Below are 57671 nucleotides of genomic sequence, written 5' to 3'. Positions count from 1 at the left end.
TGGAAGCGGACGACGTGATTGGCACACTGGCTCTCGAAGCTGAAAAGGCCGGACATGCCGTACTGATCAGCACCGGTGATAAAGATATGGCGCAATTGGTCACGCCCGGCGTGACGCTGATTAATACCATGAACAATGCGATCCTTGGGCCGGATGAAGTCGTTGAAAAATACGGCGTCCCTCCTGAACTGATCATCGATTTCCTGGCGTTGATGGGTGACTCCTCGGACAACATCCCCGGTGTTCCCGGCGTGGGTGAGAAAACGGCGCAGGCGCTGTTGCAAGGCATCGGTGGTCTTGATGCGCTGTATGCCGATCTCGATAAAATTTCTACATTGAGTTTCCGTGGTTCCAAAACCATGGCTGCTAAACTTGCCGACAATAAAGACGTTGCTTATCTCTCCTATAAACTGGCGACCATCAAAACTGACGTTGAGCTGGACGTCACCTGCGCTGAACTGACCGTTAATGAGCCGAATGCAGATGAACTTCATCAGCTCTTTGGTCGTTATGAGTTCAAGCGCTGGCTGGCAGATGTTGAATCGGGTACCTGGTTGAGCGGTAAAAAGTCAGCGGCAAAAGCGACGACATCCGGTAAGAAAGGTGCCGCAGCTGAAGAGACGCTGACTTCTGAACCCGTCGAGCGTAATCAGCTGACGCAGGACGGTTATGTCACCATTCTGGATCAGGCAACGCTTGATGAATGGATTGGCTACCTGAAAGCTTCTGATGTTTTTGCGTTTGATACGGAAACGGATGGCCTGGATACGCTGACAGCGAATCTGATTGGTTTATCTTTTGCAACGCAAGCGGGTAAAGCGGCGTATCTTCCCGTGGCTCACGACTATCTTGACGCGCCGGTGCAATTAGATCGCGCTGACGTTCTGAAACAGCTCAAGCCTTTACTGGAAGATGAAAAGCAGCTGAAAGTCGGACAAAATCTGAAGTTCGACCGCGGTATTCTGTTGCGTTATGACATTGAGATGAAAGGGATCGCGTTCGATACCATGCTTGAGTCATACGTACTCGACAGTGTGTCAGGCCGTCATGATATGGACAGTCTTGCGGATCGTTATCTCGGCCATAAAACGGTCGGTTTTGAAGAGATTGCCGGAAAGGGTAAAAACCAGCTCACCTTCAACCAGATCGCTCTTGAACAAGCCGCCCCGTATGCAGCGGAAGATGCTGATGTCACCTTGCAGTTGCACCAGACGTTGTGGCCGCGCATCCAGGAAAGTGAATCGCTGAAGAAAGTCTTCACCGATATTGAGATGCCGCTGGTCCCTGTTCTGTCGCATATCGAACGCACCGGCGTTCTGATCGACCAGAACATTTTGGCTGCGCACTCTAAAGAGCTGGCCATCCGCCTGAATGAATTGGAAACCAGGGCGCATGAACTGGCCGAAGAGCCTTTCAACTTGTCCTCGACCAAGCAGCTGCAGGCCATTCTGTATGAAAAACAGAAATTGCCGATTCTGAAGAAAACACCGGGTGGCGCGCCTTCGACGAACGAAGAAGTGTTAGCTGAACTGGCGCTGGATTATCCATTGCCAAAAGTCATTCTGGAATATCGCGGCCTGGCGAAGCTCAAATCGACTTATACCGACAAACTGCCGTTGATGATCAACCCTCAGTCTGGACGTGTACACACGTCTTACCATCAGGCTGTGACGGCCACCGGGCGTCTGTCTTCCAGTGATCCAAACCTGCAAAACATTCCGGTGCGTAACGACGAAGGCCGACGTATTCGTCAGGCGTTTATCGCTCCGAAAGATTACTGCATTCTCGCTGCCGACTACTCGCAAATCGAACTTAGGATCATGGCGCATCTGTCGAAAGATGCAGGTTTGCTGACAGCATTTGCCGAAGGAAAAGATATCCACCGGGCGACAGCTGCTGAAGTCTTCGGTACGCCGCTGGAAAGTGTGACCGGCGAGCAACGCCGCAGCGCGAAGGCGATTAACTTCGGGCTGATCTACGGTATGAGCGCGTTCGGTCTTTCCCGCCAGCTGAACATTTCGCGTAAAGAGTCCCAGCGTTATATGGATTTGTATTTTGAGCGCTATCCTGGCGTGCTCGAATACATGGAACGTACCCGCACACAGGCTTCTGAACAGGGCTACGTTGAAACGCTGGATGGTCGCCGGCTGTATCTGCCGGACATCAAGTCCAGCAACGCAATGCGCCGTAAAGGTGCCGAGCGTGCCGCGATCAACGCCCCGATGCAGGGAACTGCGGCTGATATTATCAAACGCGCCATGATAAGCGTCGCTGACTGGCTGAAACAGCCGGATGCTCCGCGCGCCCGCATTATCATGCAGGTACATGATGAACTGGTCTTTGAAGTGCACAATGACGACGTTGCGGCAGCCAGTGAGAAAATTCGTAGCCTGATGGAAGCGAGCATGGAACTGGCCGTTCCATTGAAAGTGGATGTCGGTACGGGTGAGAACTGGGATCAGGCTCACTAAGTGAATAGTTATTAAGCTTTTATTGTAATTAAGCTACAGGATTATGGCCTCAGACCATGAAGGTGATCGCATAATCCGCAGTTTTTGTGTAAGTAAACTACAAAAAGTTCTTTTTCCCCGTCATGAAATAGGGTAAAGTTCCTGTTGTAGGGTACAGAGGTAAGATGTTCTATCTTTCAGACCTTTTACTTCACGTAATCGGATTTGGCTGAATATTTTAGCCGCCCCAGGCATTTATGTCTGGGGCGTTTTTTATTGTGCTTTTCACTGCGTTATCCCGCATTTTTGGGGTTTGGGCAGCCATGTTAAAAAAGCACATAAAAAAACGGGCGACCAGCAGGCCACCCGTCATGTTCTTTACTTACGATCCTGCCTGCGACTTACTCGCCTGACAATTCGTCTTCCACTACTTCTGGCGGGATTTCATTAAACCAGGTGTTCAGTTTATCACTGAGTTTATCCACACCCATTTTTTTGGGTGAAGAGAACGCTTCAACCTGAATATCCCCCATAAATTCTTTTACTGCTTCGCGTACCATTTTGATCTGCGCCTGACGTGCGCCGGAAGCCAGTTTATCGGCCTTAGTCAGCAGCAGCATCACCGGCGTACCGACATCCACGGCCCACTGAATCATTTGCTGATCGAGATCTTTCAGCGGGTGACGGATATCCATCAGCACTACCAGCCCTTTCAGCGAATTACGCATTTGCAGATACTCACCCAGTGAGCGCTGCCATTTGCGTTTCATCTCTTCCGGAACCTGGGCATAGCCATAACCCGGAAGGTCGACCAGACGAATTCCTGGCTCCACTTCAAACAGGTTAATTAATTGCGTACGGCCAGGGGTTTTACTGATACGTGCCAGGCTTTTCTGCTGGGTCAGCGTATTCAATGCACTGGATTTGCCGGCGTTTGAGCGACCAGCAAATGCGACTTCAATGCCTGCGTCACTCGGCAGATGCCGGATATCCGGGGCGCTCATGACGAAATGGGTCATATGATAGTTGTAAGTTTGGCTGGTCAAAACGTGCGTCTCCGTGAGGCTTGTGTATCTGGCTGACTGGAGATTATAACTGCAACAGCGCCGCGATACGTTCAGTGTTTTTTACAATCCGAATGATGATGCGAAGGGACCACAGAGATGAAGGCGGGGGAAAATGGCCTTCATGATGTAAGACATTTGCTATTCATAATGCGGGTTATTTCGCTAATTAAGTCGCCGTATATTTTAATTCACTTTAAATTCAATTCGATAACATCAGAGCATCGGCTGAAGGCGTGAGACGGCAGGGCGGTATCTTGAGCCTTTGCGTCGATAGGGTAAAGTCTTTCTTACGCGATGAAGGCAAGAATGGAAACACGGATGATTTACGCCTTCAGGGAATACGGGAAATGCATGGCGCTTTAAGGATGAACGGGGCCGGAAGCCCTGAAAGGCAAAGGAAAAACCGGGACGTTGAGGCTATACAGGGAAAGTGTTTGTTGAATATCCTTCGCAGGAAGGAAAGAAAAAGGCAGCAAGGTCCACTTGCTGCCTTTTTTCTTTGGTCGCTTTCTGCTAGATTCCGCCGCAAATCTATACTAAATGTACACACCTAAGAGCAGAATCCATGAAACAGCCAGCGAAAGCCCCGCGCGCCAATACCGCGACAGCCAAACCGAAGAGAAAAAAGAATCGCGTCGAGCTCGATATTGAAGCGCGCGAACGCAAACGTGACAACCGCCGCCGCGGCCGTAAGGCTGGTTCCCGTGCGAACCCGGATGCCAACCAAAATCAAAGTGGTGCAGCCGCGAAGAAAACCGATCCGCGCATTGGCAGTAAAAAAGCCGTGCCCCTGATCGTTGAAACCGTCATGAACAATGCACCTAAAGCGAAGAAAGCGGCGCAGCCAGTGCAAGATGCAAAACCAAAAATGACTCCGGAAGAAGAACTGACATTACTGGAAAATGATCAACGTCTGGATGCTTTGCTGGATCTTATCGATGACGGTAAAGCCCTGAGCGCTGAAGATCAGGCTTATGTTGATCAGACTCTGGATCGCATCGACGTTCTGATGGAACTGCTGGGTATTGAACTTGGCGATGATGAAGATGACGAAGAAGAAGAGAAGAACGAAGACATGATGCAGTTGCTCAAGCGCGGGAATCCCAAAGAAGGTTTCTAAGCCATGAGCTGGGTCATTCCGGCAATAGCCTTACTCTTTGCATGTTATCTGCTTTGGTTATTCGGTAAACTACGACGGTTATCGAAAACCAAAGCACGTTTGCGCAGAGCGACCTTTGCACGGCAGGCCAACAGCCTGCCGGTAAGGCGAACCGGCAGCATCCGACGCCGGAAGGAGTGAGTCACCATGTCAGAACAGACAACCGTTTGGGATTTAGCGCTGATCCAGAAGTACAACTACTCTGGCCCGCGGTACACATCCTACCCAACCGCACTTGAATTCAGCGAAAGCTACAACGATGCAGCCTTTGAAAAAGCCGCTGCCCGTTATCCGGATCGTTCCCTCTCGTTGTATGTCCACATTCCTTTCTGTCACAAGCTCTGCTACTTCTGCGGCTGCAATAAACTGGTTACCCGCCAGCAGCATAAAGCCGAAGAATATCTGAATGTGCTCGAGAAAGAGATCCGCCACCGTGCGCCGCTCTTTAAGGGCCGTCACGTGAGTCAGCTCCATTGGGGCGGTGGTACTCCCACTTATCTCAGCAAAGCCCAGATAAGCCGTCTGATGAGCCTTCTGCGTCAACATTTCACTATCCTGCCTGATGCTGAGATGTCGCTGGAGATTGATCCGCGTGAAATCGAGCTGGATGTGCTGGACCATCTGCGCAACGAAGGCTTCAATCGCCTGAGCATGGGCGTGCAGGATTTCAACAAAGAAGTGCAGCGTCTGGTTAACCGCGAGCAGGATGAAGAGTTCATCTTTGCGTTGATTGAACGCGCCAGGGCGCTCGGTTTCAACTCAACCAATATCGATCTGATCTACGGTTTGCCAAAACAAACCGCCGAAAGTTTTGCTTATACCCTGCAACGTGTGGCGGCGCTCAATCCGGACCGTCTCAGCGTTTTCAACTACGCTCACATGCCGAAGCTGTTCGCGGCACAACGCAAAATCAAAGATGCCGACTTACCCGGTGCTGAAGAGAAACTGAAAATCCTGCAGGAAACCATCAGTTCACTGACGGCGTCCGGTTACCGGTTTATCGGGATGGATCACTTTGCGCGCCCTGATGACGAACTGGCGATTGCTCAGCGCGAAGGCAAACTACATCGTAATTTCCAGGGGTATACCACGCAGGGCGACAGCGATTTGCTGGGCATGGGCGTGTCGGCCATCAGCATGTTGGGCGACACCTACGCGCAGAACGAGAAAGACCTCAAAACGTATTACGCCAGAGTTGAAGAGCAGGGAAACGCACTGTGGCGCGGTCTGGAAATGACCGATGACGACTGTCTGCGCCGCGATGTTATTAAATCGCTGATCTGCCATTTCGAGCTGAGTTTCGCTGATATCGAACAGCGTTATGGTATCCGCTTTACCGAGTATTTTGCCGACGATCTGGCGCTGCTGACGCCGCTGGCGGAAGACGGGCTTGTCGAGGTAAGTGAGACACACATTCAGGTCACGCCGCGCGGACGTTTGCTGATCCGTAATATCTGCATGTGTTTTGATATTTATCTGCGCCGGCAGGTACGTCAGCAGCAATTCTCCCGCGTTATCTGATTCTTCGCTGCAAATCTATTCGCATCAATGCAAAACAAAGCAAAACAGCCGCATGAGCGGCTGTTTTGCTGTCTGGCGCTGGAAAGGATTATTCCATGCCCAGTTCTTTTAGTTTGCGGGTGAGGGTGTTTCGTCCCCAGCCCAGCAACCGTGCAGCTTCCTGTTTATGCCCCTGAGTATGGCGCAACGCCGTAGTCAGTAATGTCCGCTCCATTTCAGGTTGTGCTTCCGACAGCAAGTTTTGATGACCGGAGCGCAGTGCGCGATCCGCCCACTGTGCCAGCAGCGTTGCCCAGCTGTCCGGCAAACTCTGTCCGCCTGCTTCCGGCGCAGAAGTCTCAAACAGTTCACTCGGCAAATCCTGAATCAGAACTTCCTGGCCCGCCGCCATCACCGTCAGCCAGCGACAAGTGTTTTCCAGCTGGCGCACGTTACCTTGCCACGGCAGACGCGTCAGCGCCGTTTCGGTTTCCGGATGCAGATTTTTTGCTTCCACGCCCAGTTCTTTTGCCGCCACTTGCAGGAAGTAACGCGCCAGACGCGGAATGTCTTCACGACGTTCACGCAGCGGTGGCAGATGGACGCGGATAACGTTCAGGCGATGGAATAAATCCTCACGGAATTTTCCTTCCTGAACCCTAAGCTCCAGATTCTGGTGGGTCGCCGCAATGATTCGCACGTCCACTTTCACCGGCGCATAGCCGCCGACGCGGTAGAACTGACCGTCTGCCAGCACGCGCAGAAGACGGGTTTGCACATCGAGCGGCATATCACCGATTTCATCCAGGAACAGCGTGCCATTGTCGGCCTGCTCGAAACGCCCCTGACGAACGGTGTTCGCTCCGGTAAATGCCCCTTTTTCGTGGCCGAACAGTTCGGACTCGATCAGGTCTTTCGGGATTGCCGCCATATTCAGCGCGATAAAAGGCGCTTTAGCGCGAGGACTGTGACGATGCAAGGCATGAGCCACCAGCTCTTTACCGGTACCGGATTCGCCATTAATCAGCACGCTGATTGAAGAGCGGGACAAACGGCCGATGATGCGGAACACATCCTGCATGGCTGGCGCTTCGCCAATAATGTCAGCTGTCGGGCCGCTGGCTGGCTGAGTTCGGGCCGGTTGTTGTTGTTCCTGATAATGACTGATGGCGCGCTCTACCAGCGCCACGGCCTCGTCAATGTCGAACGGTTTTGGCAGATAATCAAACGCGCCTTGCTGATAGGCGCTGACCGCAGCATCCAGATCGGAATGGGCTGTCATTATGATGACCGGAAGCATCGGATGGCGTTGTTTAATCTGCTTAAGCAGCGCTAAACCGTCCATCCCAGGCATGCGGATATCGGATAACAACACGTCAGGGGTTTGAGTCGCAATGGCTTCCAGCACTTCATTACCGCTGTCAAACGTGGTGCAGGTTAAACCGGCTCCAGTGAGCGCACGTTCAAGAACCCAGCGGATGGAGCTATCGTCATCGACGATCCAGACTATCCCTCGTTGCATAAGAACCTCACTGGCGAATAGGCAGGAAAACCGAGAATTCGGTATGACCTGGCCAACTGTTAAATTCAACTTTACCCGAATGCTGATCAATCAAACTGCGCGCGATGGACAGGCCCAAACCGGTGCCCCCCTCGCGGCCACTGACCATGGGGTAAAAAAGGGTGTCCTGCAAATGGCCCGGTACGCCGGGGCCGTCATCTTCAATATCGATGCGGGCCGCCAGACGATAACGCACACCATGTAACGTGATCTGGAAGGCAGTGCGCGTACGCAGTGTAATTGTGCCGCCTTCCTCCCCGAGTGCCTGCAGGGCATTGCGGGTGATGTTTAACAAAATCTGTTCTATCTGATCGGGGTCGTGCGCCAGTTCCGGCAGGCTTGGGTCATAGTCCCTCACCAGTTGAACGTTATCTGGCTTTTCCATCGATACCAGCTGACAAACACGCTCTGCAACCTGATGAATACTTTGCGTAACGTGCTGGCTTGGGCGCTGTGGCCCGAGCAAACGGTCGACCAGATTACGCAGGCGGTCTGCCTGCTCAATAATGACTTTGGTGTATTCCAGCAGCGCCGGATCGGGGAGCGCTCTTGAAAGTAACTGCGCTGCACCACGCAAACCGCCGAGCGGGTTTTTAATTTCATGTGCCAGACCGCGGATCAAATCACGCGCGGCAACCTGTTGAGCGTGCTGCAATTGTTCCTGGCTCAGCTTACGCTGATTATCCATCGGAGCCAGTTCGACCAGAATGAAGCCTTCCGGCAGCATCTGCGCGGTCAGTGATAACACGTGCGCGCGGCCATCCACGACCAGAGTCACTTCGCTGTCTGTAAAGCCCTGTCCGGCAGTCAGACTTTCACGCATCAACTCGATATTCAGGGAAAAATATCCCACCAGCTCAGGCAACGGTGTGCCAAAAAGTTTGCGGGAACTTTGCGCCAGTAATTGCTGAGCCGCCGGATTGGCGTAATGCACAGCCAAATCGTCGTCCAATAACAGAACGCTGTTGATTAAGGAATTCAGGATCTGCCCAGCATCGGGCAGTTTGCCAGTTGCCATACCGCAGTCTCCCGCACCTGATCGGTGCATTTTATCTCGTTACCCGGCGAAATCACGGGGCTGAGGGGTTAAGCAGGAAAGAGTGTGGAGAAAAAAGCCCATCCGGAGATGGGCTGAAAGTTTCCACGGCAACAAATTAAATCGTCTGACTTGATTTTGACGCTGAAGGTTTTCTCACTACCGGGCCTTCAGTCGGGTATTACACTCAGCGTTCGTCCTGAAGACGAACGCTGAGTTAAGGGCTTAAACGCTGTAATACAGTTCGAATTCAACCGGATGCGGAGTCATACGCACGCGGTCCATTTCTTCTTTACGCAGATCGATATACGCTTCGATAGCGTCGTCAGTGAACACGCCGCCACGGGTCAGGAACTCGCGGTCTTCATTCAGTGCGTTCAGCGCTTCTTCAAGTGAACCTGCAACTTTTGGAATTTCTGCTTCTTCTTCCGGTGGCAGGTCATACAGGTTTTTGTCCATCGCATCGCCAGGGTGGATCTTGTTAATGATGCCGTCCAGGCCAGCCATCATCAGTGCTGCAAACGCCAGGTATGGGTTAGCCGCTGGATCAGGGAAACGCGCTTCGATACGCATCGCTTTAGGGCTTGATACGTGTGGAATACGGATAGAGGCAGAGCGGTTACGCGCAGAGTAAGCCAGCATAACTGGCGCTTCGTAGCCCGGGACCAAACGCTTGTAGGAGTTGGTTGTCGGGTTAGCGTAGGCGTTGATTGCTTTTGCGTGCTTGATGATACCGCCGATGTAGAACAGTGCCATTTCAGACAGGCCGCCGTATTTGTCGCCAGCGAACAGGTTGTTACCGTTCTTGGACAAAGACATGTGGCAGTGCATACCGGAACCGTTATCGCCAAACATTGGTTTAGGCATGAAGGTCGCTGTTTTGCCAAATGCGTGAGCCACGTTGTGCACCACGTATTTGTAGATTTGGATTTCGTCCGCTTTTTTGGTCAGGGTGTTGAAGCGGGTTGCCACTTCGTTCTGGCCAGCAGTTGCCACTTCGTGGTGGTGAGCTTCAACAACCAGACCCATTTCTTCCATGGTCAGACACATGGTAGAACGCAGATCCTGTGAGGAGTCGACCGGAGGAACCGGGAAGTAACCGCCTTTCACTGCAGGACGGTGGCCTTTGTTGCCGCCTTCGTATTTGGTGCTGGAGTTCCATGCGCCTTCGATATCATCGATAGCGACGTGGGAACCGGAGATGCTGCTGCCGAAGCGCACATCATCAAACAGGAAGAATTCTGGCTCTGGCCCGAACAGTACGGTGTCCGCGATACCAGAAGAGCGCAGGAAATCTTCTGCACGTTTTGCGGTAGAACGTGGGTCACGGTCATAACCTTGCAGCGTTGTCGGCTCAAGGATGTCGCAACGGATGATCAGCGTGGTTTCTTCATAGAATGGGTCAAGAACAGCAGTGCTGGCATCTGGCATCAGAACCATGTCAGATTCGTTAATGCCTTTCCAGCCACCGATTGAAGAGCCATCAAACATTTTGCCTTCTTCGAAGAAGTCAGCGCTAACCTGGTGTGCAGGAATGGTGACGTGCTGTTCTTTGCCTTTGGTATCAGTGAAACGTAAATCTACGAATTTCACTTCATGCTCATTCAGCATCGTCAAAACGTGTTCAGCGGACATACTAGTTCTCCCGAATTTCTCATTATCGTCGTGGAACGAATAACCATTTTTGGTCTTTAGTTGGAAATAACAGCTTTACTTGAACTGGCGTGTAGCCTAAACCGCACTATCATTTGTCTGGTCAGACTCTTTTCACCCTGTAAAAACTTTTTACCCTAAAAACTATTAGCGAAAAGTGTGCCAACTTTGAGAAAATCCAAACAGCGCCATTTTACAGGGCTCTTGCACTCAATAAGTATGCACCATAACGGAGTTTATGCACTATAATGGTGCTAATCGTGAGATACAAGGCACCAAAAAGGTGCGTCATATTGGTTCAGTGTTCTTTTTGCACCGTGAAAGGGATCACAAAGTAACCATCCTTAAGTTGTTTCAACAAGATCCTTGTGATCTTGTTTAGAACCTCGCTTAATACGTGTACAATAGCGCGCTATTTCTAATGCCTGAGGCAAAGCTGTGATCGAAAATTTGCGTAACATCGCCATTATTGCCCACGTTGACCATGGTAAAACCACCCTGGTCGACAAGCTGCTGCAACAATCCGGTACTTTCGGAGAGCGTGTAGAAGCCACTGAACGCGTAATGGACTCCAACGATTTGGAGAAAGAGCGTGGGATTACCATCCTCGCAAAAAACACCGCCATTAATTGGAAAGACTACCGCATCAACATCGTGGATACCCCAGGACACGCCGATTTCGGCGGTGAGGTTGAGCGTGTGATGTCAATGGTCGACTCGGTGCTGCTGGTTGTGGATGCAATGGATGGCCCAATGCCGCAAACCCGTTTCGTGACCAAAAAAGCATTCGCTAATGGTCTGAAACCGATCGTGGTAATCAACAAGGTTGACCGCCCTGGCGCGCGTCCTGACTGGGTTGTTGATCAGGTCTTCGACCTGTTCGTAAACCTGGACGCAACCGACGAACAACTCGATTTCCCAATCATCTATGCATCAGCACTGATGGGTATCGCGGGTAACGACCATAACGATATGGCCGAAGACATGACCCCGTTGTACCAGGCGATCGTTGACCACGTATCTCCGCCACAAGTTGAGATGGATGCACCGTTCCAGATGCAAATCTCTCAGCTGGACTACAACAACTATGTTGGCGTCATCGGCATCGGCCGCATCAAACGCGGTACCGTTAAGCCAAACCAACAAATCACTGTCATCGACAGCGAAGGCAAAACCCGTAACGGTAAAGTCGGTAAAGTTCTGACCCACATGGGTCTTGAGCGTATCGAAGCCACCGTTGCTGAAGCGGGCGACATCATCGCGATCACTGGCCTTGGTGAACTGAACATCTCCGACACAATCTGTGATCCGGCGAATGTTGAAGCTCTGCCAGCGCTGAGCGTTGATGAACCAACCGTAACCATGTATTTCTGCGTAAACACCTCTCCGTTCTGTGGTAAAGAAGGCAAGTATGTGACTTCACGTCAGATCCTTGATCGTCTGAACAAAGAACTGGTGCACAACGTGGCACTGCGTGTTGACGAAACTGAAGATGCTGATGCATTCCGTGTTTCAGGCCGTGGTGAACTTCACCTGTCGGTTCTGATCGAAAACATGCGTCGTGAAGGTTTCGAGCTGGCGGTTTCCCGTCCTAAAGTAATCAATCGTAAAATCGATGGCCGCATGCAAGAGCCATTCGAGAACGTGACACTGGATATCGAAGAGCAACACCAGGGTTCTGTTATGCAGGCCATGGGTGAGCGTAAAGGCGATGTCAAAGACATGATCCCAGACGGTAAAGGTCGTATCCGTCTTGATTACCTGATCCCTGCACGTGGCCTGATCGGCTTCCGTACTGAATTCATGACCATGACTTCAGGTACCGGTCTGCTGTACTCCACGTTCAGCCACTACGATGACGTTCGTCAGGGCGAAATCGGCCAGCGTCAGAACGGCGTGCTGATTTCTAACGGTCAGGGTAAAGCAGTTGCGTTCGCACTGTACAGCCTGCAAGACCGCGGTAAATTGTTCCTGGGCCACGGCGCAGAAGTGTATGAAGGCCAGATCATCGGTATTCACTCACGTTCTAACGACTTGACCGTGAACTGTCTGACCGGTAAGAAACTGACCAACATGCGTGCGTCCGGTACTGACGAAGCAACGACTCTGGTTCCTGCAATCAAAATGTCTCTGGAGCAAGCTCTGGAATTCATCGATGATGACGAACTGGTCGAAGTGACTCCTCAGTCTGTGCGTATTCGTAAACGTCACCTGACCGAGAACGATCGTAAACGTGCAATGCGTGGTCCTAAAGAAGCGTAATCTTCTTTCACGTACGCCGTTACACAGAAACAGGGTGCCTTTGGTACCCTGTTTTTTTTATGTTTTTTTTCTGCTCCTGCGTAACATCCCCTCCTTCTGTCACTGTTCACCTGTACGTTTTACCGCTAAAGTTAACAGTCATCTTTGAAATCAGGAGCGTGCAATGCTGTACATTTTTGATATGGGAAACGTCATTATTGATATTGATTTCAAACGTGTCCTTGGCGTCTGGAGCAATTTCAGCGGAACACCGCTTGCCACGCTGACCGAGCGATTCTCGATGGGAGAAGCCTTCCAAAAGCATGAGCGGGGAGAAATTAGCGACGAAGACTTTGCCGCCGAGCTTTGTCATGAGATGGGTATCGCGCTGAGTTTCGAACAATTCAGTTTGGGCTGGCAGTCAGTCTTTGTTGGATTGCGGCCTGAAGTGATCGAAATCTTTAAATCGCTGCGTGAGAAAGGGCATCGCGTAGTGGTGTTGTCCAACACTAACCGTTTGCACCTCGATTTCTGGCCGCATAACTACCCGGAAATAGAAGCCAATACGGACGCCATCTATCTTTCGCAAAACATTGGTATGCGTAAGCCTGAACCGGGTATTTTCCAGCATGTCCTGGAACAGGAAGGCGTTACAGCGGGCGACGCTGTGTTCTTCGATGACGTGAAAGAGAATATCGAGGCAGCGCGGGAGGCTGGCATCGAATCCGTGTGGGTGGAAGATAACCAGACAGTACCGAAGTACTTTTCCTGAAGGATGCTCAAATGCAGAAAAGGGCGCTGAGCCACTACCTGAAATCATGCTGGAAATTTACGCGTCTGCTTCTGCGGCGTTCGGATAAGGATGGCCTGACGCTTCTGGCGGGCCATTTAGCCTATGTTTCCTTACTTTCGCTTGTGCCACTGATTGCGGTGGTCTTCTCACTGTTCGCCTTATTCCCGGTCTTTTCGGATATCAGTGCGCAGCTAAAGACCTTTATTTTCTCCAATTTTATGCCGGCGACCGGCAACACCATTCAGCGCTATCTCGAACAGTTTGTGGCGAACTCCAGCAAAATGACGGCCGTAGGCACCTGTGGCTTAATCGTCACGGCGCTGCTTTTGATAGCCTCGGTAGACAGCGTACTGAACAAAATCTGGGACAGCAAAACCAAGCGCCCGATCGTGTTCTCTTTTGCGGTTTACTGGATGGTGCTGACGCTCGGGCCGATCCTGCTGGTTGCCAGTGTGGCGATCAGCTCCTATTTGCTCTCGCTGAACTGGCTGAACATCAGTGGCGTGCATTCGGTGATCGACCATGCCCTGCGCATTCTACCCTTGCTGATCTCGTGGATATCCTTCTGGCTGCTGTACCAGGTGGTGCCCACGGTCCGGGTTCCGGCCAAAGATGCGATGATTGGCGCGCTCTTTTCCGGTGCGCTGTTTGAATTGAGTAAGAAAATCTTTGCCTTATACATCCAGCTTTTCCCGTCATATCAACTGATTTATGGCGTACTGGCCGTGATCCCGATTTTATTTCTTTGGGTCTATGTCAGCTGGTGTATCGTGCTTTTGGGCGCGGAAATTACCGTCACGCTCGGCGAGTTTCGTTCCCTGAGAAAATTGCAGTCTGCTCAAGATGTAGCAGCAGAATAATCAGTCTGAAGGATTTATATGATTGCGTTAATTCAGCGGGTTTTGAATGCCAGCGTCACTATTGATGGCGAGGTCTGCGGCGAGATCGGGCCGGGACTGTTGGTCTTGCTGGGTGTTGAACAGGGCGATGATGAGCAAAAAGCCAGGCGCCTTTGTGAACGGGTGATCGGGTACCGGATATTCGGTGACGAAAACGACAAAATGAATCTCAACGTTCAGCAGGCGGGCGGAAGTTTGCTGGTCGTGTCGCAGTTTACGCTGGCGGCAGACACCTCAAAGGGTATGCGCCCCGGTTTCTCTCGCGGCGCAGAGCCGCAGGAAGCCGACCGCTTATATCAGTATTTCTGCGGGCAGTGCCGTGAAAAAGGCATCGCGACCGAAACCGGGCGCTTTGCTGCGGACATGAAAGTGGCGCTGGTGAACGACGGGCCGGTGACCTTCTGGCTACACGTCTGATAGAAAAGGCATAAACGCCGGAGAGAAAGCATCTATGTATCATCTGAGAGTACCGACGACCGAAAAAGAGCTGGCCGCCTATTACCGATTCCGCTGGGAAATGCTGCGCAAGCCGTTGCATCAGCCCGAAGGTTCAGAGCGTGATGCGTATGATTCCATCGCGCATCATCAGATGGTCGTTGATGAGCAGGGCGAACCGGTCGCAGTAGGCCGTTTATATATCAATGCCGACAACGAGGCCTCTATCCGCTTCCTGGCGGTTGACCCGGAAGTGCAGGATAAAGGGCTGGGAACGCTGGTTGCGATGACCCTGGAGTCTGTGGCGCGTCAGGAAGGCGTTAAACGCGTGGTGTGTAGCGCCCGTGAAGATGCGGTCGAGTTCTTTGCCAAACTCGGGTTTGTGAATCAGGGCGAAATTACCACGCCGCAAACCACGCCGGTGCGCCATTTCCTGATGATCAAACCGGTCGAAACGCTGGATGACATTCTCCATCGGCCAGACTGGTGCGGGCAACTGCAACAAGCCTGGTACGATCACATCCCGCTCAGTGAAAAAATGGGCGTGCGCATCAGTCAGTACACCGGCCAGAGATTTGTGACGACGATGCCAGAGAATGGTAATCAGAACCCGCACCACACGTTGTTTGCGGGCAGTTTGTTCTCGCTGGCCACGCTGACCGGCTGGGGGCTGATTTGGCTGCTGTTGCGCGAACGTCATCTGGGCGGGACCATCGTGCTGGCGGATGCACACATCCGCTACAGTTCACCGGTGACCGGCAGACCGCGTGCGGTGGCCGATCTCGGTTCCGTCAGCGGCGATCTGGACAGACTGGCGCGTGGACGCAAAGCCCGCGTGCAGCTCGAAGTGAATTTGTACGGCGATGAAGCCGAAGGTGCCGTGTTTGAAGGGACTTATCTGGTACTGCCTGCCGCGCCCGGTGCACCGCTGGAACCGGAAATCAACTGAGTTTTCGGGCACAAAAAAGGCACCGCGATGGCGGTGCCTTTTTCTTATCAGTGCCGCAACGAACTCTATGGCGTCGCAGCCCCGTTAACCAGCCCGTTGACCATCTTCTGATCGATGACCTGACCTCCGGTGGCGTTAACCTGAAGTGTGCCGTTCAGCGTCGGTTTATAATCCACGCCGGCAGGCATTTTTCCTTGCAGGTTGAGCTGCATATTCGCGTTACCGTCTAGGGCCAGATGCGGCCAGCCCCAGTTTTCCAACTGATTAACGGGTACGGCGCGGCCAGTCACTTTTACTGAGAACTGGCGCTGCGGTTGCTGATCCACTGTCCCGGTCGCTTCCAGCAGCCCTTCTTTGGTGAAAGCACTCAGCTCTGAAATAGTCACCTGACGGTCGTTGGCTTCCAGCATGATGGAAGGGCGGCGCACATCATTTCGGTTGAACGTGGCTTCGCTGGCGTTCAGATTCAGTTTTCCGTCCCATATTCCCCACTGATGATTACGCGCCAGCAGCAGATTATTGCCGAGGCCGTCGAGCGACGTCAGCTGGAAAGGAAACTGCGGATTGATATCGATAATCAGGTTCCGGTTGGCAATAAACCGGCCCACTGAGATTTCTGCCAGTGAATCCGGCAGCGGCTGAAGCCAGAGCTGTTTCCAGTTTTGCGGCAACGTGTATTCCAGCCCGGCGATGGAAAACTCATCGAGTTGCAACCGCTTATTCGCCCGCAGCCAGTTACCTGTAGTGCGTAATAAACTGCGCTCCCAGCGCGCGGTGGCCTGCTTGATCGAAATGCCCTGAGGCGACAGGTCGAGATTAATGATCGGATCCTGAATGTGCAGATTGCCGTTAATCATGTCAGTCGCGTTCAGCGTGATCTCACCGTCATCACTTTGCCAGTCGCCTTTTTCCAGCGTCACATCCTCAACGGAAAGATCCACATCGCTGAATGCCCAGTCAGTGCCTTGCAGACGGGCGTCGATCAGGTCCATCCGCTGAATGGTGACTTTTGGCAGGGTCTGGAAATCATCGAAAAATGCAGAAAGTGATTTTGAGGTTTGCAGGCGCACATTACTCAGACGCAGATTTTCGATATTCCAGCTGCCGTCCGCTGCCTGGCTGGCCTTACCCGTGAGCTGGCCCCGAGCCAGATCGCCGCCGAAATTCGCGAGCGTCAGGTTTTTATTGTTCAGGTTACCCTGAATCAGGACGTGTTCGGCTGGCAGCCCGTTGACGGTCAGCGTCGCGGCACTCAGCTGGAAATCGGCTTTATCGCCCAGCAGCTGGTGTGCTTTCGGTTGCCACGGTGAAATACCGGCGTTGATTTGCTGGCCCTGGATCTCCAGTCCCGCCGCGTTACCGGTCAGCGCCATTTTACTCAGCTGAAGTGTGTTCGCCTGCAACGGTAAATTCATGGCGGAAGGACTGACGTTCAGGCGCCCATCAACCAGAACCACGCGGTCGAAAAAGCGCGGTTCTGTTATCTGACGCCAGCTCAAATCCAGATCAACTTCGCCAGCACTGAGCGTCTCAGGCTGATTTTTTTGTCCGAAAATGACATGGGTTAGCGTAATCCGTCCTGGCGTGGACCAGTCATGATCTATTTTTTCGACGGCGAACCGGTAATCACTGTTATCCGTGACCCAGCTGCTGACCCTGCCAGCGGCCCAGCGGGTTTGTAATAGGACGTAAACCAGCACAATCGCCAGTACCAGAAGCAGAACGAACGTCAGCAAAATTTTACCGATAAATTTCATCGTCTGGGGCCTGTAGCGTGAATTAGGGATAAAGGTTCTCTGTTTATGCCGTAAACAGCGAAATTTCTCAACAGCTTAGCAGACTGGAGACAATAAAAAGCGGCAGGGGTTCAAGACTCCCTGCCGCGGTGACATTCATCTTAATGTCGGTTATGACTTTTCGTGAGGGAAAACCAGATTCAGAACAATCGCCGTAATCCCGCCTGCGGCAATTCCGGAGGACAACAGCGTCTTAATCCAGTCTGGTGCAAACTGCAGGATCAGCGGCTGCTGAGAAACGCCCATGCCGACGGCCAGAGACAGCGCCATGATCATGATCGCGCGGCGGTTCAGGCGTTCACGAGACACTATGCGCACCCCGGAAGCGGCAATGGTGCCAAACATCACGATAGTCGCGCCACCCAGAACCGGCTCTGGAATGTGTAGTACGAATCCGGCGACCGCAGGGAAAAGCCCCAGTACGATCAGCATCAGCGCCACCACAAAACCTACGTAACGGCTGGCAACGCCGGTCAGCTGAATCACGCCATTGTTTTGCCCGAAACAGGAATTCGGGAACGTATTAAATACCGCCGAAAGCATCGAGTTCAGACCGTTTGCCAGTACGCCGCCCTTAATTCGTTTCATGTACAGCGGTCCGCTGACCGGCTGCTCTGACACGTCTGATGTGGCAGTGATATCCCCGATGGTTTCCAGGGACGTGACCATAAAGATCAGCATCAGCGGGATCAGCAGATTCCAGTCAATTCCCAGTCCGTAGTACAACGGTGTCGGGAAGGTGATCCAGCTGGTTTGCGTCGCTGGCGTAACCGTAGGCAACATTCCCATCATCCACGCCGCCAGATAGCCCACCGCCATCGCGATGACCAGTGAAGCGACCCGCAGGTACGGGTTACGCTGGCGGTTCAGCAGAATAATGACCACCAGAACAACCGCAGCCAGCATCAGATTTTTCGGTGCGCCAAAGGTGTGGTCGCTCATTGCGGCGTATCCGCCACCAATCGAGGTCAGCCCCACCTGAATTAACGACAGACCGATAATCATCACCACAATCCCGGAAACCAGCGGGGTGATCACACGGCGCGCCAGATGCAGGAAGCGGGACAGAATGATCTCAGTACAGGACGCCAGCATCAGCGTACCGAACAGAGCGGCCATCATGGTCGGCACATCCGCGCCACCATTTTTCAGCGCCAGTCCACCCATAATCAACGGAGACACAAAGTTAAAACTTGTTCCCTGAATCGAGAGTAAGCCCGAACCCACCGGCCCCCAGGTTTTAATCTGCAAAATGGACGCCAGACCAGAGGCAAACAGCGACATGCTGATGATGTGCTGGGTGTCCTGCGCGGGCAATCCCAGCGCCTGGCAAATCAATAATGCCGGAGTAATGACCGCAACAAACATCGCCAGCAAATGCTGGCAGGCGGCAAAGAGTGTCTGCGGGAGCGGCGGCCGGTCTTCGAGCCGGTAAATCAGTTCACTTTTGGGCGGGCGGGAGAGTTCAGGTTGCTGTGTTTCTTGTTCTGCGGTTTGCGTACTCATGTTGTGGCATTCCAATAAGCGGCAAAGCGGGCATTTTTATTGAAAATGACCACAAAAGCAATCGTTTGCTTATGGCAATTTAAAACCACATATTTGAGTTAAGTTGGCTTATATGCGCTGTTTTTCTTGCCTGATGCCGCTTTTATGACTTCTAATTCAGTTTCTGGGAAAAAAGAAATTACAGATATTCATATAATTAGATGATTTTATTGGATTTAATACAAAATGGAGTTCTTTAATGATTCAGCTCGATACCTACGGCACGCTGGTGGCTGCCACGCTGGTTCTCCTTTTAGGACGCAAATGCGTCCAGTCGGTCAAACTTCTCAAGAAATACACCATTCCTGAACCCGTTGCGGGCGGTTTACTGGTTGCCGTGATGCTCCTGCTAGCCAACCGGATCATGGGCTGGGAAATCGGATTTGATATCTCGTTAAAAGAACCCCTGATGCTGGCATTTTTCGCGACCATCGGCCTTAACGCCAATCTGGCCAGCCTGCGTTCAGGGGGGAGGAGCCTGATGCTGCTGATATTTGTTGTCGTCGGATTGCTGCTGCTGCAGAACGTCATCGGCATAGGAATGGCAAAAATGCTGGGTATGGATCCGCTGATGGGCCTTCTGGCCGGTTCTATCACGCTTTCCGGCGGACATGGCACCGGCGCTGCCTGGAGCAAGGTTTTCGTCGAACGCTATGGTTTCGAAAGCGCGACCGAAGTGGCAATGGCCTGCGCGACCTTCGGATTGGTGCTTGGCGGTATTATTGGCGGGCCGGTTGCCCGCTATCTGGTCAGTCACTCTTCCACACCGAACGGTTCTCAGGATGATGCGGCCGATCCCAGCGCATTTGAAAAACCGTCCATTGGCCGCATGATCACGCCACTGGTGCTGGTGGAAACTATCGCGCTGATTGCCATCTGCCTTACCGCTGGCAGCCACATTTCGTTATTGCTGCAGGGATCTGCCTTTGAAATCCCGACCTTTGTTTGCGTCCTGTTTGTCGGCGTGATCCTCAGCAATCTTCTGGCGTGGCTGGGTTTTTATCGCGTCTTCGATCGTGCAGTGTCGGTGCTCGGTAATGTCAGTTTGTCGTTATTCCTGGCGATGGCTCTGATGAGCCTGAAACTGTGGGAAATGGCGTCGCTGGCGTTACCGATGATGGCAATTCTGCTGGTGCAAACTGTTGCGATGGCGCTTTACGCCATTTTTGTCACTTACCGGGTCATGGGCAAAAACTATGATGCCGCCGTTCTGGCGGCAGGGCACTGTGGGTTTGGCCTGGGCGCCACGCCGACGGCGATTGCCAATATGCAGGCAATCACTAATCAGTTTGGCCCTTCGCATCTGGCTTTTCTGGTTGTCCCTATGGTGGGGGCGTTCTTCCTGGATATCGCCAATGCCATCGTCATTAAGCTGTTCCTGATGTTGCCTGTCTTCCCGGCGATTCTGTAAAAAATAAGGGCGCAGAAACGACTGTTTCCGCGCCCGTGTTCTCTTTTCAACGTGGCTTAATTCAGGGCGTCTGCCTGCTCCGTATAGACTTTTTCATCCTCCGCGGCTTTCTCCTGCGTCAGTAACTGTTTCTCGTAGACTTTAAAGAATGGGTAGTAAATCACCATGGAAAGCGCCATCAGCAGGATGACCAGAATTGAAACTTTGAAATCCCAGCCCATCGCCCACGCCGCACCAATCGGTGCCGGAGATGTCCAGGGAACCAGAGACATCATGTGCGGCAGAAGGTTGGTTGAAACAGCCAGATAGGCGACCACGGCATTGATCATCGGCGCCAGAAGGAAAGGAATGAAAAATACCGGATTCATGACGATCGGCGTGCCGAAGATCACTGGTTCATTAATGTTGAAACAGCTGGGAACCAGGCTCAGTTTCCCCATGGTGCGCAAATGCGCTGATTTACTGCGGCAGAACAGTAACACCAGCCCCATCGTTGCGCCGGAGCCACCAATGACGATCAGAAAATTCCAGAAAGCCTCGGTCATGATATGTGTCATCGGCAATCCGGCGGCCAGAGCGGTCTGATTGAGGCCGAGATTGGTTAACCAGAAAGCCTGTAACATGCCCGAAACGATCGCAGAACCGTGGATTCCAGCAAACCATAGCAAATGACAAATCAGCACCGCGAGAAGTACGGCAGGCAGGGAGTCAGCGGCAGAAATCAGCGGTTCGAACAGCGCCATAATCGCCTGTGGCAGCAACATGTCAAACCCGGACTGCACCAGTAAGCTGATGGGGAAAAGAGTCATCACGACGGCAATAATGGGGATTAACAGATCAAACGAATGCTTGATGTTCGAGGGAACCTGCTCGGGCAGTCGTATGCCGATATTGTATTTTTTCAGCAACCGCGTCAGTTCGGTAACGTAGATGGCCACCAGTATCGCGGTGAAAATCCCCACGCCGCCCAGCGCTACCGTTGACATCTTTTCATCGACCTGTGGCGCCGCCACCAGCAGGAAAGACATGAGCGACAGCATGGCCGTCATAAACGGATCCAGTTTGTAGCTTCTCGCCAGATTGTAAGCAATCGAGGCGGCGATGTAGATCGACATGATGCCCATGGTCATATTGAACGGCGTGAGTATCTGGACTTCATATTTCGCTGACAACGCCAGCCAGCTGCGGGCGAACCCCCATGATGATTCCGGCGAAAAAGGAGGATGCACGAAAACGAGTAAAAACGATCCGACAATCATAAACGGCATTGCTGAAATAAAGCCGTCACGCACGGCCATAACGTGCCGCTGAGAAGATAACCGGGCCGCGAACGGACTGATTTTTTGTTCTATAAACTGAAAGAGTGACTGACTGATGCTCATAATGATAATGGCCTTATGATGAAGAAATCACACAGGGTTGCCTTAATTATCATCAGTGTAGATGCGGGGTATGAAACCGGTTACCGACTTTGTGCCAGTCTGTGAAGGTCATCAAATAACCAGTGAAGAAAGAGAGTGCAGGCCGTTTTGAACAAAACCGGGAGGAATGTATTCTTCGAAAACATCATTTTTAATTATGTTTTCTGAGGGGAAAGTCAGGCGTTGGTGTAACGAACGCGCTCCGGCAGCCAGCGTTCAATCAGTGCTTTAGCATGGTCGGGGAATTGCTGCTGGAGATAGCGTGCGATGCGCTGCACATCCGGGATCATCGCCTGATCGCGCAGCAGATCGGCCACTTTGAACTCTGCGCTGCCCGTCTGGCGCGTGCCCAGTAATTCTCCCGGACCACGGATTTCTAAATCTTGCTGTGCAATCACAAAGCCGTCGTTGCTGTCACGCAGAACCTGTAAACGCTTCTGCGCAGTCTTGCTGAGCGGCGTTTTGTATAGCAGAACACAATGGGATGCGACTGCGCCACGACCAACGCGGCCGCGCAGCTGATGCAGCTGCGCCAGACCCAGTCGCTCCGGGTTTTCGATGATCATCAGGCTGGCATTCGGCACGTCAACGCCGACTTCAATGACGGTGGTCGCCACCAGAAGCTGTACTTCGCCTTTTTTGAAGGCCTGCATGACGGCCTGCTTTTCCTGCGCTTTCATTCGACCATGCACCAGCCCGATATTGAGCGCCGGAAGTGCTTCTTTCAGCCCTTCCCAGGTCGCTTCTGCCGCCTGAGCTTCGAGCATTTCTGATTCTTCGATCAGCGTACAAACCCAATAGGCCTGTCGGTTTTCCTGCTCGCAGGCACTTTTGACGCGGCTGATAATGTCACTGCGGCGGGTGTCAGGAATAGCGACGGTGGTCACCGGCGTACGGCCCGGCGGCAGTTCGTCGATCACGGAGGTATCGAGATCCGCATAGGCCGTCATCGCCAGCGTTCGCGGGATAGGCGTTGCCGTCATGATCAACTGATGCGGATGGAAGCCCTGCTGTAATCCCTTTTCCCACAGCGCCAGACGCTGATGCACCCCAAATCGGTGTTGTTCATCAATGATCACCAGCGAAAGGGAAGAAAACAGTACCTGCTCCTGGAAGATGGCGTGAGTCCCGACCACCATTGAAACCTGACCGCTGGCTATCGCATCCTGCTGCGCCTGTCGGGCTTTGCCCTTTTGCTTGCCCGCCAGCCAGCCTACCTGAATCCCCAGCGGTTCGAACCACTGGCGGAAGTTATTGGCGTGCTGTTCAGCCAGCAATTCTGTCGGTGCCATTAATCCGACCTGCTGGCCCTGAGCGATAGCGCAAAGTGCCGCGAGAGCCGCCACCAGCGTTTTACCAGAACCCACATCGCCCTGAACCAGACGCATCATCGGGTAACTCTTTGCCAGATCCTGCTCAATTTCCGTCACAACACGTTCTTGCGCCCCGGTTGGGCTGAACGGCAGTGAGGCGAGGAACTGTTTTTTCAGGCGATCGTCGTGATGTAACGGCATCGCTTTATAACTTTGTGTACCCGCGCGAACGGCCAGCATGCTGAGGTTATGCGCCAGTAACTCTTCCATAATCAGTCGGCGCTGTGCCGGATGATGGCCTTTCTCAAGATCAGCCAGCTGTATATCCGGCGGCGGGCGATGCAACAAATGCAGCGCCTGAGGAAGTGATATCAGCGAACGGCTCAGTTCTTCGGGCAACAATTCGGCGATAGGCACGGTATCAAGCAATTCCAGCGCCTGATCGGTCAGCTTACGCAGCGTCGCCTGACGGATACCTTCTGTTGTGGGATAAACCGGTGTCAGCGACTCCTGCAAAACGACTTCGCTGTTCTCACCCTGAATGCGGTATTCCGGATGAATGATTTCTGCGCCGATCGTGCCGCGTTTGATTTCACCATACGCAGTGACCCGTCGGCCTGTCGCCAGACTGTTTTTCATCGCAGCGTTAAAGTTGAAAAAGCGTAACGTCACCATGCCGGTGCCGTCGCTAATCTGACACGTCAGCATTCTGCGGCGACCAAAGCTGATATCGCAGCGCAATACTTCGCCTTCAATGGTGGCAAACAGGCCGGGCAGTAAATCGTTTATGGCATACAGGCGGGTACGATCTTCATAACGCAGGGGAAGGTGGAGCAATAAATCCTGAATAGTTTCAAGGCCGAGCTTAGCGAGTTTATCTGCCTGACTGGCTCCGACGCCAGAAAGTGACGTGAGCGGGATGGCGTCGAGCAGGCGGCCTTTCATCTTTTTTTGACCGTCATTTGCATCGCTGACCACCATTCATCATCGGCAACAATTTGCCCCTGATCGTCAATGAAAGGGCGTGGAAGTTTTTTTCGCTTCGCCACATTCGACAAAACCGGATAACCCCCTTCAAATAGCAAACGCTGTTGTTCTTTCTCGCTGAGCAGGCTGGTTTCGCGGCGGTAAAGCCCTGCGTTTTCACGTTGGCGCTGGGCTTCGTACAGAATAAGCGCCGAGGCGACAGACACGTTCAGAGATTGCACCATACCGATCATCGGAATAATGATGTCGCTGTCAGCCAGTGCTAACGCTTCAGGCGTGATACCGGTTTTTTCCTGGCCAAGCAGAATGCAGGTCGGGCGGGTGTAATCAATTGCACGGAAATCGACGGCTTTTTCAGACAGGTTTGTGGCTAAGATTTGCATGCCCTGCGCCTTCATTTTGGCGACAGCATCCTGAATAGTTTTGTGTGTTTTGACCTGAACCCAACTGTTACTGCCTGCCGCAGAAGAAACCAGCGTTTTCATTCGCGTTGTAGGCCAGACGGCGTGGATCTCATGAACACCGACGGCATCTGCGGTGCGAATGACCGCCGAAACGTTATGCGGTTTATGCACCTGTTCCATGCAGACCGTCAGGTCTGGCTGGCGAGCCGTCAGCATTTCACGAATACGTGCATAACGTTCTGGAGTCATAACAATCAGTTTCGGTTGCGGGTAACTTTGATAACGTCCGGCATGATACGAATTTTACGCATGATATTCGCCAGATGAACGCGATCGCGGGTCGTCAGGCGGATAAAGGCGCTGTAGACACGGCCGTCTTTTTCTTCAGTGCTCAGGCTTTGAATGTTTGACTGCGCGGCGTTAATCGCAGCGGTCAGGTTCGCCAGTGCGCCCTGATGATTGAACATATCGACTTTGATTTCAGCGATAAATTCCTGATCGGTTTCCTGATGATCATCCCAGTCAACAGCCATGAATTTCTCAGGTTCTTTCTGATAACCACGGATATTACGGCAGGACTCATGGTGAATAACCAGACCTTTGCCCGGACTGATATGAGCAATAATCGGATCACCTGGGATTGGACGACAGCATTTCGCGAACGTAATCAGTACGCCATCTGCACCTTTGATAGGCAGATTGCGCGTGCCTGACGTTGCCATTGAAGACTGGTCACCCATCAGATTTTTGGCGACCACGACACTCATGGCGTTGCCCAGACCGATTTCAGCCAGTAAATCATCCATCGCGGCGAGCTTCATACGATCCAGCTCGTTTTTGATGTTTTCAGGCGGAATATCTGACAGTTTCTTACCGGCACCCAGTGCATGATTCAGCAGACGACGACCAAGCGAAACAGAGTCATCACGCTTAAGGTTCTTGAGCATCTGGCGAATTTTGGCGCGGGCCCGCGAGCTGACAACAAAGTTCAGCCAGGCCGCATTCGGTCGGGCACCCGGTGCGGTGATGATTTCGATGGTCTGGCCGCTGGTGAGCGGCTGCGAGAGCGGATACGGCTGGCGATCAACGCGCGCGCCCACGCAGGCATGACCGATATCGGTATGCACGGCGTAAGCAAAGTCGACCGGCGTAGCACCTGCAGGCAGTTCGACGATGCGGCCTTCCGGCGTAAAGACGTAAATCTCGTCCGGGAACAGATCCGATTTCACGCTCTCGATAAATTCAAACGAGTTGCCCGCACTTTGTTGCAGTTCGAGCAAACTCTGTAACCAGCGCTGGGCACGGATTTGTGCCGTTGTGCTGGTTTCACTGTTCTCTTTATAAGCCCAGTGAGCCGCAACCCCCATTTCTGCCATCTGATCCATATCTTCGGTACGGATTTGTACTTCCACCGGCACGCCGTGCGGGCCGATAAGAGAAGTATGCAAAGATTGATAGCCGTTGGCCTTGGGGATAGCGATGTAATCTTTAACCCGGCCTGGACGCGGTTTGTACAGACTGTGTGCCTGGCCTAACACGCGATAGCAGGTATCGAGTTCTTTAACGATCACCCGGAAGGCGTAGATATCCATAATGGAATGGAAACGCTGTTCCTTCAGGTGCATTTTGCAGTAGATCGAATACAGGTGCTTCTCGCGACCGCTGACACGACACTGAATACCGGCTTCAGTCAAACGGCCTTCTATCTCAGAGAGGATTTTCTGAATCATCTCTTTACGGTTACCACGCGCGGCTTTCACCACTTCTTTAATCACGCGATAACGGTTCGGATAGAGTGCTTCGAAGCCCAGCTCTTCGAGCTCGGTTTTCAAATGATGGATACCCAAACGGTGTGCCAGCGGGCTGTAGATTTCCAGCGTTTCGCGGGCAATGCGGCGACGTTTGTCCGGGCGTAAAGAGCCCAGTGTGCGCATGTTATGGGTACGGTCAGCCAGTTTGATCAAAATGACGCGGATGTCTTGCACCATCGCCATGACCATTTTGCGGAAGTTTTCCGCCTGTGCTTCTTTCTTATCGCGGAATTTCAGCTTGTCTAACTTTGAAACGCCTTCAACCAGTTCAGCAACGCTTTTGCCAAACAGTTGTTCCATATCCTGGTAGGTTGCAGGCGTGTCTTCGATAACGTCGTGTAATAACGCCGCCATCAGAGTCTCATGATCGAGCCTCATTTCAGCCAAAATACATGCCACGGCGACCGGGTGAGTAATATAAGGCTCACCGCTGGAACGTGTCTGCCCCTCATGCGCGTCCCGCGCCACGAGGTAAGCCTGCACGAGGCGCTTAATTTGCTCCTCCGGCAGGTATTTTTGAATCAGTTGATTCAGGCTTTCAAAGATATACAAGTGAGATCCGTTTCGTTAATTAACGACGACCTTCAGCGATGGCAGTGACTGCCTGAATCTCTGCGGCTTCCTGCTCTTGCTGTTCCTGACGATCGCGAACATCAAGGATCTTATTCGTGATCAGGCCTTCTTCGATTTCGCGCAGAGCGATAACGGTGACCTTGTCGTTTTCTTCAGCGACCAGTGGATCTTTACCACCAGATTGCAGCTGGCGTGCGCGACGAGCAGCCACCAACACCAGGTCAAAACGGTTACCAATTTTCTCTACAGCGTCTTGAACAGTTACGCGTGCCATATATGTGCTACTCCACAGGGGGACGAAAGACTGGGCATAATACTGAAAGTGACTTCAGTCTGCCAATAGTTTGGTGATTAATCCGTCATGACGGAGTTTTTGACGGCTCAGACGAAGACGTTCGGCGCGAATAATGGTTTTTAAATCCGACAGCGCCAGATCAAAATCATCATTCACGATTAAATAATCGTATTCAGCAAAGTGTGTCATTTCTGCCACCGCTTGCGCCATACGTTTTGCGATCACTTCTTCACTGTCCTGACCACGGCCACGGAGGCGGCGGTCAAGTTCATCCTTCGACGGCGGCAACACGAAAATGCTGCGAGCCTGCGGCATTTTCGCACGGATTTGCTGCGCACCTTGCCAGTCGATATCCAGAAAAACATCCACGCCAGAGGCCAGCACTTGCTCAATGGTGACACGTGAAGTTCCGTAGTAATTACCAAAAACTTCGGCATGCTCTAGAAAGTCATCACTTTCAATCATCTCAAGAAATTCTTCTTTAGAGACAAAGAAATAGTGCTCGCCATGTTTCTCGCCCGGACGTTCTGAACGGGTGGTGTGTGAAATAGAAACCTGCGTGTCGTAGAGCGGTTGCGTTTTAAGTAAAGCCTGAATCAGACTTGATTTACCTGCTCCACTGGGAGCGGAGATGATATATAGCGTGCCTTGAACCATGATGATGACGTTTCAACTGAATGGGTTGATAGGAAGTATGCGAAGAGTGATCTCCCGCACAGTATACACGCTCGCCGCATCCGGTGCAGCGTCCAGTCGTATTTCATCGCAACTTCACGACAGAAAACAGCCCTTCCTGCCAGATTTCCGCGCCACATTCCAAAATTTCTTACTGTTGCTGCAACCAAGTAAATAAGCAGGAATGCATCCCGCAAAGATGAAAAGTGGCGCTGGCAGCGAAGAAAACACTGGCGTTTACTGGCGGCCACAAGGAGGTGCCTATGCGCCGGATCGTATTTCTTATCAGCCTGTTCTTTCTGCCATTTTATGTATCCGCCAACCATGAGCTGCCGCAGGATTGCCCTGCATGGTCATTAGCGCAACTGACAGAGGAAACCCGGCAACTGACGGCGCAACTCGCGCAATGGGACAAAGATTATCACCAGTCCGGCAGCAGCCCGGTTGAAGATGCGGTTTACGATAATTTGCGCCAAAAACAGCATTTGTGGCTGCAATGTGCCGGTCAGTCTTCCGAAGACACGGGAGTACCTGTTGGTGTGAATGATCTTTATCCCCATCCGGTAGCTCATACCGGCCTTAACAAACTGCGTGATAAGCAAGCGGTTTCAGGCTGGATGCGCGGGCGTAAAAATCTCTGGGTGCAGCCTAAAGTCGACGGAATTGCCATCTCACTCGTCTACCGGCACGGGCAGCTTGCTGCGCTGTTAAGCCGTGGGGACGGGGCAAAAGGTCAAAACTGGACAGCCAAAGTGCCTTCAATACCGTCCATCCCCCTCAAAATTCCGGATACCCGCCCCGAGCTGGTTTTGCAGGGCGAACTTTATCTGAAGATGACCGGTCATCAGCAGAGTGTTGCGGGAGGCATGAATGCGAGATCCAAAGTCGCGGGAGCTATGATGCGCACCGCTGGCACTGAGCTGCTGTCGCAAGTGGGCGTGTTTATCTGGTCATGGCCAAACGGCCCGGCCACGATGACCGATCATCTGGGGCAGTTAAGCCTGCTCGGATTCCCGGTCGTTGGCCAGTTCACGATTCCGGTGCATTCGGTGGATGATGTCGATAAATGGCGGCAAAACTGGCTTACCCAACCTCTCCCGTTCGCTACCGACGGTGTCGTTATCCGGCAGGAAGAAGAACCCGCAGGTAAATATTGGCAAAATAAACCTGCTACCTGGGCGGTTGCATGGAAATATCCGCCTGCCAAAGCACTCACGGAAGTTGCCGGGGTTAGCACAACCATCGGACGAAGTGGCAAGGTGACGGTGATTCTGAACCTGAAACCACTCAGGCTCGATGATAAGTGGGTAAGCAAAGTGAATGTGGGTTCCATCTCCCGGTTTAAGCAATGGGATGTCATCGCAGGAGATCAGGTGGCGGTTTCACTGGCCGGGCAGGGGATCCCACGGCTGGATGATGTCGTGTGGCGGGTACGCGAGCGCTCAGAAAGGGTATTGCCAGATCCTGAATCCTACGGGGCACTTTCCTGTTTTACGCCAGAGCCAGGCTGCAAACAGCAGTTTCTCTCACGGCTAATCTGGTTAAGTGGCCCGGAATCGCTGGATATGGCTGGTTTCGGGGGAGCCACCTGGCAAAAACTGCTGGAGGGCGTTCCTCTCAACTCCTTGACCGACTGGCTAGGTCTGAATGAAGACGTGATGTCAGCTGTACCGGGGATAGGCATTAAACAGGCGAAGAAGTTGATGGCGCAAATTCAGCTGGCACGAAATAAAAGCTTCAGGCACTGGCTTTCCGCGTTGGGTTTCCCCTCTTTTGCCGTGAAATTTGCCGGGCAACAGCCCTCCTGGAATCATCTCCAGGAAATGACGCCACAAGACTGGGAAACGACCGCAGTTATCGGACAAAAGCGCACCGGGCAAATCGCGGACTTCATACATCATCCGCAGGTCATGGCGTTGACGGAAGCATTAAGGCAGGCAAAGGTGCCTGCGTTTCAGTGACGGGCAACGTGCCGGGAACTTAGTCGTGATCCGAATGCGGATAATTAAAGACGGGCAGTCCGAGGCGAAATCGCAACGCAATCAGACGGGCGACAAAACCCACCAGCAGGGTAATGATGATCACCAGGTTATGCGGCATAGCGAAATACTGCAGACCGATATAAACCCATGCCGAGGCGAATGAAATCCCTGCGTAAATCTCTTTCTGAAACACCAGCGGGATCTGGTTGCACATCATGTCCCGCAATACACCCCCGAAGACACCGGTTATCACCGCACACACGGAAGCGATAATAGCGCCATGGCCCATATCAAGCGCGACCTGAGTCCCGATAATAGAGAACACCACCAGACCCAGCGCATCCAGCACTAAAAAGAGCTTTCGCAGATGCTGCATTAATGGCGCAAGCCAGGTCGTCAGGAGGGCTGCAAAGGCAACAATGATTATGTATTCAGGATGTTTTACCCAGCCGAGTGGATAATGCCCCAGCAGCATGTCACGTACTGAACCTCCGCCAATGGCGGTGGCAGAGGCGATAATGATGACGCCAAAAGAGTCCATCTTGCGACGTCCGGCAGCTAAAGCACCGGTCATGGCTTCTGCGGTGATACCAATAATATAAAGAACAGTGAGTAACATGAGTGTGCGCCGGACGGGTCAGAAATGAGGAAACAGTAGCCGCGTAGAGTAATCAGGTTTTAAATTCCTCTCGACTGATTTTTTCTTTTGTATCGTTTTTAAAATTACTAAAACTAATGTGAAAAGGTGTTCAATCATTCGGTGTATAAGGATTTTAATGAGGCAGCAATAATTTTAGATTAGAAAAATCGTCATTGCTGACTTGTTTACAGTCCACGCTTCCTCTCTCAGGCCCACGACGTCCTCTTAACCTGTCAGGAAATATCTTCTGCTAAATAGTGACGAATATGTATAATCGTTACCCACTCACACATCGTTTAATTGCTTTACCTATCCGGAGGAGTTTATGAAACCCGATATTCCGGTTGCGTTAACTCAGCGTGGACCTGCCGAACATGAACGGCGTGAGCAGATCATCAATGCAGCATTTGAGCATTTCCGGCTTTACGGTTATGCCAAAACGTCGGTGGCCGATCTGGCAAAATCCATCGGTGTCTCAAGTGCTTATATTTATAAATTTTTTGAGTCAAAACAGGCCATTGGCGAAGCGATTTGTTCTCAACGTGTCGGACAAATTGATCATGCGCTGTTACTGATTGCACAGAGTGACCAAAGTGCCACTCTGCGCCTGCGATCCCTGTTTAGAACACTGCTTACGCGTAGTCTTGATCTCTTCTTTCAGGACAGAAAGCTGCATGATCTTGCTGCGATAGCCTCTGCTCAACAGTGGAAATCGACGTTAAATCATCGCGCTACGATGTACAGCATCATTGAGAAAATTGTCACAGACGGTCGCGAATCCGGGGAGTTTGAGCGTAAAACGCCGCTGGATGAAGTCTGTATGGCGATCACTACCGTGACGACGCCGTTCTCACATCCGCTGCTGCTGGAACAGAAAACCCCCGAGCAGTTGGAAGAACGCGTAACCGCTATTACCAGCCTGGTTTTACGAAGCCTGGCGAAATAACGAAGACAAAATTTTCGGGTTACGGGTTTACAAAACCGTAATTCGTCACATACTGTCAGCTTTTAAAGACCCTGTTTCTGCCGGACGAATCAAAACCCCTGCAAAAACGTATGCATTAACGGACAGGAAGGAACATTTTATGACTCATCGTCGAGTAGTGATTACCGGCATGGGGGCTGTGAGTCCTCTGGGCTGTGATATCGAAACTATCTGGAAGCGCCTGCTGGCCGGTCAGTCTGGTATCCGTGTATTGCCGGATGAGATTGTTGAAACGCTGAGCGTGAAAATAGGCGGTCAGGTGCAAACTAAAGAACAGGACCCTGAGTCTGGTTTCGATCCGGACCTGTTTGTCGTGCCGAAAGACCAGAAAAAAATGGACCGCTTCATTCTGTTTGCCATGGCCGCAGCCGAAATGGCGATCACTCATGCGGGCTGGAAAGCTGAAACCGCTGAGCAGCAGGAACGTACCGCGACCGTCATCGGTTCTGGTATCGGCGGATTTCCGGCCATCGCCCATGCCGTTCGTACCAACGACAGTCGTGGCGCTAAGCGTTTGTCTCCGTTCACCATTCCTTCATTCCTGGTGAATCTGGCAGCCGGTCAGGTTTCCATTAAACATCAGTTTAAAGGCCCTATTGGTGCCCCGGTAACCGCATGTGCGGCAGGCGTTCAGGCGATCGGCGATGCAGTGCGTTTGATTCGTAACGATGAGGCGGATGTTGCATTGTGCGGTGGCGCTGAAGCGGCGATCGATACCGTCAGCCTGGGTGGTTTTGCTGCCGCGAAAGCGATGTCAGCGGGTCATACCGATCATCCTGAGAAAGCATCCCGTCCATTCGACAGTGGCCGTGATGGTTTCATCATGGGTGAAGGCGCCGGTATGCTGGTCATCGAAGAGCTGGAACACGCGAAAGCCCGTGGTGCGACTATCTTGGCTGAGATCGTCGGTTACGGCACCAGCGGTGATGCTTATCACATGACTTCAGGTGCAGAAGACGGGAATGGCGCAGGTCGCGCGATGAAAATTGCGTTGCGTCAGGCGGGTATTCAGCCTTCAGACGTACAGCATCTGAATGCTCACGCCACATCCACACCGGTCGGCGATCTGGGTGAAATCAACGCGATTAAAACCCTGTTCGGGACTGACGGTAAACTGGCCGTGACCTCGACTAAATCAGCGACCGGTCATTTATTGGGCGCAGCGGGGGGGCTGGAAACTATCTTCACGATTCTGGCTATCCGTGACCAGATTGTTCCGCCAACCTTGAATCTGGAAAACAAAGATGAAGCAGCTGCCGGTCTGAATATCATCGGTAATACTGCGCAGAAACATGGCATTACCTATGCTTTGTCGAACGGTTTTGGTTTCGGCGGCGTGAATGCCTGCGTACTGCTCAAGCGCTGGGAAAAGTAATCCCCCTCACCGCTGACACATAAAAAAACGCCTCAGGTTGTGATGACCTGAGGCGTTTTTATTACATCGGTACAAATAAATTACTCGATGTTCTGAATCTGTTCGCGCATCTGTTCGATCAACACTTTCAGCTCGATGGCTGATGTGGTGACATCGGCATTAATTGATTTTGACGCCAGCGTGTTCGACTCGCGGTTAAATTCCTGCATCATGAAATCAAGCCGACGGCCGACGGCTTCTTCTTTCTTCATGATTTTATGTGTTTCTTTGACATGCGCTTCAAGCCGGTCCAGCTCTTCGGCCACATCAACACGCTGAGCCATCAGCACTAACTCTTGCTCCAGTCGTGTGTTTTCCAGCTGTACCTGCGCATCTTCCAGTTTGCTGACCAGACGCTCACGCTGCCATTGCAGAATATTTGGCATATGGGCGCGGACCTTCAGCACTTCTGCGCTGACGCCGTCAAGACGCTGTTCGATCATCACTTTCAGAGCGGCACCTTCGCTTTCACGGGCGCTGATGAAATCATCCAGAGCGGTTTCCAGTGCCTGCAGCAACTCGGTGCTGATAGCGTCCAGATCTTGTTCTTCGGCCAGCATTACGCCAGGCCAGCGCAGAACTTCCAGCGGATTAATTTCACCTTCGTCACTTTGCATTTTTACCCACTGCGCGGCTTCTACCAGCTGTTTAGCCAGTTTTTCGTTCAGCTGCAATGAGCTTTGTGCACCCGGGTCGAGGTCAAAACGCAGATTACATTCGACTTTACCACGGGTCAGACGGGCACGAATGCGTTCGCGAACGACCGGCTCCAGGCTGCGGAATTGCTCCGGAAGACGGATATAAGTTTCCAGATAACGTTGGTTTACCGAGCGGAGTTCCCACGCTGCGCTGCCCCAGTCACCCTTAATTTCGCGTCGTGCATAAGCGGTCATACTACGAATCATGTATGCGTACCTGTTAATGTAAAGATGGAGGGATTATAGCCTCGGTGGACGGGTCATGATAGGCATTACCTCATGAAGTCCGTATAATGCGCAGCCAAACATGATTTGCGACCCGGAGTACTATCCCATGCGTCCAGCAGGCCGAAATGCACAACAAGTGCGCCCCGTAACACTGACCCGCCATTACACTAAACACGCTGAAGGTTCCGTGCTGGTGGAGTTTGGTGAAACTAAAGTGCTGTGTACCGCAACGGTAGAAGAAGGCGTTCCGCGTTTTCTGAAAGGCCAGGGTCAGGGCTGGATCACTGCAGAATACGGGATGCTGCCGCGTTCTACTCATACCCGTAATCCGCGTGAAGCCGCTAAAGGCAAACAGGGTGGTCGTACTCTCGAAATCCAGCGTCTGATCGCACGTTCTCTTCGTGCCGCAGTGGATTTAAAAAAACTCGGTGAATTCACCATCACCCTCGACTGTGATGTTTTACAGGCTGACGGCGGTACGCGTACCGCGTCTATCTCGGGTGCTTGTGTTGCGCTGGCCGATGCGCTGAATGCGCTGGTCGCTGCGGGTAAACTTAAAGCCAATCCGATGAAAGGCATGGTCGCGGCGGTTTCTGTCGGTATTGTTAAGGGTGAGGCGCTGTGCGACCTTGAGTATGTAGAGGACTCCGCTGCTGAAACCGACATGAACGTGGTGATGATGGAAGATGGCCGCATGATCGAAGTGCAGGGCACCGCCGAAGGCGAGCCGTTCAGCCACGAAGAGTTACTCAATTTACTGGCCCTCGCGCGAGAGGGAATCGACACCATCTTCCAGGCGCAGAAAGCGGCACTGGCGGAATGATTTTTTAAGGCGACTGAGAAGTCGCCTTTTTTATGGCCTGCGGGCTGACAATGTCAGAAATACGAGATTATCGAGGAGACCATCAATGAAAGCCTATCAGCGCCAATTTATTGAGTTCGCACTGAACAAGCAGGTTTTGAAATTCGGCGAATTCACCCTGAAGTCCGGGCGCATCAGCCCTTACTTCTTCAATGCCGGTCTGTTTAATACCGGACGCGATCTGGCGTTACTGGGACGTTTCTATGCCGAAGCATTGATGGATTCAAAAATTGATTTCGATTTAGTGTTTGGCCCGGCTTACAAAGGTATCCCGATCGCGACGACCACTGCCGTTGCGCTGGCTGAGCATCATGAGCGCGATGTGCCTTATTGCTTCAACCGTAAAGAAGCCAAAGATCACGGCGAAGGCGGTTTACTGGTAGGCAGCCCGCTGCAAGGGCGCGTCATGCTGGTTGATGATGTGATCACGGCGGGAACGGCCATTCGTGAGTCTATGGAAATCATCAATGCGAACCACGCGACGCTCGCCGGGGTTCTGATTTCCCTGGATCGTCAGGAACGCGGACGCGCTGATATCTCTGCCATTCAGGAAGTTGAACGCGACTACCATTGCAAAGTGATTTCTATTATTACGCTGGCAGATCTCATCGACTATCTGGAAGAAAAAACCGAAATGGCTGACCATCTGGCGGCTGTGCGTGCATATCAGCAGACGTACGGCGTTTAAGATTCGCCAAAAATGAAAAAGGGCCGAAAGGCCCTTTTTAACATCTGACACATTATTTCGACGCGACGTTATTGCAACTGAGCCGAGATGAGCGGCCAGCGCGTATCAAAATCCTGTGTGGGACGGTACTTAAACTCTGAGCGCACAAACCGCGATAACATCCCTTCACAGTAAGCCAGCAACTGGCTGGCGAGCAGCGTTTCATCATAGGTAAACCCGCTGCCTTCACGCATTTTCTTTTCCCGCAGTACCTGACGCAACTGGGCTTCAATTCGCTCAAAGAGCTGATTGATGCGGCCCTGCAGGCGGTCCTGTTCAAACATCAAAGCATGTCCGGTCATGATGCGTGTCAGGCCCGGATTGCGTTCTGCAAAACCCAGAACCAGCAGCAAAATCAGACGGATCCGGTTCAATGTATCCTTTTCATCCTGCAAGATGAGATTGATACGCGAGATCAGGCTGTCTTCAATAAACTCGATTAAGCTGTCAAACATCCGCGTTTTACTGGGAAAATGACGATAAAGAGCTGCTTCCGAAACACCTACGCTGGCAGCGAGTTTTGCGGTCGTGATCCGCTGGCTGCCATCACTGGACTGAAGCATTTGCGCTAACGCCTGCAAAATCTCTTCGCGCCGGTTCCTTTTTGTCGTTTCTTTCTCTGCCATGTCTGAATAGACCCTTGCTAAAAAACGGCTAAAATCATGGAGAAACCGCACAACTGCCGCATGAATCGCTATGATCCTGCGGCTTTTTTCGTTCCCTTGGTGTTGTTACGGTCTGATAGTGATAAGGATCTGTTCAATATCGCGTCAAAATCTGCGGTGCTGAACAGGTTCTTATTGACGGCCGGAGTGGCCAAAACCACCTTCACCGCGTTCACTGGCGTTGAAATCTTCCACCAGATTGAATTCAGCCTGAACCACAGGCACAAAGACCATTTGTGCGATTCTCTCGCCCGGTTCAATCACGAACGTTGTTTGCCCACGGTTCCAGACGGAAACCATCAACTGTCCCTGATAATCGGAGTCAATCAGACCCACTAAATTGCCCAGCACCACGCCATGTTTATGCCCCAAACCAGAGCGCGGCAGGATCACCGCTGCCAGGTTTGCATCACCAATGTGGATTGCCAGACCGGTTGGCAGCAGCGTGGTTTCGCCGGGTTTGAGTTCAACAGAAGCATCCAGACAGGCGCGTAAATCCAGACCTGCAGACCCTGGCGTGGCGTAAGCCGGTAAAGGGAAAGTCGAACCGATGCGCGGGTCGAGAATTTTAATGTCGATTTTTTTCATCATAACGGCTGACAATCTCTTCTAATAAACGTTGGCCAAGCAGGGATTTATCGCTAAGCGGTAAGATTTTATCCCCGTCCTGCCAAAAAAGATGCAGGGCATTGCTATCGGTATTAAAACCTTGCCCGGCAAGTGAAACATCGTTGGCGCAAATCAGATCCAGATTCTTACGGATCCTTTTTTGCCGCGCGTATTCTTCCACATTCTGGGTTTCGGCAGCAAACCCCACGACATACGGCCGGTTTTCTGTCATCGCCGCCACGCCGGCAACAATGTCAGGGTTTTTAATCATTTTGACTGTGATTTCATCGCCTTGCTTTTTGATTTTCTCATCAGCAATCAGTTCAGCACGGTAGTCTGCAACCGCGGCACAGGAGATAAAAATATGCTGTGAACTGGCAGAAAGTTGCACCGCGTGTTGCATCTCCAGTGCGCTTTCCACATCTATACGCCGGACATTCGCGGGTGTCGGTTGCGTCACCGGGCCGGCGATAAGTGTGACTTTCGCACCGCGATTGGCGGCGGCTTTCGCAATAGCAAAACCCATTTTTCCTGAACTGTGATTACTGATGAAGCGAACCGGATCCAGCGCTTCACGCGTCGGGCCAGCCGTCACCATAATGTTCAGATGCGCCAGATCCTGGCGTACGGAGAAATGGTTGATTGCCATATCGACAATGACCAGGGGATCGAGCATTCGGCCCGGGCCAATATCGCCACAGGCCTGGCTTCCGCTGTCAGGGCCCCATAACAAGGTGCCTCTTGCTGCAAGCCGTTGCAGATTCTCCTGCGTGACGGTCGCGCGATACATCTGCTGATTCATCGCCGGAAGCACTGCAATCGGGGCCGCGGTTGCCAGGCAAACCGTGGTCAGCAGGTCATTAGCCATACCGGCGGCCATACGTGCCAGTAAATCGGCCGTAGCGGGTGCGATCAGCACCAAATCAGCCCATTTACCTAATTCGATGTGACCCATCGCCGCTTCGGCTGCCGGATCAAGCAGGTCATCAGACACCGGATAGCCGGAAACCGCCTGCAGGCTCAGTGGCGTCACAAAAGATTTAGCCGCATCTGTCATCACTACGCGTACTTCCGCGCCACGCTCGCGTAAGCGACGTACCAGTTCTGGTGCTTTATAGGCAGCGATACCACCGCTGATACCGAGCACAATATGTTTGCCGGAAAGTCCCGTCATCATCATTGTCCGATTGATTGAAAGCCTGAAGAAGCGACATTTTAGCATAACGCACAATGATGACAGCTATTGGCGACATCCGAACGAGGTTGAATAAGATTTCTGCGCGATGCCTCGCAAGCTGAAGACGCCGAAAAGCCTGATGGTCGGGGCTGTGGCACAATCGCCGCGAAAAAGGAGTCAGGATGACGAAATCGCACAACGGCTGGCCGGATACGGTGAAACCACGGGAAAAGTTATTAGAGCAGGGTGCCAAAGGGCTGACAGATCAGGAACTGCTGGCGATTTATTTGCGCATCGGATCGCGCGGACAGCATGTTATGGAGCTGGCTAAAAATCTGCTCGATGAGTTTGGTTCACTCCATCAGTTACTGATGGCGGATTTTAACGCGATGTCACGTATTAAAGGCATGGGCGTGGCGAAATATGCCCAGCTTGTTGCGGTGTCTGAGTTATCCCGCCGTGCCTATCTGCGCCATCTCAGTGCGGAAAATGCCATGCTTAGCCCGTCGGTTATTCGGGAGTATCTGCAGAATTTGCTGGTTTTTCGTGAAAGAGAGGTCTTTCTGGTACTTTTTCTCGACAACCAGCATCGGGTTATTCGCCATGAGGAGATGTTTGCTGGTACTATTGGGCACGTAGAAGTGTATCCCCGCGAAATTGTTCGCGGTGCGATGAAGGTTAATGCGGCAGCGTTAATTCTGGCGCATAATCATCCGTCCGGTCGGGCTGAACCCAGTCTGATGGACAGAAAAGTGACTGAACAAATTATTCGTGCGTGCCAACTGCTGGAAATTCGTGTTCTCGACCATTTGGTTGTAGGTCACGGAGAAACGGTGTCTTTTGCCGAACGCGGTTGGATTTAGCGTCGTTTTTTAAAGATCCTTTGGGATCTTTAGCTGTTCGGGACTTGAGCACTTACGCTACAGAGCGTATACTACGCCACCTTTGAGAATCTTGGGTTTGGCGTTAAGAGCCTATCTCAGCAGGTTTCATACCTGATGAAATGGTTTTTACCCGACGACAGTGAGTCGGTTCTCAGTGGAGTTTGCTGAGATGGGCTCTAAAAGCCTGACGAGGCGGCCATACCCTATACGAAGCTCGAGCTGATTTGATTTTTGGAGATATAGACATGTCCCGAGTCTGCCAAGTTACTGGCAAGCGCCCGGTGAGCGGTAACAACCGTTCCCACGCAATGAACGCGACCAAACGCCGTTTTCTGCCAAACCTGCACTCACACCGTTTTTGGGTTGAGGCTGAGAAGCGCTTTGTAACTCTGCGCGTATCTGCTAAAGGTATGCGTGTTATTGATAAGAAGGGTATTGAGACGGTCTTGGCCGATCTGCGTACCCGCGGTGAGAAGTATTAAGGAACTGAATCATGGCTAAAGGTGTTCGCGAGAAGATCAAGCTGGTTTCTTCTGCTGGTACTGGTCACTTCTATACCACTACGAAGAACAAGCGTACTAAGCCGGAAAAATTGGAACTGAAGAAATTCGATCCAGTTGTCCGTCAACACGTGATCTACAAAGAAGCTAAAATTAAATAATTTTAGTGGATTAATAAAACCCGGCTCCGGCCGGGTTTTTTATTGCCTGAAATTTGAGGTTCGGGTTGCGGGCGTCTTTTGTTTGCCTGAGACGGATGTCTGCGACACACTCTGATTTCGATTCTGTTACGGGAGAGGATATGCCTGAATTACCTGAAGTTGAAACCAGCCGCCGGGGGATTGAGCCCTATCTTAAAGGCCACACGATTATGCACGCCGTGGTGCGTAATGCGCGATTACGCTGGCCCGTCTCTGCGGAAATTCTGGCATTAAGCGATCAGCCCGTTCTCAGCGTTCAACGTCGCGCAAAATACCTGCTGGTTGAGCTCAACACGGGCTGGATCATCATTCATCTGGGAATGTCTGGCAGTTTGCGGGTATTGCCGGAAGAGACTGAGCCGGGCAAACACGATCACGTCGATCTGGTGATGGATACCGGCCATGTGCTGCGTTATACCGATCCCCGTCGTTTTGGCGCATGGCTATGGTCAGCCGATCTGGCTGGCAGTAACGTATTAGCCCATCTTGGCCCGGAACCGCTGAGTGAGGATTTCACCGCTGATTATCTGTTTGAAAAATCACGCACCAGGAAATCGCCGATCAAGCCCTGGCTGATGGATAACAAACTGGTGGTCGGTGTCGGGAATATTTATGCCAGCGAATCCCTTTTTGTTGCAGGCATCTCACCGGACAGACCCGCGCACTCTTTGAAACGGGAAGAAACGGCGTTGCTGGTCAGCACAATCAAAGCTGTTCTGTTACGTTCAATTGAGCAGGGAGGAACAACGCTGAAAGACTTTTTACAGTCTGATGGAAAGCCGGGGTATTTCGCGCAGGAGCTCCAGGTCTATGGCCGCGCGGGGGAACCCTGCCGCGTGTGTGGCACGCTGATTGAGAGTAAAAAACATGCTCAACGCACCACATTTTTCTGCCCGCGCTGTCAGCGGTAGGATCGGGTTTCAGGCGCTGATTTTTTCCATCAGGGCCTGAGTGACCTCTTGCGGCAGGAAAGGTGTGATGTCGCCACCGTGGCGTGCCACTTCCTTCACCAGAGAAGAGGAGATAAAAGACCATTCTTTCGATGGCATCATGAACACGCTTTCCAGCGTCGGCAGTAAGTGCCGGTTCATATTGGCGAGTTGCATCTCATATTCAAAATCTGATACCGCGCGTAATCCACGCACCAGCACGTTCGCCCCCTGTGCTTTGGCAAAATTCGCCATCAAATCGCTGAATCCAATCACTTCGACATTATTCAGATGCGAGGTGACCTGGGTTGCCAGTGCAACGCGTTCATCGAGCGTAAACATGGGTTTTTTGCTTGGGCTGGCGGCAATGGCCAGAATCACGTGATCGAACATCAGTGCCGCGCGGGTGACAATATCGAGATGCCCGTTAGTCATCGGGTCAAAAGTACCGGGATAAATTGCTTTAGTGGTCATGCTGGCTCACTTCTGCAGAGGTTGGCTGAATGCCCACAAGGCGGCATATTTATTGAAAGTATACTGGGCATTGACGCCCGCCAGAATCAAACCCTGCTTTCCATCCAGAAAACCCGCGCGCAGGATCCAGGTTTTCACGAATGCGCCCAGCGTATGGGATATTACGGAGAAGAAACTGCAGCGACGTCCTTGCTGGTGACGCTGGGTAGCCCATGCTTGCGCATAGCCGAGCTGTTTACGCTGAAAGGCAAAGAAATCGCGGCATGTCAGATGCAGCAAATCACCCTGAAGCGGGAGGACGCGTGCCCCGTCAGTTTCAAGGGATTCATGAACTAAATCATCGTTATAACGAAAATGTGCCGGATAAAGACGGTTCACGCGATCCGGATACCAGCCGCTGTGACGCATAAATTTTCCGAGGAATAAATTGCTGCGTCCGAGACTGTAAACCGTGTTTTCCTGCGGATCCTTGAGAGCATTTTCAATCGACTGACGAAGTTCGGGAGATACCCGCTCATCAGCATCGATCATCAAAATGTAATCGCCGGTGGCATGGCTTTGTGCCAGCTGTCGCTGTTTACCAAAACCCGGCCACTGAGTGTTCAGGAAGACCAGAGCGCCGAAACTGCGCGCGACCTCTACTGTTTCATCTTCACTGCCGGAATCGAGCAGAACGATCTCATCTGCCCAGGCCACCGATTCCAGACATTCCTGCAATAAACCGGCTTCATTGCGTGCAATCAGTACAACAGATAAGCGCTTTATGTCAGCCATTAATGACCCCGGACAGGCAGGTAAGGCTCCAGTAAATGCAGCAGTCGTTGCAGCGCACCCTGGTTCTGGTGCAGAACTTCAACGGCGTGACGCCCGTAGTACAGTCGATAATCTTCGTCCGTCAGCAGCGTGGAAATCTCTTTCACCAGCGATGCGGTATCCGTCACGGTGATCAGGCCATCGTCCTGAGCCAGTTTGGCGCAAATGTCTTTGAAGTTTATGGTGTGCGGCCCCATCAGAACCGGAATTGCGTGTGCGGCGGCTTCCAGCGGATTATGCCCGCCGCGTTCCACCAGGCTGCCGCCGACAAAGGCCAGGTCGGCGATGCCGTACAGCAACATTAATTCGCCCATGGTATCGCCAATCACCACCTGCGTGCCTGAGGACGGCACTTCGCCGGTGCTGCGCTGGGTGAATGTCAGCCCGGCTTTACGGGTGAGTTCACAGGCAACCGGGAAACGTTCCGGATGGCGCGGTACCAGAATTAACAGCAGCGTCGGATGGTTTTTCAGTAATTCTTTATGCGCTTCCAGCAGCAGCGTTTCTTCACCTTCATGCGTGCTGGTGGCAATCCACACCTGACGCCGCGATGCCCACTGGCTGCGCAGTGCGATGGCTTTGGCAGCCAGTTCCGGAGTGACTGAAATATCAAATTTCAGGCTGCCGGTGACGGCGAGCTGATTGCGTTTCAACCCCAGCGAGAGAAAGCGTTCGCCATCCTCCTGATTTTGCGCAGCAATCAGTGTGATGCGTTGCAAAATAGTACGAATGAATTTGCCGAGTTTTTGATAGCCCTTTGCAGAACGCGCGGAAAGCCGGGCATTGGCAATGACAAGCGGGATTTTACGGCGGTGCAGCGCGCTGATGAGGTTTGGCCACAATTCGGTTTCCATGATGATGACCAGCTTCGGGTTCACTTCATCGAGGAATCGGTTGACCGATCCTGCCAGATCGTAAGGTAAATAGACGTGATGCACACCTTTGCCAAAGGCGGACTGAACGCGTTCAGAGCCTGTCGGGGTCATGGTGGTGACGGTGATCGGCAATGAAGGATAGCGATGGCGCAAAGCGCGAACCAAAGGGATCGCAGCGAGAGTTTCGCCCACAGAGACAGAATGCAGCATGATGCCGCCAGGGACGACTTTACCTTTGCAAAAGCCATAACGTTCAGCCCAACGTTTACGGTAGGCCGGTGATTTACGGCTGCGTAACAGTAAACGGATCCAAATTAATGGCTGAATCAAATATATGATTATATTGTAAAAAATATTCATTTTTTAGGAGGCATTGCGTTAGGGAAAGTCAATTTCATAGAGTGAGCATAATCCCGGCGGTTAGATAGGCACATGGTATCAGATAAGTGCTATCGACTCATCATGCCTGCGTAAACGTCATCAGATAAGCAGCGAGTGATACAGCGCCACCAGCTGTTGTGAAAGGTTTTTTGGAGAATAAGGCAATATGCGTTCTCTTGCCGCATGGCTCATCTGAGCATTTTCCAGGCGGGAAGGGATTCTTTTTACAAATTCGGCCAGTTTTACGATATCCAAAGCATCGCAAACAAAACCCTCTTGCCCTTCGGTGATGAACTCCGCGCCGCCACAGGTCTGGCTGGTGATCACCGGCAGACCACAGGCCATCGCTTCAAGGATCACGTTAGGAAACGGGTCATACAGTGTTGGCAGGATCATGCCATCGGCTGCGTGGTAATAGGGCAGCACGTTATTTTGAACGCCCATAAACCGAATTCGCTCAAAACACCCTAACTGACGCGCAAGAGATTCATATTTCTTCTGCGCCTTATCCTGACCGACAACGATGAGATAGCGGTCGCTGGAGGCGATGGCCTGAATAGCCGGTTTGAGCCCTTTGCGCTCGAAGCCTGAGCCCACATAAATCAGCGCGACAGCCTGTTCCGGGATCGCCATCTTCGCCCGCGATTCACGACGTTGTTCATCTGTCGCAGGCTTAAATTTTTCTGCATCAATGGCGTTATAAATAACGCTAAAACGTGACGCATCAACGCCGTAGCAACGCATGATGTCACGTTTCACCATCTCTGAATTGCAGATGATTTTTTTCAATTCCGCCGAATGAAACATCGCTTCTTCGGCATGGAGCACATAGCGATGATACGGACTGAGGCGTGTCAGCAGACGCTGGGCGGGAGAAATAATGCGCGCGCGCTGTTCAAGCCAGACGCGGTGCGCGCCATCGCCTGCGCGGAAAATATCGCAACCCGGTATACGTTCATGGCTTTGAACAATATCAAACTGAGCCGCTTTCCAGCATGTTTGCGCGGCCGCTGCGAAGCCTTTCTCCCGTGACACCCGGCTGTGTTTGGCCGGATTGCACAGATGAATTTTCCATTTCGGATTAGGTTTGCCTTCCCACTGGCGGGTGATGATATTGAGCTCGATGTTTTGATCGTCCAGCGCTTCGAGGGCACGGGAGATGAAACGCTCCGCGCCACCATCCGGGCGGTATTTTTGTCTGACGATCGCCAGCCGGATAGTTTTCAAATCAGCCATGCAGATAGCTCCGGGCGGCATCCAGCACGTCGCTGACCGGGATAGCATGCAGATATCGCTGCTGGGTTTTCGTATCAATAGAGTCAGGGGTGGGCAGCGGCGCGTAATCGCCCGCCCAAATCGTGGTGTTATGGTTGCCCCATGGACGCCAGTGCTGCATTTTCGTTGGCCCGAACAAAGCGACACAAGGTGTATTGAGTGCAGCGGCCATATGCATTGGCGCCGAATCCACCCCAATAAACAGTTTCGCGCCGTCAATCATGGCGGCAAGTTGTGTCAGCGATAACTGGCCGGCGACGGAAATAACCTGAGGGTTATGCGTCAGATCCTGGATCTTGCTCACCATCTGCAGCTCTTTTTTATCGGGGCCGGACGTCATGACGATAGTCATGCCGGTATCACTCAGACCGTCGATTACGCTGGCAAATTTGTCGTCATCCCAGCATTTGAAAATCCAGCGGGAGGTTGGCTGAATCACAATGTATTCGCCACTCACCTGATTTGTTTCCAGCAGCTGCTGGCAAAATGCTTTGTCACTTTCTGAATAATGCATCGACGTTTGGGCATTTTCGACAGAAAGGCCGAGCGCGGTGAGGATCGACATATTTTGCTCAACGGTATGCAATTTGCCGTGGTTTTCCGTTGTCACTAAATCGGTATGACCGGCACGCCAGATAAATGAGCGACGTTTTTTATAGTCAAATCCCAGCCTGACCTTCGCGCCTGAAAGCATCGAAAGCAGGGAACTGCGCCACTGATCAGCGAGGTTTATAACCAGGTCATAATGCCGGGAACGTACCGCTTTAAGTAACAGAAACTCCTGCTTCAGCTGATGCCGAATACCTTGTTTTTTCCATGTTCTGTCAATGACATGAATCGTTGAAATGGCAGGATGTTCACTCAGAATAGGCCGTGTTTCTTTATACAAAAGCACGTCAATTTCAGCATCAGGATAATGCTGGTGAAGCCTGTTTATCACCGGCGTTGTCAGTACCATATCTCCGTGATGACGGAGTTTGACCAGCAGAATTCTTCTGGGGGTGAACGCTGCATATTTGGCTTCAGTGTTAGGCATTCTATTATCTGATTTAGAAGATAGTGAGTTGATTCTAGGTGAAGAACAGGATGCTGTGAAGCTATTTATCTGGCTGATATAGAAAGATAAATAACTTCGTTTATGAATGAGTTATAACGGAGTTACAGACGTAAAAGAATCATCCCTTTCTGAAACATTTCAGGCAAGACGTTTACGCAGCGTGTGGAGGCGTTTCAGCCACAACAATAATTGCCACCATTGTTTAATTCCACGTGCATTGCGCAGCATAATCTGGCGCGTTCCGCTGGTATAAATATCCTCAATCATGGCCTTTTGCGCTGCCGGATCGGGCTCACGACGCACAGAGTGGCATACCGTTAAGGCTTCACGTGTGACCTGGCGCGGAAATTCGGCATAGATTTTTACCCGGTCTTTATATCGCCGGTTCAGATCATCCAGCATTTTAGCAATCTTCAGATAATGTCTCTGATATTCAACATTTTTCATTCCGGTGCGTTTCTGATTACTGATGGACAGACCATGAATATAATAACGATACAGCACTGTCTGCGTGTACCGCACGCGTTGCGCGTTAAACATAAACTCAGTCGTCCAGGGAATGTCCTGATGATGTAAACCGGGTTCAAAATAGAGCTGATGCTTTTTAATCAATGCCAGCCGATATACACCGAGCCAAACCACATGCAAATAGCGATTGGTTGCCAGTGCCGTTTTCAGCCAGGTGGCGCCATCCAAAACAGGCGTCGAGGATAAGCGATCGGCAGGAATGATCGGTTTTACTTTTTTCGTTCCGACGAAATAACGCTCGCCATTACACTGCGCGACGTCCAAATCATCCTGTTCACACATGTCGATCAGTGTCTGATACATATCAGGATTAAGAATGTCATCTGCGTCGGGAAAGGTGACATAGCGGCCTTTAGCGGCAGCGAGCCCGGTGTTACGTGCGAGGGAAACCCCTCCATTAGGCTGACTGATCACCCTGATATGTGAATGTCTTTCCGCATACTCCTGAGCGACCAGATCTGAGCCATCCGTTGACCCATCGTTCACAATGATGATTTCCAGGCTGGTAAGGGTCTGCGCGACGAGCGAATCCATAAAGTTTCTGAACATCTCCCCCGCATTGTACAAGGGGATGATCGCGCTAAGCCTGATGTCTTCGGGCACCGTTGTCGGGTTCATTTCCACAATTTCCACTGATAAGAATGGCAATAAACGGGGAATCAGTGTGGTTCACTTCCCCGTAAAAATCACTGTTTTACTGACGAAGAGCGGTCACACATTCTCAGCATCAGCAGGTAACCGAACACCAGTACAATAAAGTACGGCGATTCACGGTTGTAGAACTGAGTATCGCCCTGACTGAAAAAAATCACCGGAACGGAGAGCAGTAAAAATTCGTAACCTTTTGGCACCAGCTTAAAGGGATAAAGCAGCAACACCGCGAAGAACATCACCATGATAATGCCGCCAAAAATCCCCTGCAGGGAAAGGCTGTCGAGAATGTCATTGTGGAGGTGGAAGGATAAATTACGGATTGCTTCCGGATTGCCACCTTCATGTTGATCAATATATTGGGTCGCCAGCGCGTTACGGCTGTCAGCCGACTGGCCCAGCGGATGCTGTTTAAATACCTCTATGCCGGCACGCCACATTGAAAAACGGGCACCAACGGAAGTATTACGATCACCCTGACTGTAAGAATTCACTTCGTGCTGGAGATTATCGATACGCTCTACCACACGATTATAATAAGGGTGACCTGAAATCACCGCAGCTAAAATTAAACTGCCAATCGCAAAGCCGTAAATTATTTTCGAAGTATGCGAACTCTTTGCGAAATCATAAAGAATACTCACTGCGCTGAATAAGGTGAACAGCATGATGGCTGAGCGGGTTTCTGTTGCAGCAAGAACACCAAAAGTCATCGTCATGATAATCAGGCACGGTAATCTGTAATGCTTAAGTGCGTAATATTTCAGACTGTACATGACCAGTAATGAGAAAATGGTGAAGGTATAGGCTCCTGATGTGGATGCATCTGAGTTAATTTTTATCCGGTCGCCTGTTTTCAGGTAAACCGCGATATGGGTAACCGCGATAATAATGAAAAGCAACGTCATGATGGTGACGCCGGTGCGCATTGTTAACGTGGAGATTTTCCACTTTTTCACGTTGTGCTCAATGGCGTAGAGAACAAAGGCGGCGAGTATCAGACGTTTACCACTGATCTGATAATGGTAGGCAATTAACGGATACTGTTCATTGGTGGTTAACGCAACCCAAAGTAATTTACTGACACCTAAAATAAACACGGCCCAGGCGAAAATATAGAAATGGATTTTCTTTTCTTTTTTAAATGTGATGTATATGAAGTAAATGATGGCGATGTAAGTAATGATATAAAAGAAGTTACGCGTCACTTCACCGGAATACATGAAAAACGAAACAGATATTGCCGTAAATAAGAAGAACACAGCAGCAAGCTTATCATCAACTGATGACTGCTTAATCGCTGATAGCCAGTTCCTGATCATGAAGAGTGCTTCCTGAAGATTTTAGTGTTCATGTATTTAAACATCCAACTTAAGCTTTTCACATATTGATGTTCATGCCAAAGTGCCTGCGCATAACGCTTCATCTCTTTGTAAGAGACAGGCATATCATGTGGAACGTCATGCCATGGCGATTTTGCATAGTACTGATCATAGAGACTGGCTAATTCGCCCATACCCCAGCGATGCCATGGTTTACATTTACCTGTGTAATGAATCAGGATTGCATCTTCAGGCACCGGTGTTTTTTTACCGACTTTATTCAGGATGATATCGCACACCAGGTTATATTTTTTAGGCAGGAGTAATACCTCATGCTCCAGAGCAATATTGAGTGCATCCTGATCCGGAAACTTGAGTTCTGTGCCATGAATTGCCAGCGTCTGAATGATTCTCTCCGTCGTTTTTTTCTCAATCCACATCGGGATATTGATATATAAAAATCCAGAGTTGAAGTAATTCCCGCTGGTCAGCCCTAAATGGGGGCAAAGTTTATTGCGAGCCCTTTCGGTGTCGTTCACCGCCGCCAGTGTGTAACGGCTTATATCTTTTTCATGCAGCTCTTTATAACTGCCTACACACAATGTATCAGCATCGAGATAAATGAATTTTGATGTGACATCAGCAAGCAGATACGGAATAAACAAACGATAATAAATCGCCTGTGGGTAACGCCCTATCAGCGGCAAGTCGGTAAAGGCCGATTCTTTGAAAACATTGCAGGTGATGGCTAAAGGACGATTTGCGGCCAGTTCGAGAAGTAATGATTTTGACTTCTCATCAAGCGGACTGCCAAACACGTGGATGTGGAAAGCTAAGTCAGGATTATTTTCCATAACCGAAAACACAGTGATCCCCATGCCGCGCGCATACGCGTTATTAATACCGAACGCGATATGGACAACCGGCAAGTCTGAAAACCCTAAATTGTTAACGAGCTCTTCTTTCTGCTCAAGATAACTCAGGTATTCCTGATTAGGCATGGTGCTGTTCCTGACTTGTATTACTGACGACAAAAGAACGTATCTGGTTTAGCTGTGAATCACTCAGCGAAAACAGTTGTTCCGCACTGTGTCTGAACGTGTAAGGTGCAGAGAATATAAAGGATTCCGGCGAAAGGCTTTCATCTTCCGGCGATAAAATTAATGCAGCGAAGGTTGGATGTTGCTCGGCCAAATCACAAGGGCCCGCGAGACACACCACCGGGACCTCGACGGCATCGGCAATATAAATATTGCCCGAGTCGGAGGCGATATACACATCCATCTGCGAAATGGCATACGGCACTTCATGCAATTTCAGCTTACCTATCAGGCTGGTGATGTTTTTATTGTCATTCCGTTTTTTCAGCAACTGGTCGAGATAGGGCTGTTCGTTCTCAGGGCCAAAAACATAAAACTGACATGGCAGACCCTTCAGGCAATCGAGTATTTTTATCCAGACGTCGGTTGGGATAGTTTTTGCCTTATTTCCCGCTGAAATGCTGATCCCTATTCTTATCGTTTCTTTTATAGCGAGTTCAGGAAGGTTTTCTTCCGGCACATAAAGCGGCCAGGTGGCATGTTTTTTATAACTTTCAGAGGTGAGAACAGGATCTGCCAGCTTCAGATAGCTCTCGAGAGTGAAGTCGGTTTTTCTGTGCACCCTGACCACATCTGCCGTCTGATAGAAAATGCCGTGGTACCACTTACGGGTGTAGGCAATCAGAAACGCTTTATAACTGGCATTGCAGAAGGCGGCATAAAAAGCATTCACGCTGTTTGGCTGGAGTAAAAAAACGCGGTCATAGCGATTCAGAAAATGAAACGCCAGACGGATCTTGGAGAATAAAGATTTTTTATAATCTTCAATCAGATAAATGGATTCAATCGTCGTATCGTGCGCGGCAAGCGGTAACACCGTTTTACTGATCAGCACGTCTGATTTTTTTAAATGCTTCAGCAGCGGGGTGATATTAACGAAATCCCCGATCTTGGCGGTTTGGATAACCAGATTGCGGCCAGTGCTTCGATGAAAAGGTTTCATTAGCATTTTGAATGGCCACAGCAAGATAAAAATTATCACGTAGCTCATACTTTGCTCGCTTCCTTTTCCGCGGAGATCATCTCATTCAGTTGCTTAAATACGCGCTCTGCCGTCAGGTTTTCCAGCGAATTGTCCTGTGCTTTGAGAATGAACTGATTCTGCCCGTAGCCGCCGATCAATCCCGGATCTGTCGGTCCGTAGAGCGTGATATTAGGCCGATCAAGTGCAGCCGTCAGATGGCTCAACCCGGTATCGACAGACACGACTGCTTTGGCACCGGCTAAAACCTCCGCCACATTTTCCAGGCTCAGTTTTGGTAAAACCTCGACATCAGGAAACCCTTCAGCCAGACGTAACGCTCTTTGATATTCGTGCTCTGCTCCCCAGGGAAGCTTGATGCGGATGTGTTGCGCGCTCAGCAGTTCAATCAGTTTACGCCAGTGGGATTCTGGCCAGTGTTTGTCCGCGCGGGTTGTTGCATGGAGAAACACCAAATACTCGTGCGCATCGGCGGGAAGGTGTGACAGGAATCGTGCTGCAATGGCGTAATCACCCTGAGTCGCAGGTTTTTCATAGCCCAGACTTTTTGCAAATAGCTCCCGGGTACGTTCTACCGCATGCTGTTTTTTATCGATTTCATGGCGATGGTTGTAAAACCAGCTGGCAAAAGGTTCACGGGCACTTTTACAGTCCTGACCGTGTTTTTCGCCTTTAGCGACACGCGTGACCAATGCCGCGCTTTTCATCAAGCCCTGTGCGTCGATCACGGCGTCATAGGTCTGAGACTGCACTTCACGTTTGAAATCACAGCGCTGCTGACGGGTTTCAGATCCGAACCAGTTTTTACGCCAGCGTCTTATGGCGACCGGAATCACCCGGTCTACGGCAGGGTGCCAGCCAGGGATCTGTGCAAATCCCTCTTCCACGACCCAGTCAAAGCGGATCCCCGGAATAGCCCTCATGGCATCCGTTAACGCAGGAAGCGTGTGCAATACGTCGCCCATTGACGAAGTTTTGACGATGAGAACCCGCATTACTGCTCCTTCCTTGTGCACAGTAACTGGTTTAATTCCTGATAAACCTGCTCTGGTTGAATATCAATCAGGCTCTGGTGATAACCTTCTTCAGCATCGCCTTTACGGACTTTATGATAGCCGGTGATCAAACGGATAACTTTTGCCTGATGGCTGAGAGGCGGCGTGAAATCAGGGCTGCTTGGCCCGTAGAGCGCCACCAGCGGTTTATCCAGCGCAGCCGCGACGTGCATCAGACCGGAGTCATTACTGACCACGGCGTGACAGGCAGAAATCATGACAACGGCCTGATCCAGAGATGTTTTTCCTGCGAGATTGAGGCAGAAAGGCTGCGCACTCTCAGACAGAGCAAGGCGGATTTGTTCTCCGGCAGGGTGGTCTTTGGCCGAGCCAAACAGCACCACCTGATTGCCTTCGTGGATCAACTTTTCCGCCAGCGCGGCATAATGATAATGCGGCCAGCGTTTTGCCGGGCCAAACTCCGCACCTGGACAGAATCCAATCAGCGGGCGGGCGTTATCGACATTGAACGAGGCGGTGACGGCGGCGATTTCAGCTTCGCTAACCTGCAATTTCGGCCACAAAATGGGCTGCGGAAGATCGGCGGCTGTTTTAATGCGTGGAGCATCGTAAGCCAGCGCGGCATAGCGCTGAACCATCAGCGGAAAGGCTGCTTTATCCAGAACGCGGACGTCATTCAGCAGGCCATAGCGCATTTCACCGCGCCAGCCTGTACGTTGCGGAATGCGCGCAAAAAACGGAACCAGCGCCGATTTAAACGAGTTGGGTAAAACGTATGCGCGTTGATACTGTTCTTGGCGCAGAGAAATGCCCAGACGGCGGCGCTCACCCAGTTCCAGAGCGCCATGACCCAACGGCATCGACAATGCCCGATTCACTTCTGGCATCCTGTCGAGCAGCGGACGGCACCATGCAGGTGCCATCACGTCAATTTGTGCATCCGGGTGCGCCAGTTTCAGGGTGCGGTAAAGACTTTGTGACATCATCATGTCACCGACCCATGACGGCCCAATTACCAGTATTTTCATACCGTTAATCCATTCCTCAATGTGCGGTTCTTAGACTGTGCGGTTGAGCCAGCTCATGTATTCCGTCACACCTTCGGCAACCGTTTTAAACGGTTTGTCGTAGCCTGCTTTACGCAGAGCCGTCATATCAGCCTGAGTGAAGGACTGATAACGACCTTTCAGTTTTTCCGGGAACGGAATGTATTCGATATCGCCCGACTTGTGGTAAGCCACCACGGCATCCGCCACGGCCTGGAAAGATTCTGAACGGCCAGTCCCGCAGTTGAAAATACCGGATACGCCGTTCTGCCAGAACCACAGGTTTACCGCGGCCACGTCACCGACATAGATGAAATCGCGTTTAAAGCCTTCGCTGCCGGAGAATAATTTTGGATTCTCGCCGGCGTTGATTTGGTTGTTCAGATGGAACGCAACGCTGGCCATGCTGCCTTTATGGCCTTCACGCGGGCCATACACGTTGAAGTAACGGAAACCACAGATTTGCGATTCAGCATGCGGCAGAATTTCGCGAACATACTGGTCAAACAGGAATTTGGAGTAGCCGTAAACGTTCAGCGGTTGCTCGTACTGACGCTCTTCCACAAAGCTGGTGCTCTGGCTGCCGTAAGTGGCGGCGGAAGAGGCATAAAGGAAGGGAATGCTCCGGTCCAGACAGAAGTGCAGGATGTCTTTTGAATACTGATAGTTGTTATCCATCATGTATTTGCCGTCCCACTCGGTGGTGGAAGAGCAGGCGCCTTCATGGAAGATCGCGTCGATATCACCCAGATCATCACCCGCGACGATGCTGGCAATGAAATCTTCTTTGTCGCAGTAATCCGCAATATCCAGATCAACCAGATTGACGAACTTGGTACCGTCTTTCAGGTTATCGACCACTAAAATATCGCGGTATCCCATATCATTGAGCGATTTAATAATATTGCTGCCGATAAAACCAGCGCCGCCAGTGACGATTATCATGGGACTCACCTTTAATCATTTTAAAATCACGCACCATGCGTGATTTATACAGTTGGCAATATCATAACACTTCATTATCAAGCTCACATTGGGAAGGTGTCCGATATCACGCATTCTTATGTTTCAGAGCGTAAGGCGTGAAGTATGCTGCAAAATGAAGATTTTGTGAGCGTTTTCATCGTTATTTCATATGCAGATTAGTAATGTATTCCGTGAATGAGTCATTTCAGGAGAATACTGTATGTCTGTTTCGTTTTATCGCCAGTTGGAAGATCAGCTCGATCAGGCGCGGGTTGAAGGGCTGTTTAAAGAAGAGCGTATTCTGACCACCCCGCAGCAGCCCGAAGTCTCGGTCGCGGGCGGAAAGCCGGTCATTAATTTTTGCGCCAATAACTATCTCGGGCTGGCGAACCATCCTGAATTAATCCGGGCCGCCAAGGCCGGTCTTGACAGCCACGGTTTCGGCATGGCTTCGGTGCGTTTTATTTGCGGCACACAAGATACCCATAAAGAGCTCGAACATCGTCTGGCAGATTTTCTGGGTATGGACGATGCCATTCTCTATTCCTCCTGTTTCGATGCAAATGGCGGCCTGTTCGAAACCCTCCTGGGAGAAGAAGACGCGATTATTTCGGACGCACTCAACCATGCCTCCATTATTGACGGTGTACGGTTATGCAAAGCCAAACGCTATCGTTACGCCAACAACAATATGGCCGAGCTGGAAGCCCGTTTACAGCAGGCAAAAGACGACGGTGCGCGCCATATTCTAGTCGCGACCGACGGTGTATTTTCGATGGATGGTGTGATCGCCAACCTGAAAGGCGTGTGCGATCTGGCGGAGCGTTTTGATGCGCTGGTGATGGTCGATGATTCTCATGCGGTCGGTTTTGTTGGTGCAGAAGGGCGCGGAACGCATGAATACTGCGATGTGATGGGCCGCGTTGATATTATCACCGGTACGCTCGGCAAAGCGCTGGGTGGGGCATCGGGCGGATATACCGCCGCACGACAGGAGGTCATCGACTGGCTGCGCCAGCGCTCGCGACCTTATCTGTTCTCCAATTCGCTGGCCCCTTCGATCGTTGCTGCCTCGCTAAAAGTGTTATCCATGCTCGAAGCTGGCAGTGAGCTGCGCGAGAAGCTGCTCTCCAATTCCAAACTGTTCCGCAAAAAAATGACGGCGGCGGGGTTTACCCTGGCAGGTGCCGACCACGCCATCATTCCGGTGATGCTGGGCGAGGCACGGCTGGCGCAGGATTTTGCTGCCCAACTTCAGCAGGAAGGAATTTATGTCACCGGGTTCTTCTACCCGGTTGTGCCTCAGGGGCAGGCGCGGATCCGCACCCAAATGTCAGCCGCCCATACGACTGAACAGATCGAACAGGCCGTTGACGCTTTCATCCGTATCGGTAAAAAACTTGGCGTGATCGCCTGAGGAATGTCCATGAAAGCGTTAGCGAAACTGAAACGTGAAGAAGGCATCTGGATGACCGATGCGCCGGTGCCGGAAATGGGCCATAACGATTTGCTGATTAAAATCCGCAAAACGGCGATCTGTGGCACCGATGTGCATATCTACAACTGGGATGCATGGTCACAAAAAACCATTCCGGTGCCGATGGTGGTCGGCCATGAGTACGTCGGTGAAGTGGTCGGGATCGGGCAGGAAGTTAAAGGCTTTAGTCTCGGCGACCGTGTTTCCGGCGAAGGGCATATCACCTGCGGGCATTGCCGCAATTGTCGCGGTGGCCGCACGCATTTGTGCCGAAATGCGCAGGGCGTCGGCGTTAACCGCCCTGGTGCGTTTGCTGAATATCTGGTGTTGCCCGCGTTCAATGCTTTTAAAATCCCTGACAACATTTCTGATGATCTGGCCGCTATTTTCGACCCGCTGGGCAATGCGGTGCATACCGCACTGTCGTTTGATCTGGTGGGTGAAGATGTACTGATCAGTGGTGCCGGGCCGATCGGTATCATGGCGGCGGCCATCTGCAAACACGTCGGTGCGCGCCACGTGGTCATCACGGATATGAACGAATACCGGCTGGAGCTGGCACGAAAAATGGGCGTCACCCGTGCGGTGAATGTCAGCCAGCAAAGCCTGCCTGAAGTGATGGAAGAGCTGGGAATGACGGAAGGGTTTGACGTCGGTCTGGAAATGTCCGGTGCGCCGGCTGCATTTCGCAGCATGCTCAGCGCGATGAATCACGGCGGCCGGATTGCGATGCTGGGCATTCCTTCGACCGAAATGGCGATCGACTGGAATCAGGTGATCTTCAAAGGTCTGTTTATCAAAGGGATTTACGGGCGTGAGATGTTCGAAACCTGGTACAAAATGGCGGCGCTGATCCAGTCTGGTTTAGATCTCACACCGCTGATTACCCATCATTTCCCCATTGATGACTTCCAGAAAGGCTTCGATGCCATGCGTTCCGGGCACTCAGGTAAAGTCATTCTCGACTGGTAACTCAACGCTTCAATGACAAAGGCCCGCAAAATCAGCGGGCCTTTTTTTTTCGTACCACAATACATTCTACAGCGTGGGATCTGCCGCTTGCTTCTCAGCATCGGTGAGATAGCGCACTTTGCGGGTGTAATCCTGCCCTTTAAACAGCAACTCATTATCCGGCGAGGCCAGATATTTCTGCCATTCAGACAGCGGGAAACCCCCGTGCGCGCCAATCACTTCTTTTGGAATGACTGACGGCGTGCCGCCAATTTTCTTCGACACCGGCCAGTTCATCCAGTCGCCTAAATTGACGCTTTGGATGTCCAGCGTATCGAGCATGGCAGCGAGCGGCAGTTGATCCGTGGGTGGTTGGTTATCAGGCAGAATATTCCAGGTATCGCGGAAAAACATAATCCACAGCGGGCACAGGCGTTCCCAGGTTTTGCGCGTTGCCGCTAAGAATGCCCCGTTAACGTGGTCAACGATGTAAGGTCGCACGCTGTCTTTGTAATAAGCCGGAATGCTGGCCGGATCGCAACCGTCGAGTTTTGCGATCATTTTGCCCTGACGGAAACTCGAATAAATGTGATTTTCATGCAGCTGAATTTCCGGCATTTTCAGGAGATTCAAATCCGAATCGATCATCAAAATACCGTCAGTTCTGGCCTGCAAGGGCGCCATCAGTTTGATCAACCGGCTCAGGTAAATTTGCTTATAGCGATAGTCGCCGGATTTTGTTTCAGGACTGAGTGTCACAATACGGACTTTCTCTGGCAGCGTTCTGAACTGGCTGGCGTCCTGATCGGTAACAATGACGATTTCCTGCAACTCAGTGGCAAATTTGTCGGCAAACTCGGCGCACAAACAGGCTTCTTCAATATAGTCAGCGCCCGTGGAAGGGATCACCACAGACGTCACGCTGTTCTTTGGCATACCGGCAGTCAGCGTCTTCGCGTAAGGCAGATTGTGACGCGAAAGAATATGACGATATTTTGAATTCAGAAATTTGAACATGTTCAGCCTTGTTTCTTTTTGACACTGCTTAAAACGGTTTCTACGCCAGAGACATACTTCTCAATGGCAAATTTATCGCGAACATTCATGTTCGCCCGCTGCGCGATCTCGTGGCGGAGGTGCTCGTTGAGATACAGCGTTTTCATATGGTTAAACAGCATCTCAACGTCGCCGTACTCGAACAACATGCCCGTTTCAGTATTCTTCACAAGCTCAGCCGTGCCGGTGACATTGGAACCAATCACTGGCGTTTTCAATAACATAGATTCCAGGACAACGCGCGGCAGGCCCTCACTTTTCGATCCCAGGATAAAGGCATCGAAAGCGGAAAGATATTCCAGCGCATTATTTTGAAAGCCGGTGAATACCACTTTATCCATCATATTCAGGCTGGCAGCCTGCTGGATTAAGCGACGCAAATTTGGGCCTTCGCCCACAAAAACCATCTTCCATTTTGCTTCAGGAAAGGCGCGGTTGAATTTATCCAGCGCGAGCAAGGTGAAGTGATGGGCTTTGCGGTTGATCAGAGAGCCGATGCTGCCAAAGATGAAAGTATCGTCTTTAGCATCCAGCTCCCGGCGAATATTTTTGCCATCAGGCAGCGGCTGATTAATATCAATGCCATTGAAAACGGTGAAACATAATTCGCTGCGCACGCCGCGCTTAAGCAATTGTTCCTGAACGCCCTGAGACACAGAAATAATGCTGTGGCAGAACTTGTTCACAATCCGCACGACATCGCGGTTAAGGACCGGCTCAATGCGGCAATGCTGCACAATTTCTGTCGGTAAACCGGCGGTGGAATAATAGCCTTCAACGTTAGAGCTGGGCTGATTATTCATATATAAAATGTCGAACTGTCCAAGCTCCAGCAGGGAGTGGATTTTGCGGATATTGGGATTGATGCGCCAGATTTTATCGATGGAGTAAATGGCTTTCTGGCGCAGGGCACTGCTGAAGAAAAACAGGGTACGCAGCACTTCTTTACTGATTTTTGCCCATGCAGGTTGCTTAACCTGAGGAATGAAGAAGACCGGAATATTCAGCGAGTTCAGGATCTGGCTGATGGTTTCCCCATTATCACGCGCGTAATCGTTATAAAAGCAGCAGCTGATTTCAAATTTTTCCCGATCGATTCTTTTCAGCAGCTCTAACATACTGTTAGTGCCACCTCCCCATTCTTTGCCGCTGTCGAGCAGCAGAATTTTAGATCGATCTTGTCCCATTTATGAGCGCCCCTGCGCAGTCTGAATCCAAAAACATGCA

51 protein-coding genes (1 of these 51 cut by a window edge) are annotated in these 57671 nt (G+C 51.5%); 20 read left to right on the top strand and 31 right to left on the bottom strand.

Going from position 1 to position 57671, the window contains the following annotated elements; translation table 11 throughout:
• Nucleotides 1-2471: the 3' portion of a DNA polymerase I gene (polA, locus tag ED901_RS20890; RefSeq protein ID WP_122097111.1), read on the top strand. The gene continues 334 nt to the left of window position 1, outside the view; the window shows 2471 of its 2805 coding nt (coding positions 335-2805); its start codon lies beyond the left edge, outside the window; the stop codon is at nt 2469-2471.
• A 380-nt stretch (nt 2472-2851) separates the two neighbouring features.
• Here the strand turns inward: polA and yihA are convergent, their stop codons facing one another.
• Nucleotides 2852-3496, bottom strand: a complete 645-nt coding sequence (yihA, locus tag ED901_RS20885; RefSeq protein ID WP_056777618.1) for a ribosome biogenesis GTP-binding protein YihA/YsxC — start codon at nt 3494-3496, stop codon at nt 2852-2854.
• A 586-nt stretch (nt 3497-4082) separates the two neighbouring features.
• Between yihA and yihI the strand changes: the two genes are divergently transcribed.
• On the top strand, nt 4083-4637 hold the full coding sequence (gene yihI / locus ED901_RS20880) for a Der GTPase-activating protein YihI (protein ID WP_056777609.1): 555 nt from the start codon (nt 4083-4085) through the stop codon (nt 4635-4637).
• A gap of 186 nt (nt 4638-4823) precedes the next feature.
• Nucleotides 4824-6197: an oxygen-independent coproporphyrinogen III oxidase gene (hemN, locus tag ED901_RS20870; RefSeq protein WP_122097109.1), complete on the top strand. Its 1374-nt coding sequence runs from the start codon at nt 4824-4826 to the stop codon at nt 6195-6197.
• An 88-nt stretch (nt 6198-6285) separates the two neighbouring features.
• On the opposite strand, the gene glnG is transcribed toward hemN, so the two are convergent.
• The 3 genes from glnG to glnA form a co-directional block, all read right to left on the bottom strand.
• A complete protein-coding gene (gene glnG / locus ED901_RS20865; RefSeq protein WP_056777602.1) occupies nt 6286-7698 on the bottom strand; it encodes a nitrogen regulation protein NR(I) in 1413 nt (470 codons plus the stop codon).
• Between the two features lie 7 nt (nt 7699-7705).
• Complete coding sequence (gene glnL, locus ED901_RS20860) at nt 7706-8755, bottom strand: nitrogen regulation protein NR(II) (protein ID WP_056777597.1); 1050 nt, start codon at nt 8753-8755, stop codon at nt 7706-7708.
• Nucleotides 8756-8998: 243 nt separating this feature from the next.
• Nucleotides 8999-10408, bottom strand: coding sequence for a glutamate--ammonia ligase (gene glnA / locus ED901_RS20855; protein ID WP_056777594.1), 1410 nt, complete (start codon nt 10406-10408; stop codon nt 8999-9001).
• Between the two features lie 456 nt (nt 10409-10864).
• Here glnA and typA point away from each other — a divergent pair, with 456 nt between their 5' ends.
• The 5 genes from typA to fabY all read left to right on the top strand — a co-directional run bounded on the left by typA (nt 10865) and on the right by fabY (nt 15743).
• A complete protein-coding gene (gene typA / locus ED901_RS20850; protein WP_056777589.1) occupies nt 10865-12688 on the top strand; it encodes a ribosome-dependent GTPase TypA in 1824 nt (607 codons plus the stop codon).
• 163 nt (nt 12689-12851) lie between these two features.
• The gene (gene yihX / locus ED901_RS20845; RefSeq protein ID WP_122097108.1) at nt 12852-13439 is read left to right on the top strand and encodes a glucose-1-phosphatase; all 588 of its coding nucleotides are present in this window, start codon (nt 12852-12854) and stop codon (nt 13437-13439) included.
• A gap of 11 nt (nt 13440-13450) precedes the next feature.
• On the top strand, nt 13451-14320 hold the full coding sequence (locus ED901_RS20840) for a virulence factor BrkB family protein (protein ID WP_056777582.1): 870 nt from the start codon (nt 13451-13453) through the stop codon (nt 14318-14320).
• Nucleotides 14321-14338: 18 nt separating this feature from the next.
• Nucleotides 14339-14776 (top strand): D-aminoacyl-tRNA deacylase, encoded by a 438-nt coding sequence (gene dtd / locus ED901_RS20835; RefSeq protein ID WP_056777579.1) that lies wholly within the window; start codon nt 14339-14341, stop codon nt 14774-14776.
• Between the two features lie 34 nt (nt 14777-14810).
• Nucleotides 14811-15743, top strand: coding sequence for a fatty acid biosynthesis protein FabY (gene fabY / locus ED901_RS20830; RefSeq protein ID WP_056777576.1), 933 nt, complete (start codon nt 14811-14813; stop codon nt 15741-15743).
• A 65-nt stretch (nt 15744-15808) separates the two neighbouring features.
• Here the strand turns inward: fabY and ED901_RS20825 are convergent, their stop codons facing one another.
• Together ED901_RS20825 and ED901_RS20820 are read right to left on the bottom strand one after the other, a co-directional pair.
• A complete protein-coding gene (locus ED901_RS20825; protein WP_122097107.1) occupies nt 15809-17500 on the bottom strand; it encodes an AsmA family protein in 1692 nt (563 codons plus the stop codon).
• A 150-nt stretch (nt 17501-17650) separates the two neighbouring features.
• A complete protein-coding gene (locus ED901_RS20820; protein ID WP_122097106.1) occupies nt 17651-19045 on the bottom strand; it encodes an NCS2 family protein in 1395 nt (464 codons plus the stop codon).
• A 238-nt stretch (nt 19046-19283) separates the two neighbouring features.
• Between ED901_RS20820 and gltS the strand changes: the two genes are divergently transcribed.
• Complete coding sequence (gene gltS / locus ED901_RS20815; protein ID WP_122097105.1) at nt 19284-20495, top strand: sodium/glutamate symporter; 1212 nt, start codon at nt 19284-19286, stop codon at nt 20493-20495.
• Between the two features lie 56 nt (nt 20496-20551).
• Here gltS and ED901_RS20810 read toward each other — a convergent pair whose 3' ends face one another.
• The 6 genes from ED901_RS20810 to gmk all read right to left on the bottom strand — a co-directional run bounded on the left by ED901_RS20810 (nt 20552) and on the right by gmk (nt 27956).
• Nucleotides 20552-21877, bottom strand: a complete 1326-nt coding sequence (locus ED901_RS20810) for a PTS sugar transporter subunit IIC (protein WP_122097104.1) — start codon at nt 21875-21877, stop codon at nt 20552-20554.
• Between the two features lie 215 nt (nt 21878-22092).
• Nucleotides 22093-24174, bottom strand: coding sequence for an ATP-dependent DNA helicase RecG (gene recG / locus ED901_RS20805; protein ID WP_122097103.1), 2082 nt, complete (start codon nt 24172-24174; stop codon nt 22093-22095).
• On the bottom strand, nt 24171-24869 hold the full coding sequence (gene trmH / locus ED901_RS20800) for a tRNA (guanosine(18)-2'-O)-methyltransferase TrmH (protein ID WP_056777558.1): 699 nt from the start codon (nt 24867-24869) through the stop codon (nt 24171-24173). The genes recG and trmH overlap by 4 nt, the downstream gene beginning before the upstream one ends.
• Before the next feature lie 5 nt (nt 24870-24874).
• Entirely contained in the window at nt 24875-26983 is a 2109-nt protein-coding gene (spoT, locus tag ED901_RS20795) for a bifunctional GTP diphosphokinase/guanosine-3',5'-bis pyrophosphate 3'-pyrophosphohydrolase (RefSeq protein WP_056777553.1), read from the bottom strand.
• Between the two features lie 19 nt (nt 26984-27002).
• Nucleotides 27003-27278, bottom strand: coding sequence for a DNA-directed RNA polymerase subunit omega (gene rpoZ, locus ED901_RS20790; protein ID WP_056777549.1), 276 nt, complete (start codon nt 27276-27278; stop codon nt 27003-27005).
• A 54-nt stretch (nt 27279-27332) separates the two neighbouring features.
• Nucleotides 27333-27956 carry a guanylate kinase gene (gene gmk, locus ED901_RS20785; protein ID WP_056777546.1) on the bottom strand — a complete coding sequence of 208 codons (624 nt, stop codon included), beginning with the start codon at nt 27954-27956 and terminating at the stop codon, nt 27333-27335.
• A 281-nt stretch (nt 27957-28237) separates the two neighbouring features.
• Between gmk and ligB the strand changes: the two genes are divergently transcribed.
• The gene (ligB, locus tag ED901_RS20780; RefSeq protein ID WP_122097102.1) at nt 28238-29935 is read left to right on the top strand and encodes an NAD-dependent DNA ligase LigB; all 1698 of its coding nucleotides are present in this window, start codon (nt 28238-28240) and stop codon (nt 29933-29935) included.
• Nucleotides 29936-29954: 19 nt separating this feature from the next.
• Here ligB and ED901_RS20775 read toward each other — a convergent pair whose 3' ends face one another.
• The gene (locus ED901_RS20775; protein ID WP_056777538.1) at nt 29955-30575 is read right to left on the bottom strand and encodes a trimeric intracellular cation channel family protein; all 621 of its coding nucleotides are present in this window, start codon (nt 30573-30575) and stop codon (nt 29955-29957) included.
• Between the two features lie 346 nt (nt 30576-30921).
• Here ED901_RS20775 and ED901_RS20770 point away from each other — a divergent pair, with 346 nt between their 5' ends.
• Both ED901_RS20770 and fabF read left to right on the top strand, forming a co-directional pair.
• Nucleotides 30922-31542, top strand: coding sequence for a TetR/AcrR family transcriptional regulator (locus tag ED901_RS20770; RefSeq protein WP_056777535.1), 621 nt, complete (start codon nt 30922-30924; stop codon nt 31540-31542).
• Between the two features lie 139 nt (nt 31543-31681).
• On the top strand, nt 31682-32956 hold the full coding sequence (fabF, locus tag ED901_RS20765; protein WP_056777531.1) for a beta-ketoacyl-ACP synthase II: 1275 nt from the start codon (nt 31682-31684) through the stop codon (nt 32954-32956).
• An 80-nt stretch (nt 32957-33036) separates the two neighbouring features.
• Here fabF and ED901_RS20760 read toward each other — a convergent pair whose 3' ends face one another.
• Nucleotides 33037-33900 carry a YicC/YloC family endoribonuclease gene (locus ED901_RS20760; protein ID WP_122097101.1) on the bottom strand — a complete coding sequence of 288 codons (864 nt, stop codon included), beginning with the start codon at nt 33898-33900 and terminating at the stop codon, nt 33037-33039.
• 127 nt (nt 33901-34027) lie between these two features.
• Between ED901_RS20760 and rph the strand changes: the two genes are divergently transcribed.
• Nucleotides 34028-34744: a ribonuclease PH gene (gene rph / locus ED901_RS20755; RefSeq protein WP_056777524.1), complete on the top strand. Its 717-nt coding sequence runs from the start codon at nt 34028-34030 to the stop codon at nt 34742-34744.
• Nucleotides 34745-34829: 85 nt separating this feature from the next.
• On the top strand, nt 34830-35471 hold the full coding sequence (gene pyrE, locus ED901_RS20750; protein ID WP_056774439.1) for an orotate phosphoribosyltransferase: 642 nt from the start codon (nt 34830-34832) through the stop codon (nt 35469-35471).
• A 68-nt stretch (nt 35472-35539) separates the two neighbouring features.
• Here pyrE and slmA read toward each other — a convergent pair whose 3' ends face one another.
• From slmA to coaBC, 3 genes are all read right to left on the bottom strand, one after another.
• Entirely contained in the window at nt 35540-36136 is a 597-nt protein-coding gene (gene slmA / locus ED901_RS20745) for a nucleoid occlusion factor SlmA (RefSeq protein ID WP_056774442.1), read from the bottom strand.
• Nucleotides 36137-36307: 171 nt separating this feature from the next.
• Nucleotides 36308-36766 carry a dUTP diphosphatase gene (gene dut, locus ED901_RS20740; RefSeq protein ID WP_056774445.1) on the bottom strand — a complete coding sequence of 153 codons (459 nt, stop codon included), beginning with the start codon at nt 36764-36766 and terminating at the stop codon, nt 36308-36310.
• Nucleotides 36744-37961, bottom strand: coding sequence for a bifunctional phosphopantothenoylcysteine decarboxylase/phosphopantothenate--cysteine ligase CoaBC (coaBC, locus tag ED901_RS20735; RefSeq protein WP_183850517.1), 1218 nt, complete (start codon nt 37959-37961; stop codon nt 36744-36746). Before coaBC ends, dut begins: the two co-directional genes overlap by 23 nt.
• Before the next feature lie 182 nt (nt 37962-38143).
• Here coaBC and radC point away from each other — a divergent pair, with 182 nt between their 5' ends.
• The 4 genes from radC to mutM all read left to right on the top strand — a co-directional run bounded on the left by radC (nt 38144) and on the right by mutM (nt 40456).
• Entirely contained in the window at nt 38144-38824 is a 681-nt protein-coding gene (radC, locus tag ED901_RS20730; protein ID WP_056774448.1) for a DNA repair protein RadC, read from the top strand.
• Between the two features lie 266 nt (nt 38825-39090).
• Nucleotides 39091-39327 (top strand): 50S ribosomal protein L28, encoded by a 237-nt coding sequence (gene rpmB, locus ED901_RS20725; protein WP_004953342.1) that lies wholly within the window; start codon nt 39091-39093, stop codon nt 39325-39327.
• Nucleotides 39328-39338: 11 nt separating this feature from the next.
• Nucleotides 39339-39506 carry a 50S ribosomal protein L33 gene (rpmG, locus tag ED901_RS20720; protein ID WP_004392084.1) on the top strand — a complete coding sequence of 56 codons (168 nt, stop codon included), beginning with the start codon at nt 39339-39341 and terminating at the stop codon, nt 39504-39506.
• 140 nt (nt 39507-39646) lie between these two features.
• Nucleotides 39647-40456, top strand: coding sequence for a bifunctional DNA-formamidopyrimidine glycosylase/DNA-(apurinic or apyrimidinic site) lyase (mutM, locus tag ED901_RS20715; protein ID WP_056774454.1), 810 nt, complete (start codon nt 39647-39649; stop codon nt 40454-40456).
• Between the two features lie 9 nt (nt 40457-40465).
• Here mutM and coaD read toward each other — a convergent pair whose 3' ends face one another.
• From coaD to rfaD, 12 genes are all read right to left on the bottom strand, one after another.
• Complete coding sequence (gene coaD, locus ED901_RS20710; protein WP_122097100.1) at nt 40466-40948, bottom strand: pantetheine-phosphate adenylyltransferase; 483 nt, start codon at nt 40946-40948, stop codon at nt 40466-40468.
• A gap of 6 nt (nt 40949-40954) precedes the next feature.
• Nucleotides 40955-41722: a glycosyltransferase family 2 protein gene (locus ED901_RS20705; protein ID WP_122097099.1), complete on the bottom strand. Its 768-nt coding sequence runs from the start codon at nt 41720-41722 to the stop codon at nt 40955-40957.
• Nucleotides 41722-42996, bottom strand: a complete 1275-nt coding sequence (gene waaA / locus ED901_RS20700) for a lipid IV(A) 3-deoxy-D-manno-octulosonic acid transferase (protein ID WP_056774466.1) — start codon at nt 42994-42996, stop codon at nt 41722-41724. Before waaA ends, ED901_RS20705 begins: the two co-directional genes overlap by 1 nt.
• Before the next feature lie 120 nt (nt 42997-43116).
• On the bottom strand, nt 43117-44244 hold the full coding sequence (locus ED901_RS20695; RefSeq protein ID WP_205965137.1) for a glycosyltransferase family 4 protein: 1128 nt from the start codon (nt 44242-44244) through the stop codon (nt 43117-43119).
• Between the two features lies 1 nt (nt 44245).
• Nucleotides 44246-45328 (bottom strand): putative lipopolysaccharide heptosyltransferase III, encoded by a 1083-nt coding sequence (gene rfaQ, locus ED901_RS20690; protein ID WP_122097097.1) that lies wholly within the window; start codon nt 45326-45328, stop codon nt 44246-44248.
• Between the two features lie 159 nt (nt 45329-45487).
• A complete protein-coding gene (locus tag ED901_RS20685; protein ID WP_122097096.1) occupies nt 45488-46495 on the bottom strand; it encodes a glycosyltransferase in 1008 nt (335 codons plus the stop codon).
• 68 nt (nt 46496-46563) lie between these two features.
• Nucleotides 46564-47850: an O-antigen ligase gene (locus ED901_RS20680; protein WP_122097095.1), complete on the bottom strand. Its 1287-nt coding sequence runs from the start codon at nt 47848-47850 to the stop codon at nt 46564-46566.
• Nucleotides 47847-48851: a glycosyltransferase family 8 protein gene (locus ED901_RS20675; RefSeq protein WP_122097094.1), complete on the bottom strand. Its 1005-nt coding sequence runs from the start codon at nt 48849-48851 to the stop codon at nt 47847-47849. The genes ED901_RS20680 and ED901_RS20675 overlap by 4 nt, the downstream gene beginning before the upstream one ends.
• Nucleotides 48844-49941 carry a glycosyltransferase family 9 protein gene (locus ED901_RS20670; protein ID WP_122097093.1) on the bottom strand — a complete coding sequence of 366 codons (1098 nt, stop codon included), beginning with the start codon at nt 49939-49941 and terminating at the stop codon, nt 48844-48846. The genes ED901_RS20675 and ED901_RS20670 overlap by 8 nt, the downstream gene beginning before the upstream one ends.
• Nucleotides 49938-50927 carry a lipopolysaccharide heptosyltransferase RfaC gene (rfaC, locus tag ED901_RS20665; RefSeq protein ID WP_122097092.1) on the bottom strand — a complete coding sequence of 330 codons (990 nt, stop codon included), beginning with the start codon at nt 50925-50927 and terminating at the stop codon, nt 49938-49940. The genes ED901_RS20670 and rfaC overlap by 4 nt, the downstream gene beginning before the upstream one ends.
• Nucleotides 50927-51976 carry an ADP-heptose--LPS heptosyltransferase RfaF gene (gene rfaF / locus ED901_RS20660; protein ID WP_122097091.1) on the bottom strand — a complete coding sequence of 350 codons (1050 nt, stop codon included), beginning with the start codon at nt 51974-51976 and terminating at the stop codon, nt 50927-50929. The genes rfaC and rfaF overlap by 1 nt, the downstream gene beginning before the upstream one ends.
• A 30-nt stretch (nt 51977-52006) precedes the next feature.
• A complete protein-coding gene (gene rfaD / locus ED901_RS20655; protein ID WP_112165143.1) occupies nt 52007-52939 on the bottom strand; it encodes an ADP-glyceromanno-heptose 6-epimerase in 933 nt (310 codons plus the stop codon).
• A gap of 241 nt (nt 52940-53180) precedes the next feature.
• Here rfaD and kbl point away from each other — a divergent pair, with 241 nt between their 5' ends.
• Together kbl and tdh are read left to right on the top strand one after the other, a co-directional pair.
• Entirely contained in the window at nt 53181-54377 is a 1197-nt protein-coding gene (kbl, locus tag ED901_RS20650) for a glycine C-acetyltransferase (RefSeq protein WP_056774503.1), read from the top strand.
• A gap of 9 nt (nt 54378-54386) precedes the next feature.
• On the top strand, nt 54387-55409 hold the full coding sequence (gene tdh / locus ED901_RS20645) for an L-threonine 3-dehydrogenase (RefSeq protein WP_056774507.1): 1023 nt from the start codon (nt 54387-54389) through the stop codon (nt 55407-55409).
• 66 nt (nt 55410-55475) lie between these two features.
• Here tdh and ED901_RS20640 read toward each other — a convergent pair whose 3' ends face one another.
• Complete coding sequence (locus tag ED901_RS20640) at nt 55476-56405, bottom strand: hypothetical protein (protein WP_122097090.1); 930 nt, start codon at nt 56403-56405, stop codon at nt 55476-55478.
• Nucleotides 56406-56407: 2 nt separating this feature from the next.
• Entirely contained in the window at nt 56408-57631 is a 1224-nt protein-coding gene (locus tag ED901_RS20635; RefSeq protein WP_122097089.1) for a glycosyltransferase, read from the bottom strand.
• Between the last annotated feature and the right edge of the window lie 40 nt (nt 57632-57671).

The organism is Rahnella sp. Larv3_ips (assembly GCF_003697865.1).
GTDB classification, from domain to species: Bacteria; Pseudomonadota; Gammaproteobacteria; order Enterobacterales; family Enterobacteriaceae; genus Rahnella; species Rahnella rivi.
The sequence above is the reverse complement of the archived record's forward strand: the minus strand, read 5'-3'. Positions and strand labels throughout refer to the sequence as shown.

Coding starts and splice junctions, on each gene's coding strand:
- yihI (WP_056777609.1), top strand. CDS start 4,083: ATGAAACAGCCAGCGAAAGCCCCGCGCGCCAATACCGCGACAGCCAAA.
- hemN (WP_122097109.1), top strand. CDS start 4,824: ATGTCAGAACAGACAACCGTTTGGGATTTAGCGCTGATCCAGAAGTAC.
- glnG (WP_056777602.1), bottom strand. CDS start 7,698: ATGCAACGAGGGATAGTCTGGATCGTCGATGACGATAGCTCCATCCGC.
- glnL (WP_056777597.1), bottom strand. CDS start 8,755: ATGGCAACTGGCAAACTGCCCGATGCTGGGCAGATCCTGAATTCCTTA.
- glnA (WP_056777594.1), bottom strand. CDS start 10,408: ATGTCCGCTGAACACGTTTTGACGATGCTGAATGAGCATGAAGTGAAA.
- yihX (WP_122097108.1), top strand. CDS start 12,852: ATGCTGTACATTTTTGATATGGGAAACGTCATTATTGATATTGATTTC.
- ED901_RS20840 (WP_056777582.1), top strand. CDS start 13,451: ATGCAGAAAAGGGCGCTGAGCCACTACCTGAAATCATGCTGGAAATTT.
- dtd (WP_056777579.1), top strand. CDS start 14,339: ATGATTGCGTTAATTCAGCGGGTTTTGAATGCCAGCGTCACTATTGAT.
- fabY (WP_056777576.1), top strand. CDS start 14,811: ATGTATCATCTGAGAGTACCGACGACCGAAAAAGAGCTGGCCGCCTAT.
- ED901_RS20825 (WP_122097107.1), bottom strand. CDS start 17,500: ATGAAATTTATCGGTAAAATTTTGCTGACGTTCGTTCTGCTTCTGGTA.
- ED901_RS20820 (WP_122097106.1), bottom strand. CDS start 19,045: ATGAGTACGCAAACCGCAGAACAAGAAACACAGCAACCTGAACTCTCC.
- gltS (WP_122097105.1), top strand. CDS start 19,284: ATGATTCAGCTCGATACCTACGGCACGCTGGTGGCTGCCACGCTGGTT.
- ED901_RS20810 (WP_122097104.1), bottom strand. CDS start 21,877: ATGAGCATCAGTCAGTCACTCTTTCAGTTTATAGAACAAAAAATCAGT.
- recG (WP_122097103.1), bottom strand. CDS start 24,174: ATGAAAGGCCGCCTGCTCGACGCCATCCCGCTCACGTCACTTTCTGGC.
- trmH (WP_056777558.1), bottom strand. CDS start 24,869: ATGACTCCAGAACGTTATGCACGTATTCGTGAAATGCTGACGGCTCGC.
- rpoZ (WP_056777549.1), bottom strand. CDS start 27,278: ATGGCACGCGTAACTGTTCAAGACGCTGTAGAGAAAATTGGTAACCGT.
- gmk (WP_056777546.1), bottom strand. CDS start 27,956: ATGGTTCAAGGCACGCTATATATCATCTCCGCTCCCAGTGGAGCAGGT.
- ligB (WP_122097102.1), top strand. CDS start 28,238: ATGCGCCGGATCGTATTTCTTATCAGCCTGTTCTTTCTGCCATTTTAT.
- ED901_RS20775 (WP_056777538.1), bottom strand. CDS start 30,575: ATGTTACTCACTGTTCTTTATATTATTGGTATCACCGCAGAAGCCATG.
- ED901_RS20770 (WP_056777535.1), top strand. CDS start 30,922: ATGAAACCCGATATTCCGGTTGCGTTAACTCAGCGTGGACCTGCCGAA.
- fabF (WP_056777531.1), top strand. CDS start 31,682: ATGACTCATCGTCGAGTAGTGATTACCGGCATGGGGGCTGTGAGTCCT.
- ED901_RS20760 (WP_122097101.1), bottom strand. CDS start 33,900: ATGATTCGTAGTATGACCGCTTATGCACGACGCGAAATTAAGGGTGAC.
- rph (WP_056777524.1), top strand. CDS start 34,028: ATGCGTCCAGCAGGCCGAAATGCACAACAAGTGCGCCCCGTAACACTG.
- pyrE (WP_056774439.1), top strand. CDS start 34,830: ATGAAAGCCTATCAGCGCCAATTTATTGAGTTCGCACTGAACAAGCAG.
- slmA (WP_056774442.1), bottom strand. CDS start 36,136: ATGGCAGAGAAAGAAACGACAAAAAGGAACCGGCGCGAAGAGATTTTG.
- dut (WP_056774445.1), bottom strand. CDS start 36,766: ATGATGAAAAAAATCGACATTAAAATTCTCGACCCGCGCATCGGTTCG.
- coaBC (WP_183850517.1), bottom strand. CDS start 37,961: ATGATGACGGGACTTTCCGGCAAACATATTGTGCTCGGTATCAGCGGT.
- radC (WP_056774448.1), top strand. CDS start 38,144: ATGACGAAATCGCACAACGGCTGGCCGGATACGGTGAAACCACGGGAA.
- rpmB (WP_004953342.1), top strand. CDS start 39,091: ATGTCCCGAGTCTGCCAAGTTACTGGCAAGCGCCCGGTGAGCGGTAAC.
- rpmG (WP_004392084.1), top strand. CDS start 39,339: ATGGCTAAAGGTGTTCGCGAGAAGATCAAGCTGGTTTCTTCTGCTGGT.
- mutM (WP_056774454.1), top strand. CDS start 39,647: ATGCCTGAATTACCTGAAGTTGAAACCAGCCGCCGGGGGATTGAGCCC.
- coaD (WP_122097100.1), bottom strand. CDS start 40,948: ATGACCACTAAAGCAATTTATCCCGGTACTTTTGACCCGATGACTAAC.
- ED901_RS20705 (WP_122097099.1), bottom strand. CDS start 41,722: ATGGCTGACATAAAGCGCTTATCTGTTGTACTGATTGCACGCAATGAA.
- waaA (WP_056774466.1), bottom strand. CDS start 42,996: ATGAATATTTTTTACAATATAATCATATATTTGATTCAGCCATTAATT.
- rfaQ (WP_122097097.1), bottom strand. CDS start 45,328: ATGCCTAACACTGAAGCCAAATATGCAGCGTTCACCCCCAGAAGAATT.
- ED901_RS20685 (WP_122097096.1), bottom strand. CDS start 46,495: ATGAACCCGACAACGGTGCCCGAAGACATCAGGCTTAGCGCGATCATC.
- ED901_RS20680 (WP_122097095.1), bottom strand. CDS start 47,850: ATGATCAGGAACTGGCTATCAGCGATTAAGCAGTCATCAGTTGATGAT.
- ED901_RS20675 (WP_122097094.1), bottom strand. CDS start 48,851: ATGCCTAATCAGGAATACCTGAGTTATCTTGAGCAGAAAGAAGAGCTC.
- ED901_RS20670 (WP_122097093.1), bottom strand. CDS start 49,941: ATGAGCTACGTGATAATTTTTATCTTGCTGTGGCCATTCAAAATGCTA.
- rfaC (WP_122097092.1), bottom strand. CDS start 50,927: ATGCGGGTTCTCATCGTCAAAACTTCGTCAATGGGCGACGTATTGCAC.
- rfaF (WP_122097091.1), bottom strand. CDS start 51,976: ATGAAAATACTGGTAATTGGGCCGTCATGGGTCGGTGACATGATGATG.
- rfaD (WP_112165143.1), bottom strand. CDS start 52,939: ATGATAATCGTCACTGGCGGCGCTGGTTTTATCGGCAGCAATATTATT.
- kbl (WP_056774503.1), top strand. CDS start 53,181: ATGTCTGTTTCGTTTTATCGCCAGTTGGAAGATCAGCTCGATCAGGCG.
- tdh (WP_056774507.1), top strand. CDS start 54,387: ATGAAAGCGTTAGCGAAACTGAAACGTGAAGAAGGCATCTGGATGACC.
- ED901_RS20640 (WP_122097090.1), bottom strand. CDS start 56,405: ATGTTCAAATTTCTGAATTCAAAATATCGTCATATTCTTTCGCGTCAC.
- ED901_RS20635 (WP_122097089.1), bottom strand. CDS start 57,631: ATGGGACAAGATCGATCTAAAATTCTGCTGCTCGACAGCGGCAAAGAA.